This is a genomic window from Paraburkholderia phenoliruptrix (genome assembly GCF_019511605.1).
GTDB lineage: Bacteria > Pseudomonadota > Gammaproteobacteria > Burkholderiales > Burkholderiaceae > Paraburkholderia > Paraburkholderia phenoliruptrix_A.
Map to the genome: position 1 here is coordinate 1 of NZ_JAEUAV010000017.1, position 57,671 is coordinate 57,671.

The following is a 57,671-nucleotide window of genomic DNA, read 5'->3' on the forward strand; positions in this document are numbered from 1 at the left end:
TGCGGGTTCTGCGGCGCGTGGCGCGCGTGATGAGGTTGCGGGTGCGGCTACGCACGCGAGCGCACCTGCGGCCGTTCGGGTGTCGGGGATGAAGCGGTTAGCTGGGAAACTTGACCCACTGCCCGTCGCGGCTGCCGGCGTGGATGATGGGTGGGATAAGTTTTGATTTTTTTGCCGCGGTGAATGGGGCGCGGAGATTTTTTCAAAGAAAAACCCCGGCAGTGGTCAAGCTGCCGGGGATTTTTCGAAGCTGATGTGCTGCCTTTGGATCCGATTGGTGGAGACGAGGGGCCTGTCAGGAATTTTGTGTTTAAGGCATAACATGCTCCCGAGGTGCCGCGTGACCGCGACGGCAGCTTCGAACCGATCCTGATTCCCAAGCACGAACGGCGCTTCACGGGCTTCGACGACAAGATCGTCGCCATGTATGCCCGAGGCATGACCGTACGTGAGATCCAGGGCTTCCTGCTGGAACAGTACGGCACCGATGTCTCGCCCGACTTCATCAGCTCGGTCACCGACGAGGTCATGGCCGAAGTGACCGCATGGCAGGCCCGGCCGCTCGAGCCGATGTATCCGGTGGTGTTTTTCGACGCACTGCGGGTCAAGATTCGCGAAGACGCCGTCGTGCGCAACAAGGCGGTGTACCTGGCGCTGGGCGTGCTGCCCGACGGCACGCGCGAGATCCTGGGCCTGTGGATCGAGAATACCGAGGGGGCCAAATTCTGGATGAAGGTATTCAACGATCTGAAGACGCGCGGTGTTCACGACATCCTGATCGCCGTCACCGACGGTCTGAAGGGCATGCCCGAAGCCTTGGCGGCGGCGTTTCCGGCCACCACACTGCAAACCTGTATCGTCCATCTGATCCGCAACAGCCTCGATTACGCCAGTTGGAAAGACCGCCGGGGGTTGGCTGCCGCGATCAAACCGATCTATGCCGCGCCCAGCGCGGAAGCGGCCCAGGCCGAACTCGATGCGTTTGCTGATGGGCCGTGGGGCCAGAAATTCCCGACCGTCAGCAGCGCGTGGCGCAACGCCTGGGATCGCGTAATCCCGTTCTTTGCGTTTCCGCCGGGTGTGCGCAAGATCATCTACACGACGAACGCGATTGAAAATATCAACTCGCAGTTGCGCAAGATCATCAAGACCCGTGGTCACTTCCCGAGCGACGAGGCCGCCACCAAACTCATCTGGCTGGCCTTGCGCAACATCACCGCGAATTGGGGAAGTGCCGCGCACGACTGGAAGACGGCCATGAACCAGTTCGCTATCCTTTACGCAGATCGATTCGTTCGGCCCTCCGTGTAATTACTCAACCTGCCTTGAACACGGAAATCCTGACACCCCCCTGTCCAATCCAGTCGAGCTAATTCGGAAACCGCAGCCGAACAACGCGAGGACCGCCGCATTGCCCTCATCGAACCATCAGCAGAAGTTGCAGACGCAGATGATCCCGGGTCAGAGCGCGGTGCGCCGGACAGCGAGCTCGAGCGGGTTGTAACGGCCAGCAACTCTGCACTTCTGCCTCCCATCATCTGGCTGGCCGTCGAAACGGGCATGCGCCGGGGAGAGATCGTGTCGCTGCAATGGAAGCATGTTGATCTCAAACGCCGGGTCGCGCACTTGCCAGCCACGAAAAACGGAGCGGCACGCGACGTGCCATTATCCCCCCGAGCCATTGCGGTCCTTCAAGCTCTGCAAGGCAGTTGCGATGCAGCAGCAAAGCATGCCCCCAAAGTTGCCCCCATAAGTGATGGTGTAGGCGACGATAAGCGGAGAGTGTTCGAAATTCGCAGCGACGCCGTGACGAGAGCTTTCGAGCGTGCCGTAGCGCGTGCGCGTAAGAGCTACCTCGAAGAATGTCGGGAACTCAGCCGACGACCCGACGGGAAATTTCTTACAGACCTCCGCTTTCATGACCTCAGGCATGAAGCTACGTCTCGTCTGGCATCGATCTTTCCGCTGCACGAACTGACGAAGATTACCGGTCACAAAGATCCACGCATGTTGATGCGGTATTAGCACCCCCGCGCTGAAGATTTGGCGAAGAAGCTTCGATGAGACCGAAGTCCGCATATGGAACGCGTTGCTGGCATCGGCACACGGCGTCCCGGCGCGGCAGCGGCAGAAACGACGTCCAAAGTCTTGCGCATGGGGTCTTCGGTCATCAGTGTCTGCTGCCGATTGGGTGTCCTGCGTCATCAAGCATGGCGTCAATCTAGGCGGCAGGTGTCTTGAAGATGTCCACCTTGGTCTCCAAGCACCGCCGTAAGCTGATGTCATTGGCGCCCACGCCGAACCAGCTGTCGGGCTTCTGGAAGAAGTCTAGGCCGCGCCCAATCTTGATAGTCCAACCGTTGTCGATGCGGATCTCCCGGTCGTGCAGGTTCTCGTTCACCTTCACGTCCAGCGCCACGTCCAGTTCCAGCAAGCTTTGCTTGAGCTCGTCTAGGCGCGATGCCAGCTCCTGCACGTTGGTCGTATCGTCGTAGCTGGTGATCAGCAGGATGTTGCGGACGGAGGGGACCTTGATCACGGCTTCGCAGAAACGGACGAAGTTCTGCACCTGGTGCGTGGCGCGGATATACGGATCTTCGATGATTACCGACCGAGCGCCGCGCAGATACGCCAGCACGATGGACTCGTAGCTGTGGCCAGTGTCACCGTAGTGGATGGTGAAGTGCTGCTCGGTCGGCTCAGGCTCGCTTGACGTAACAATCGCCTGCGGAGTTGCAGAGGCCAGCGCGGTAGCTTCCGGCTCAACCACGGTAGCGACGGCCGATGGGGCCGCCGATGACGGCGCTGGCGCAGTTTGCTCCATCGGGACCAATGGAGGCACAGGCGTGCCGCCATGGATGCTGCGGCGGCTGGGCTCCAGCGTGGCCGTGGCGTTACGTGACTCGGGGCAGAACACCACAACCTCCCGTCCGGTGGCGCTGATGTACGACAGATTGATGCGCGCGTACTCGTCGTCCGTCTTGCGCTTGTTCATCTGCTCCTTCACGCGGCGCCGGCCTTCAACAGCGTAGGCCACGTATTCTTCGAACTCGGCGTCGGTCGGGCTGCCGTCGGGGTGCAGGATCTTCAGGAACGCACAGACGGTCTTCTTGATGCCCTTCTCGTCGCGCCCCTCCACCTCGCGACCCAGCTTAATGCGCTTGCTGACCTCTTCGTAGCGGTTGGTCTGCTTAAGTTGATGGTGGAAGGCTTCGGCCAAGTAGTCTGTGATGAAGCCGTAGCGGCTGGTCAAGAATTCGCTACTGTTCTTGGGCATCTCCCAGCCCGGCAGGTAACAGGCAAAGCGGTCCTGCACCGCCAGGTCGAATTCCTTGGGCAGCGGCTGGAACAGGTCGTACACCTCGGAGTGCACGATCTGGTCCACCGATAAGTCTAAGTTGCCCACGAAGGCCATGGACGCATCTGCGATCACTTCCACGCCGCGCGAGAAGCGCCCGTTGGCCATGAAGTCCTTCATGATCTGGATCGTGTCCGGGTCCTTCACCTTTAGGCCACCCACCTCGTCGAAGGCGACGGTGTCCCAGAACCCCACCAGGCCGATCTTGTGGCGCTGGCTGTTGTAGAACAAGACGGCCTTGGTGGCTTGGCCACCGCTGATCAGCGTGGAGTAAGGCGAGAACTCGCTAAAGAAGTACGACTTGCCCGTGCCGCGTGGACCCAACTCGATGAAGTTGTAGTTGGCCTCAATCAGCGGCGCCAGGCGAGCGATGTAGTGGAACTTGACCCGGGCTGACAACTTGCTGGGCTCCAGGCCTACCGAGCGCAGGATCACGTCCATCCACTCGTCGCGGGTGAAGCCGGCGCGGCCTTCGCAATAGCGACCAAAGTCAAAGCGACTGAGCTGGATAGGCCGCAGGTCTTCCACGTAGAAGGTGTACTTGTCGTCTTCCACCTCGTTGAAGGCCACGGTCACTTCCGCCCACAAGCCGCCTTGCAGCAGGCGGTCGTTGTCGCGATAGTACTTTTCGCTGATGGCCACGCGGCGCGAATCGAAATTCTCCAGCGCAGCCCAGTGCCGGCGGTCCTTCTCCACGTAGTTGACGTGCACCTTGTCGATGAACCGATGCCTGCCCTTGGTGGCCACGCGCGACTGGGCAGCGTTGGCGTCGTTGGGCCGTACGTAGTTCTCGTTCAACGTGTCCAGCACGGCTTCCATGCCGGCCTGGATCTCTGCCGGATCATCGCTGGCGCAGTAGCGGGCCAGCAAGAACTCCAGCACGAAGGTGGGCACGTTCGTGCCCTTCTTGATGCGGTGAAGCAGGTCCTTGCGCACCACCTTGCCGTCGAAGGCGGTGGCCAGCTTGCGGTCCAAGTCGTCTGGGCTGTATTCCATGGCTTACACCGTATAGTCGGTCGCCAGGTCGAGCTGGCTTAAGATCTCATTGGTCTTGGGGTCGAGCGCCTTCACCTTGAACTTGCCCTCGAATTCGAGCTGCATTCTCAAAGTCACTTGTACCTTCTCGCCCGCGTGCAGTGTGAGCGTACCGCTTGCCGCGTTGACGGCGCCACCTGCGCGCGCCTCACCCACCACATTGCCTTTGGCATCCTGTGCTTCCAGCAGGATCTCGACCGCGCTGTCGGCCGAGAACATGTCGGCGCCGTCCGCGGCCACGTCGATTACCGGCACGCGGGTCGTGACTTTTGTTGCGCCGTTCTTGTAGGCCAGCGAGACCACCGCACGGGTCAGCGCTGGCTGAGCCTGCACCTTCAGCTGCAGCGTCAACACCGGGACGACGGACTCCTGCAACGAGGCGCCGCCGTGGAAGTACTGCAGGCCCGCTCGGTAGGCGGCCAGCGTCAGTGGCCCGGCCACCTTGGCAAAGTCACCGCGCACGCCCAGCCGGTCAGCCGGCATCAGGTAGTGCGTGTTGCCCGCAACGCCATCGCCCAGCGCGCAACGATCGTGCTCGATCAGCCAACTGCCCTCGGGCTTGCCGCACACATCGCCCGCGCCGGCATGGGTGTTTATGAAGAAGCCGTGGTCGCTGGCGATCACCACATCTTGGAAGCCCGCCTCGGCGAGGCGGTGAATGGCCATGCGGATGCGGCGCAACGCGTTGGTGATTTCAGCGGGCGCGGTGTCGGGGTTGTTCTCGAAGTGGCTGTCGATTTCCACCGCGCGCAGCACCAGCAGGTCGGCATCTGCAGGCACCTCCAAACGGCCTCGCACATACTCCTCCAGGCGGCCCTCGGCGAAGCGCTGCCCGTAGCGCTTGCGCAGCAGGTCCATGCGCTGGGCCACGTTCGCCACCGGCTGATCGCCCAGCATGGGCGTCAGCCCGGCGGAGTCTCGGCGCAGGCTCAGCTGCTGGCCCGCACCCGGCAGCAAGGCCGCCATGCCCACCGGCGTGATGGTGGGCAGCGGCGCCAAGGCTGCTTGCAGTGCCACCACCCCGTCATCAGCCAGTTGCTGTTCCAGCGCCACGCCCAGCTCGTAGCGCAGTGCGTCGATCATCAGATAGGCCACTTTGTGGCCATGCTGTTGCAGCTTGAGCGCGACGAATCGGTCGAACACGTCGGCATTGGCCAGTTGGCCTACCAGTGGCCAGCCACCCGCCTGTAGATGGCGGGTGAAGGCCTGCTGAGTTTTCTCGGCCAAGCGGCCGTAGGCACGGCGCGCTTGCTGGCGCACCGGCTTCATCGCGTCTTGGATATCTTGCCATTCGAAGTCACCCAAGGCCTGCTCAAACTCGCGGTGCAGCCGATCTGCTTCGCGCAAGGAGCCGGTGTAGAACGCCAGCAAACGGGCCATGTCCTGATCGTGCTGGGGCAGCTGCTCTTCCAGCTCTTCACAACGAAGGCCCAGTTCTAGGGCAGCACGCAGCAGGTCCCACTTCAGGCGGCTCTCTCCACGCGCAGCCCACACCGAGCGACGCTGGTGGTCTAAGACGCTGCGCACTCCATCCACTTCATCCCGCAGCAAGGCCGCGATGCCACGCTCCAGCGCGCTCCGCTCCTCGAACGGGAAGGTCTCGCGTGGCCCCAAGTCTTGAATCGCGGCGCAGTGCTGGGCCAAGCCCAACTCCTGCTCCAGTTTCTGAGCACGGTCAATATAGACAGGTTGCGTCCGGTGGTCGTTGCGCAGGTCATCACACAGCGCAAAGATCACAGGCCGGCCGGCTTCGGGTGCCTTCGGCAAGTCGGCGAGACTGTGCGGCAACGGGCAAGGCAGGTCAAAGGCAAACTCGCTGAACAGCACGTAGCGCCACAGCTCTTCGGCGATGGACGACCAGGCCCGGCCCCGGGTCCGCAAAGTGAGGGTCAAGCTGCTCTTCAGCAGTTCACGCGCCTCGTTCACCCAAGTGTCGCTAGCCTTCAAGGCTTGTTCTTGCGCGGGGCTGGGCGCCATCAGCGCCAGCAAGATGTCGCGGCTGGACTCCGCCCCCAGCAGGGCACGCAAGGTGGGCCAACCTACCCCGCCGCCCAAGGCGTCGATCACCGCGAATGGCGGGTTCGGGTCGGCGTCGAACACCTTGCGCAGTTCCAGTATCTGGTCAGGCTTGGCGTTGAAGCACAGGCTCTCAAAGCGGTCGCCGTCACCATCGGGGAACACGCGGCCGCTGGCGGCGACGGCGCTGAACGGGTCCCTTTGCTTGGCCTCGTCGTCCACGGGGGCTGAGGCCGGCACATACACCAGCAATTGCTCGATCGCCCCTTGGCCTAGGTCCACCAAGGCTTGTGCGGCCTGCTCACGGCTGGTGATGCTGCTGGTGCCGGCATCCACCACGCGGCAATGCTCGCTTTCCATGCTGGTGCAGGTGCCGTGGTAGCGGCGTTCAGGGTCATAGACCACCAACACGCCCTTGTCGGCCATGCGGGGCGCCAGGATCTCCTGCTGGATGAAGGTTTCGATGCGCATCTTTCGTAGTCCCTGGGTCAGGTGTCGGCCTTCTTGCGGCCACGGGTCTTCTTGGGCGCCGCTTCCGGCTCGACGTACAACTCTTCCAGCCCGTGGGCGATGGCGAGGCTCTTGTCCGTCTTGCACTTCTCGCGCACGCGGTCAGGCCAATAGGCCATCGCGAGGTGCGCCCAGTCGTAGTCGCCCTTCTGCAGCTTGGCCCAAGTGTCTTTGAGCACCTTTTGCCACGGCTTGAAATGGAACAGCGGCCACAATGGTGCCGCGCTGATCTGCACGCCGTCGTCATGATTGGGCTTGTAGGTGGGCGCGAGCTTGAGCAGGGTGTCGCGCAGCTCGAACAACTCCAGCTCGAAGGTTTGCAAGGTCTCCAACTGCTTTTCGTCGTCACGCGTGCGGACAGAACCCTTGTTGCGCAGCGCCGCTACGTCCGCGCCGACCTGTTTGAGCTTGGGCTCAACGAAGTCGTTAATGGCAGTATAAAGCGTCTGGCTGGTGACTCTGGGGTAATAGAACCATAACGTGTAGGTGCCGGAAGTGGTGGACAATGGCCAGTAGATTGGTGCTTTTCGATTGCTCTTTGTGTATCGCTTGAGGTGGTCGGCAAAGAATCCGCTCGAACGACGGAAATAGTCGCGAAGGGATTTTGTACCTAACTGCGCAGATGAACCCTCTTCGATCGCATCAGCGCGATCCCTCCAAATCACACGAAGGGCATTTCTCACCTGCTCGACAATATCCCCAGGATGACCTTCGTCTTCGACGAGTACTCCCGACCACGGAATAACCAGCGGATAACCGACCGGTAGTTCATGTTCAAGCGCCGGCAGTCCTATTTCGTTTTGCAGCATTCCTGGTGGGCATACTGGTAACGGCGCAAACGGATCAGCTAACGGCTCCGGCTGACGCTCGCCCGTCGCAAAACGAATATCCCAACGCCCGAAAGCACAGCCCAACAAGTAAGAATTGTGTGCTTCTTCTGTGGCGTAAGCCGACGTATCCAGAACAAAATCAGAATCTTCGTCAGAGGATTCCCCTTCGTCATTCCCGATGACAGCTCCGTGCTGATGAACAATAGCTTCGATTAAATCGCGCTCGACGGCCCCAGCCTGCTTTGGCGTAAAGCCATAGGCATCCGCAACGAAGCGTTCACCTTTTTCACCGATGAGGCTATGTCGATCGAAAGCAAGTGCAGTGCCACTGCCTGAATAGTCACAAATCTTGGCGGGCAATACGAACTCGTGGAATGGTTCGAAGTTTTGATAGGCCTGACGTCGCTTTTCAACCTCACCGGTGATTAGATTCGTAAAATATTCTTTTGACTCATCGGTCAACGGCGGCCAAGGCAGCATCTTGACGTTCTCTACCAAGAAGTTAGGACGCTGCCAAAATTCCGCATAGAAACGCATGAATGCCGAGGCGAGGCGCGACGCGCACACTCCCAATGCCTCGGCTTCGCGTCCAGGGTCAGGGAATGCCATATAGCGGCTGACCGAAGGAATGCAATTGCTGGGAATAACGTAGGGGTAGAAACGGACTGCGCGGCGCGTCCAGCTGAAGCCGGGGCGATAATAGAATCCGATGTTCTGCGGACGCGAACGCAATTTCCCTTTACCGTCAGTAAAGTTGCGCAGCTCGAGGCCTCTATCATGCCAATTGATTTTCAGAGTAATTGGCGAATACCAAGGCTGCGAAGCACCGGCCTTTACATGAAATGCCCAGCGAGGAGTGCCTTCAGCACGCCTCCGAAAATATGCCTGCACGACCGGATCATCAAAGCTGCAAAACGCCTCTTCATTTGTAGGGTAGTAACAGAACTGGGTATCTTTCGGCGCAACCTCCCATACGGCGCGAACAAATCTCGGATCATCACCTGTAGCTAGCCCTTGACGCACGTTCCCAACGCTTGGCTCGAAGCGCTCTTCGGAGTCAAACTGCTTGATCGTCTCGGCATCCACCCAATACACAAAAGGGGAATCCGGCAACAGATCGAAGGTCTTTCTTTCCGCCTTAAATAATCTCGTGTCTGCGAGCCCTTTGCGATGATTTTCCACACATCCATTCAAGGCCAGATAGCGATCGTCGTCAGCGATTGCACGAATGACCTTTGTTGCTGGGAGCGCGGCGCCACGCTCCAGTACATACGCTGCAGCCTCGACCATGGCGTCATCCATTACGCCCTGTCCTAGATCGGCAATCACGTCGACACCAGAATGACCCAGTACAACTTTTTCGCGCCACTCGGTAAAACTCGTCAAGAAGAAGCAGGTTCGTGAGGTAATGGCCCCAAGTCGACCGCCGCGCCGAAGCAAACCCAATCCACGATCGACAAAAATGCCAAGGAGGTCGTTTCGCGAATCAGGGTAGTATTCAGTCAGATACTCTTTCGTACCCAGAGAAAGCGCGCCAAAGGGTGGGTTCATTACCACCACATCGAAAACCTCTCGGCACAAATCAATGAGACGCAACCCCTGTAGTGCATCCTGCGCAAACAGTCGCCCTTGGTAGGTGGATTTTGCTGCGCGGGCAAAATCCGTGAGTGCCTCATGTAGGCGTGCCTCGGCCTGTTGCCAGCTCTCTTGCTCCTGCTGCGCAAACAAGTCTGCACCGGTCCCTAGATAAACCTTGCGGATTAACTGCGGCAACTCCCTCTCGACCTGCTGCAGCACGCCGAGCTCTGGCAGGCCCCTGAGCAAATGCAGGGTCTTCTCGAACAGTTCGGCATCGCGCGGCTCAAGGTTTGCCGCGATCTGCTGGCGCAACTCCCACTCTGCCGGCGGCGCAATGGCTGCGACCACGTGGCCCCGCCCGATCTGTGGGCGGTCTTTAACTTTGACGCCCTCGTCGTGCCAAACGCGCTGCGCCCGCAGCCACAGCGCCAGCGAGGCAATTTGGGCAGCGCGCGGGTCGATGTCCACGCCGTAGATGTTGTGCTCGATCACCAGACGCGGCACGTCGCGCAGGTAGGCCTGCTGATCGGCATATGTCTTGCAGAGCGGCAGAAAGCCCGCTGCAGGCTCAGTGCTGGTGTCCAGACTACCCGAGCCGTGGATTTGCTCCCAATCCCAAGCCTCGCGGTAGATGGCTACGAACAGGTCGAAGGCATAGAGCCCGAAGTGCATCGAGCCGCAGGCCGGGTCGAGCAGCTTCAGGGTGCGCGGGTCGCGCAGGCGCAGCGCAGCAGGCGGCTGTTCGTCGGGCTTGACCAAGAGGTATTGGCAGCGTTCACGTAAGCTAGTCTGCCCGCCGGTCGCGTTGAACCACAGGCGGCCCAAGGTGTTGTCCACCAGAAACTCGACCACGTAGCGTGGGGTAAAGAACTGGTTGCGCACAGCCAGCTCTCGGCTGTTGCGCGGCGCCTGGCTGGCGTCGCGCATGGCCTTGCGTTCTTCCTTGCTGTTGAAGTACTGGTAGATCCAGCCGATCGTTTCGTCCTGCGGCCAGAGCGGCTGTATCTCGTGGTGGTTGAGTGCGGCCAGCACTTGGAGCAAGGCCGCTTCGCGTGGGAACAGGCGTCCCTGCGGCGCAAAGCGGTCAAACAGCGCGGGTAGCTCATGCGCAAACTCATCGAACAGGCTGAACAGAAAGGCCTGATAGGCCTCACCGGTTTCGCCCAGCGCGCTGCCAGCCACCACCTTGTACAGTTCAAAGGCCTTGGACTGCTGGCCCTGGCTGACTGCGGGCAGCAGCACGCCGCGAGCCTCCATAGTCAAGAGCGCGGCAAGGCGGTTCAATACTGTGAATGCTTGCTCGCGTACGATGCGGTCGATGAGGGGCACACGGTGATCAGCGCTGTCGGCCAACCCTTCAGAGGCCAGGTAGTGCGCCAAGGTTTGTCGCAGAAGGTCGGCCGCTTCGCGCTCGGCAGCGGAGAGGTGCGTCAGCCTCTCAAGCGGTGTCACCTCGCCGGTACTGGGGTCCAAGCCATAGGTCTGCTGAACCTGGATGCGGAACTCGTCGGTCAGCAGGCCGCGGCATTCGGTGACCAGCTTCTGCAGCCGGGCCCGGGTCTTGTCATCAAAGGCCATGGGATCAGTCTTCCAGCTTCAGGTCCAGTTCGAAGGCGTGGGCATAGCTCAGCTCAGCGCGCACACGCTGCAGCTCTTTGATCAGCGTATCCAGGTCGGCCAAGGTGGTGATGTGGCCACGGGCTTTGACCTTGCGCTGCACGGCAGGCTTGGGCTCATCTTTGCCCCCTGCACCGCCAGCCTTGATCTCGGTCTCGGCCTTCATGCGGGCTTGCACCCGCTCGCGGCCAAGCCGCTCTACGCGCGCTTTGGCGTCTTGCGCCTGGGTCTGGATGACGAAATCCTGGTTCACCAGGGTGCGCAGACCTTGGGCGTCTGGGCTGGCTTGCAGGGCCAGGCCGTCTAAGCTGGCCAGCAGCTCTTGCTGTTCTTGCTGGGTCAGCTCCACCCATTCGGGCACACGTTGCACATCGGCCGCCACCTGCTTCAGGCGCTCTGCCTGTGTGGCTTGCAGGGTCAAGGCCGAATCCCGCACACGCGCCCGCAGAGTCGTTAGGCTGCTGTTGAGATCAGCGGCGGCACGGTAGAAGTTTTCTAGGCCCAACTGGGCCTCCAGCTGGCTGAAGGGTTCAGCCAGGTCAGCCTTCAGCGCCGCGGGTTCACCGGTGTCGGGTAGGCCGTCCAGCAGGTTGCGCAGCGCGCGCAGGTCGCGAAGCGTGGTCTCAAGACCTTGCTCCAGCGATTGGCGCAGCTCGGCCGCCCACTTCAGGCTAGCATAGAGGGGCGACTCGGACTTGCCCAGGCGTTGGGGCGCGTCGGATGCATCCGTGAGCAGCACATCGGCGATCTCGCGGCCCAAGGTGTCCAGACGGTCTTCACCGGGCAGGCCCAAGCTCTTCAGCTTCTCAGCCAAAGGCGCATAGCGGTTCTGCAGACCGGGGAAGAGGCGCACGGTGGCTTTGCTGATGTCGTCTTCCAGTGGCACGACCAGCTCACCACTGAGCTCGGTGAGGCGGTCTGCGGCCAGCGCCAGCATCTCCATGGAAGGCTTGTCTTCGCGCAGTGACAGGCCCACGTTCTTGAAGCTGTTGTTGGTCTTCAGCGCATCCACGGCCTGCTGGCCGTTCACGGTGACCTCACGCCCGGCCACCTTCAGCTTTACCTCACCGGCCACCAGCAGCGCCGCGACCAGATAGCGTAGGGTGTCGGGTGACCAGCCGAAGGGGGCATCAGCGAATCGCTCGGACAGGCTCTTGCCATCGATCGGGCTGGTGCGCTCGATGGTGTCACGGATGCTGACCAGGGCCTTGTAATCCACCTTCACCGATGGTTTGCCGGCCTTCACCTGGACAAGGCTGAGCGGGTCGATCAGTGAGGTGATGGCGGCCAGATTGCCAGCGCGCAGAAAGCGTTCGGCCGTGTCAGTGGCCACGCGCACCGGGGCTTCTGCATAGCGCTCGAACACCTGCTCGGCTACACTGGCTAGGTGCTTGCGGGCGGCGTCCAAGAGCTCAGGCGCCAGCGATTCCACCGCAGAGACCTGGCCGCGGAAGATGTACGAGCCTTGAACCAGGCTGCGGCGAATCAAGCGCTGGAGTTCGCCCTCTAGACGGCCGGCACGGTCCAACTGGCCGTTGCAGTAATCCTTGATCTCTTGGTCTGGGTCGTTGCGGTGCTTGTTGGCGATCTCGCGGCAACGGAAAATGTCGGCCGTAAGTTCTTCGATCTCGGGCGTGGTGCGGCCGATCAGGTAGACTTGATACTTGCTGGAAGTTTGGCGCGATTCGTCTTGAAGCTGGGTGCGAGTGGCCTCGTACTCCTTTGGGTCACACATCTCCACCAACGTCTGGATGGTGTTGCGATCACCCGCAAGTGCTGTTGGCAGGCCGCCAGCACTCTGCGCCTTCAGGCCCGTTTGCACCGCCAGTGAGCCGTTAAGCTGCGTGCTGGGCAGCGGGGTATAGACCTCGGTAAGCGCAGCATTCGCTAAACGCTTGAGTTCCACGGCACGTAGAGGGATCTGGCTCCGCTCTTGCTCGACGCTGTTCAACTTCTCGCTGAAGAAGCGCAGCTGGCCGTCTTGCTCGCCGAAGGGTACAAAGCGGTCGGCAATCAGCTCCTCGATGGCGCGGTTCACGTCCTCGGCACGGCTGGCCAGGGAGACGCCGTCGTGCATCAGGCCGGCCACGTTCTGGCGCGTGACAGGCAGATTGCCGAGGATTTGCAGGATGGCCACGGTTTTGGCCACCTGGTGATGCAGCGGCGAGCTGGAAAAGCGGTTGCGGCAGACCTCTTGCACCGGCTTGTACAGGTTGGGGAAGGCGCGCTGGATGTCCTTCTCTAGTGCGTCGAACAGGGTGGCGGTGGTGGCCAGCCAGCCCACAGCATGGTCGGCCACGGCGGTGCGGCCACCGTCGCGCTCAATCAGGATGTCCTGAATCACCTTGATCGCCGAACGCAGGCCAATGCCGCCGGTGGAGCGTGCCAGCGCGCCCAGCAGATGCAGCAAGATGTCGAAGTGCGCAGGCAGGAAGGGGTACAAATCGACGAAGGTCTTGCGATCGAAATCGGCGCCAAAGGCGCGGGCGTCTTCCAGCTTGGTGTGGTGGCGCAAGGCTTGGCCGTGTTGGTCAAACAGCGCACCCAAGGCCTGCGCCCCCTCAGGAGACTTGCCCAGCAAGCGGGTGAAGCAGATCTCCTTGATGTCGTTTGCCTCCAGGTCGATCTGGATGGGGAAGCGGTCTTTCAGCTTGAACAGTTGGGGGGAGTTTAGAGCGGCACGGGGATCATCTTCGGTCAACGTTTGCTGCGCCGTACCGATGATCCACACCTTGCCGCCACCGAGAGCCTTGAGGTTCTTCGACAGGCCGTCGAGGTTGAGGATCAGGTTCTGGCGCGAGCCCACGTACTGGCCCACCTCGTCGATGATGAAGATGATGTAGTCCTTGCCCGAGGCTTCGCGGGCAATGGCCAGCATCTCCTTGACCCGATCGTTCTCGAACACCACCACATCGCTAGTTTCAGTGGTGAAGGAGCTTTCGGTCTTGAACAGCGTGGGGTAGAGCTGGTGCGCGATGGTGGGCACCAGGCTGTCCACTACCAGTTCGTCGTCGCGGTACTGTGACCATGGCTCACCGCCGGTGGCTTCCTCAAATAGCTTCAGGAACTCGTCGTAGCGGCTTTCGCGGCGCAGCTTGCGCTCCAACGCGGCCACCTTCAGGTTGCGCGAGTAGCCTGCCCACTGCAACACCTTGTAGAACAGTACCGTGGAGACTTCTTCCATCGTGGCGCCGGCCAGCTGTTCGCTCGCCAAGTCAAGCAGCAGCACGGCGGCCGGGAAGCGCTTGGCGACGGTGCTGAGCAGCTGGCGCGTGGCGGTTCGCTTCAGGCGGTCTTGCAGGTGCTGGCGGAACGGGACGCCGTCGATCTGGATATGGTCGTCAAACGCCAAGCCCAGATACTTGGTGAACGAGCTCTTGCCCGAGCCATAGAAGCCCGATACCCACACACCAACTTCGTTTTCACCGCCGGCATCCATGGCGGCCTGCATCTTAAGCAGCAGCTTGTTGAACTGCTCGTCAATGCTGTCGGTCACCACGTACTCGGACACCTCCTTCTTTAGGCGCTCTTCCTGCGAGACGCCATAGGCGATGACCTTTTCGATGCTGCGGTAGATGTCCCGGGACGGGTCAAACAGTTGCTTGATGTTCATGACTTGCTTCTCTCGGGGTCAGCCGCCAACGTGGACTGAACGGTAGTTGCCGTCCTCGGGGTAGAACCCGAGAAACTTCAGGCGCGTTTTGCCGGTGCGAACGCCGGGGTAGAGGAACACTGTGGGTACATGAAACTTGCCTTGCAGTTGGCCCTCGATGACGCCAATGCGCATGTAGGGATGCAAGGCTTCGAGGTCGGTCACTAGCAGGATGCTGCGGGGCTTGCCTTCCAGCTCCTCCAACTTGGCCTCCAGCCGCTTCTGTAGTGCACCTGTGGCGACCGCGTTGGCCAGCGACTTGTTGGTCTTGTCCCAAGCCTGCGGCGCCTTCTGATCGGCCACAACCCAGACCTTGCGCATGGGTGCTTGCGCCAGGATCTCGCCAACCTCCTTGGCGATGGAGAACTGGTGGACATCCCAGCCTTCGTTCGTCAACCTACTGGCCCAAGCCGCGTGCCGCCGCTTTACGTCAAGGATTTGCTCCGGGTGAAAGACCAGGTAGAAGATCGGCTCGAAGCTGGCATGACCGAACTCGCGGCCATGCTTTACGCGTTCAATCAGCTCGTTGAAATCATGATCGAGTGAGGACATCGATCAGCTCCCCTTTGGTTTTGTAGTTCCAGCCGATGTGCACCACGTCTCCGGCGGCTTGCAGGATCAGATAGCCCTGCAGCGAAAGCCGCTTGAGGACATCTCGCACATCGTTGGGTTGAAGGCCAAGCAGCTGCCAGTCTTCGTGTCCGACGATCTGGTTGTCGGCCAAGCCTTGGAACTTCAAATCATAAGCTAGGTAGGCGGCCACGCGGTCTTGAACCCGGAGTGCCTGTATCCGCCGCAACCCTCTGATGTTCTTAGACAGCAGCTCGTAGTCAGCGCAGCAGCTGAGCAGGTAGTTGCACATCCGGCGGATGGTGCTGTCAGACCAGGGCTTCTGGGTTCGGCCAGCGCGGATTCCACGGAGCACAAACTCTTTGGCGTCCTCTGAGGTTAGCCCATCACGGCCAGCGGCATACCGGGGCCAGTAGAGCTGGGTGACGAAGTCGCTCAGGACCAGATTGGCGCGTGCGGTATAGAGCAACAGCAACTGCAGAAGCTCGGCCCGGCAGACGTGCTCAGCAAGACGTTTCAACATCCATGCGGCGTCGGGCTCGCGAAGGTAGCGGGGTGCGAAACACTCGATCACCACGTTGCGAAGCCTGCGCGCCGTGACGCGCGGGAACAGCCCAGATTCAAGCGCACGAGCCAGGAGCCCCTGGGGCTCCATGCCTTGCTCATAGAGGGACAGAAGCAGCCGAGTCTCTTCAACGAGGCCCGCACCAGCTGCCAACTGACTTGTGTAGAAGGGTGGGCGAGCCACTATGCCTCCCGCACGAACGGGAAGGTCTTGATGCCCTTACGGAATCCATCGAGATACACACCTGCAATGGCTCCGAGCAGCGCCTCCGCATCATCGACGAATTCGCCCGCCATAACCTGCGCGCCTTCACTGGCGGCAACAGGAGCCGAGAGGACTTCAAGCCGGGCCAGTGCTGCGTCTGGCGCTGTCAGATGTTGGCGCAGTTGTTCAACGAACGTGATTTCGGCCAGCGCGGCCGCGACACCTTGCTCGAGAACCTCCGGAAGACGAAATAGGTGATGGGTTCGGCCGACGCCTATGGCTTCGTCATGCACTCGCGCTGCAGCCGTGGTGACCCCGTTGCATTGGGCTTGAAACGCGGTTCGGGCGAACACCGGTGCTAGGAACGCCGATGCGCGCGACCCGAAGAATTGGCTGGCAAACCAGGCGGCGTGCTGCTCGGCCAAGTAGCCCACGAGGACGCGGATCTCTGCCGCGGATTCGAAAACGTTGGTCATGCTCTATTAGTGTTCTTGACGGCATGCATGCCGTTGGCGATGCGCGACGCAGCGCGCATTGACTGCGCACCGTTCGCAAGCTCCAAGCAACTCAGGCGCGCCCTCCCCTCCCGCCGGGTACCTTTGTTTCAGGTCACTACACCTTTGGGGCGAGGCAATTCGCTGGGCCGTTGCATTAGGCAATTCGATGGTTCGACCGGTGCCCGAGGCCCAAGTGGGGCCGCCACCGTGGCCGGTGAAACGCTTACGCATTGGCTTTATCCGCTGCCGAAGGCAGAGAGGCCTGCGGCACTTCCTCGTCTGGCACGTAAACGGCTACATCGCTGACGCCGCACCCGAAGAAGCGACAAAGGGCGTCGATGTTGTTCAACGTTGCGTTGTAGCCCCGCAAATTGACCATCCTGTAGAGGGCGGTCCGATGGAGGCCCGTGGCCTCGGCCACCTCTTTTAGTTCGACGCGCTGCCCACGCTTGAATGTCGCTTCGGCCATCAATTCGGCTAGTCGCAGTCTGATCCCGGTATTCCAGTGAGTCTTTTGGCCTTTCTTCATTCTACCGAAAATGTTGCATATATGCGACATTTCGTGCCATTATTCAACCTTCGCACCGCGATTCTTGGCGGGCAAGTGAGCAGGGCGCACGCCGCGCACAACGCGCGCCAGGCGAAATATAGCGCCGCACTTCGTTCTGCTCCTGATTGCCAAGCTTAACGCTTCCGCTTGATTCATCGATTAGCGGACACGAAGATAGAAATCCACCTTCTTCCGAACCCCATTTGTCGCCTGTTCGCGAATCGACCGTTTATTGGACGCGGGCAGGCACCCAGCCCCCCCCCATTCTCATCGGTCGCGGTCTGACTACTGCCGCCACCTTTCGCGGCTAAGCGGTATCGCCGTCGGCTCCGCTCTGAATAAGAGAATGCGTGCGTGGCTAGGTCTGCAGCGCGGCTCTTCATAGAGCTGCTGGATGACCTTGGCCGGACTGCGCTTTCCGTATCTTTCAAGTTCCTCACCTGTTTCTCCAGTGCCTCGATCTTGGCAAGATACGGCCATAGTTCATCCATAATACGGTCCTCACGTTCCTTTAATTGCTTGACTAGGAACGCGTATTCCCGCTCGTACCGCTGTCTAGCGACCCGTGTATCGGACCATGCACGTTCAAGGGGCCCGCTTTCTCTTCTCAGCTTGCGCAACTCGCGTATAGCGGCCTTTAGATGTGCCTCGTCTGCCAATTCGGTGGCCAGTTCGGAATTCATCATGGGCCTTTTGCTCATGGCTCGATTGATTGGTGGACTCGTTCACGGCTCAAGAGCGTCTTCAATCCATCTTCAGCGCGCGCGAAAACGCCAACGGAAGTTTAGGTCAGGATACGTGACGTACGCACGGCGCGTTCTGCCGTCCATGAGGGGGAGATGTTGATTTGCACGGAATCCTGACCCACGATTTGCATTGAATTCTGACCCACCCGTTGGACCAGCTTTGGGGTTATTCGGTGGGTATCCTTGCTTTCTTTATCTCCTTTTTTGGTTGTGTTGTACTGTTTCTGAAACGATAGCTATCGTTGCCTGTTTCTACAATGTGGCAGTGGTGCGTAAGACGGTCGAGCAGCGCGGTCGTCATCTTGGCATCGGCAAACACGCTGGCCCATTCGGCGAAGCTCAGATTGGTCGTGATGATGACGCTGGTTCGCTCATAAAGCTTGCTAAGCAGATGGAACAGCAACGCACCGCCGGTCTGTGCTGAATGGCAGATAACCAAGTTCATCGAGCACTACGAGATCGGCGTACATGAGTCGTGTTGCAAGCTGCCCAGGCTTGCCGCCAAGCTTCTCCTGTTCGAGTGCGTTGACCAGTTCGATTGTGGAGAAGAAACGCACGCGGCGGCGATAATGTTCGAGCGCCTGCACACCGATCGCGGTTGCCAGATGAGTCTTTCCCGTACCGGGTCCGCCCACCAGAACGATGTTGTGCGCCGAGTCAATGAAGTCACACCGATACAGCTGCCGCACCAGCGCTTCATTGGCGTCGCTGCAACTGAAGTCGAACCCGCCGATGTCGCGATACACCGGGAAGCGCGCAGCCTTCATCTGGTACGCGAGTGAACGCACTTCGCGCTCTGCGATTTCCGCCTTGAGCAGCCCGGCGAGCACCAGTGCGGCCGACTTGTAGGCCGGCGAGTCTTGTGCCGCGAGCTCGCCTAACGCCTGTGCCATCCCGTGCAGCTTGAGTGACTTGAGCATCTGCATCATGGCGTCAGGCTGCATGGTTATCCTCCCGATCCCGCAGGCGGTCATAGCGGCCGACGTTGGCCTGCGGCTCCACTTTCAGTGCAAAGGCCTGCGGCGTCTCCAGCGGCGGCACAGGAGGGCTGTCGAGCAGCCGGCTCAGGATGTTCAGCACCGTCTGCTTGTTGGGTGCCCCGGCCTCGAACGCCAGTTCGACCGCTGCAAGTACCATCTGTTCGTCGTGCAGCACCACCAGCGCCAGAATCTCGACCATTTCCCGGTCACCATCCGGACGCTTCAGCAGCACACCTTGCAGCTTGCGGAAGCCATCCGGAAACTCAGCGAAGGGGGCGCCATTGCGAAGCGCTCCCGGTTTGCGCTGCAGGACTGCCAGGTAGTGACGCCAGTCGTAGATGGTCTCGCCGCGATCATGGCTGCGATTGATACGCCGGTCGTGCTCGGCGATCACCTGGCCCTCGGCGACGAACACGAGCTTTGCCGCGTAGACGCGCAGGCTGACAGGCCGGTTGGCGAACGACGCAGGCACGCTGTAGCGGTTGCGCTCGAAGCTCACCAGGCAGGTTGGTGAGACGGGTTTGACGTGTTCGACGAAACCATCGAACGGCTGGCCCACCGGCATCAGGTGCGGGCGCTCGGCCGACCACGCATCCCAGATCGTCATGTCCTGTTCCGGGTGCCGTGTCTGCTGCCACAGCAGCACGCACTGGTCGGCCAGCCAGTCGTTTAGCGCAGCGAGCGAACCGAACCCCGGCACCTTCTGCCAGAGGCGGTGGCGGCTGTCCTGGACGTTCTTCTCAATCTGCCCTTTCTCCCAGCCGGAGGCGACGTTGCAGAATTCGGCGTCGAACAGGTAGTGACTCACCATCGCACTAAACCGCGCGTTGACCTCACGCACCTTGCCAGGGCGCACCCTGTCGACGGCGGTCTTCATGTTGTCGTAGATGCCGCGGCGTGGAATGCCGCCCCAGGCGACGAACGCATGATGATGCGCGTCGAACAGCATCTCGTGAGTCTGCAGCAAATAGGCACGCAGGAAGAAGGCACGGCTGTGGCTGAGCTTGAGCTGTGCGACCTGCAGCTTGGTGCGCTCGCCGTTGATAACGGCCCAGTCCTCGCTCCAGTCAAACTGGAATGCCTCGCCGGCGGCAAATCGTAGCCGAACGAAGGTTCCGCGTCCCGTCGTCCTGGCCTGCTCGTGCTGTTCCTGTCGCCAGCGCCGGGCGAACGCCGCCACACGGTCATAGGAGCCCGTAAAGCCTAATGCGCACAGGTCCGCATGAATCTGTTTGAGAGTCCTGCGCTGCTTGCGCGGCCGGCTCGCCTCGGTCTTGAGCCAGCCTGCGAGCTTCGCCGCGAACCCGTCAAGCTTGCTGGGGCTTGTGGCGTTCGGGATAGGCCGGCAGGACCGTACCGGCCCGTATGTAGCGTCTGACCGTGTTTCTGGACACGCCCAGTCGCTTGGCAATCTCGCGTAACGAGACATGATCGCGAAAGTGCCAGCGTCGGATGATGCTCAATATAGCCACGTCGATCACTCCGTTCCCCTGCCCGTTGCCGAGCAGGTCAGTGTTCTACGTGGGTCAATATTCGATGCAAATTACCGCGCAGGGTGGGTCAGGATTCCGTGCAAATCAACAACCCCTGATAAGAGGGCGGGGCGAATGTTCTGAAATTCATCTTTCCGACATTCCCACCGATCTCAAGGTCAAGATCGAAAATCTAGACTCCGTCAAGCGGTGTGTTCATTTTTTGCTCGATGTCTCGACGATCAAGGGCCTGAGAATACCGGGATATTCTCCAATTTCTTGGGATCCGCCCGGAAGGACGAACCGATAAGCAATCGCCCTGCTCGTGTCCGGCATGCTGGCATCGGGCGACCCTCGCAACGTCTCAACAAGAAAAACAGAGCCACTGATAAATGAACCGAACCCCATCATCAGCAATATGTAGGTAACCCCGCGAACGTATATGCGATTTATGAATGGTTCGTGTGATTGCTCTATAGGTTTATGGTCGAGTGCGAATGCATGAATGTAGATCATTTGCCGCTCGTCCTCGGTTGCGCTAATTGGCCAGCGCCAGATCATGTTCAGGAAAGCGCAAATCAGCCCGGCAACATAAAAGCCGGTTACACGGCTTATTGTGCCGAATTCACCCGCTGGAATCACGTTTGCGGCAATTGCCGAAGCCGTTGCCGCCAAGCCAGCGCCATTGAGGATGACAACGTGCTTTATAACTTCGCGGCCCCATTCGATGGTCTCCCGGAACGATGCTTCCGCGCCAAGTCGAAGGGACCACATCCATTGTTCGCGTTGCACGTCGGGCTGTCAGACGCATAGATTTCGATTTCCTTGCTCACACAATCCCCTGTTCGCTGAGGCTTTCAATTGTGCCAGAACGCCCAAGTGAATATGCGGCATGCGATTTCGGCGGCGGCCAACCCCGCAACGAGTGGGACTGCGAGTGATCCGCGCTGCGTTGTCGACTGACCGAAAGTGGGCGATCACCGTGGCATCATGTCTCGCCCCGATGGGAAAAACGCCCCCGCCGCTCGTTGAGCGAGGTTTTCAGGGAGCCTCTTCCCTAACCGATGCTCACGAACGGCTTGTGGAGCGGTCTGAGCGGTCGATTTTTCGCGATCTTGACTCTCGGGAGAAGTCCTAGCAAACAGAATCGGCCGAACTCGGTCCGAGCATGGCCAATCGTGACGGGCCGGCGGTTGCAGTTAGATTGGTTACCGTTTCGCCACAGCCCCACGCTATAAAACAGTCAACGACACAATGTAAAACGCGGTTCTGAGTGCGGCGGAGCGGTAAAGCCAATTGCAACGGCGACGATCGAGACCCGAAGCAGTCGGTTGTGGCCGACGTGGAGCTGCCATTCGGGTTGTCGTCTCGCCTGACCAGTTGTCGACGCTCGGCCGTCGCCCGTGAGACGGCCGTGTGCGCACGCAGACCGGCCATACTCGGCCGTCGAACCGTAGCTAGGCGGAGGCCATCTCATCCTGTCTTTCGCCTGAGAGGAACAGCAGCTTTTCGCGATCCTCATCCCTGAGGGAGAACCCCCATCTTTTTTCCATGAACCTCAGCAGACATTCACCGCGCTTGCGGATTTGCTCCGGTCCCCAATCATCGTTCTCCGCCACTTTGATTTCCGAATGCGACCCATCGGAATAGCCGTTACGGATCTTGACGCCCGACGTGTCGTACTTTGGCTGCTTCTTGTCGTAGAACGCGTCGTTCTGAAGCGAAGCATTGATCGACATGGAAAGCAGAAGGAGATTCCCGAGCGATCCGGCATAGCGTGTCTTGTCCTTTTGAGAAAGGTCCACGAACGCAGCATTCCAGTCCGCCCCAGGAGTCTGTGGATAGATATGCTCGATCGAAATACGGTCGCTTCCTGACTTCAGTAAGTCCTCCCACTCCACCTTCTGTTGTCGGCTGCCGTGCCGAAGGTGTTGCTCGTATTCGTAAAGGAAGTACCTCAAACCCGACCAGCCATAATATCCCGTACCTGCATCGAATTTTTTGAAGAGGAGGCCGTGAAAGTAATCGATCCAGAGCTTGCCGTCCTCGTCGAAGGCATACGTCAGCAAGTCATCTAGGCGTTGCACGATTTCCGGAAGCGTCGTTTCGCGCCGATTCAGGTCTCGTGCGGCCTTATAGAATACACTGCTCCCATAGTTTGAGCGCGCAGAGCCGATCCGGAACGCGATAAAGATGAAGCGCTCGATTTTCTCGAAGATCCAGAGCCTGTGTGCTTCTTCTTCCACAGACTTCAGCACCACCATAACCAACGGACGGAAATACCCCATCCCGATTCGATTCAGGCGGTCAAGTGCGTTCCGCTCGGCGGCCGACATGTCGATCGCGAGATGCGGATAGAACGAGTTGAACCAATGTTGAGCAGACTGGCGGAGGCTACCGACGAAATCCCTGATGTGTTCGGGCGCAAGCTTGCTTCCATACGATGTAACTGGTTTCTCCAGAGTTTCGGTAATCGCGTCATCCGCGTCATCCATGTGGGTTTCTGAGCGCTGCTCCTCGACAGTTTCCAGTGTCACAGCTCTCTCGACCAAGTCGTGTACGTTCTGAGACGTGAAATGTTCGTCCAGCAGGAAGTGTGCGTAGTCGCGGCCGGTATCGCGTGAATACTTGAAGTAGCTGATCCAGTGGGCGCGAAGGAAGTCGTCGTCGTTCAGGGGACGGGTTTTGTTGCGACCGAGCTGGTAATACACTTCTTTCCATGCGTCGTTGATGTGATCGCGAAGGGCCTTTTTGCCTGCCGCATCAACCTGCTCGTCCTCGTACAAGGTCGTGAGATAAATGAGCCGGTTCTTCAACAGTTCGAGGTCGGAAAGCTTCTTTCCACGATTGTTCATCGTCTCGAAAGCCACGAATACATCAAACTCATCGCCGATCGAGTACTCGTTGACGAGGAGACGCTTGGTTAGTCTCTTGAACAGATCGGCCAGACCTGGGGAACCATTGATTTGATGGAATGCTGCAATCTGCTCGGAAAAGTATTTGATCGCGTTGTCGAGATTCAACGTATAGAACGTCTCTTGCAGTTGCTTCCCATCAGGTTCACCCAAAATTTGGAAGCGGAGGAATTCGTCACTGGGATTGTCCTCGGTGTAACCGAACAGATATGTCCGGAATCCACCCCTCGGGTTCGTTCGAAAAAGGTAGCGTTCCTCGACGTCTGAAAGTGTCATGCTATCGGTGACGTAGATTTCCTTCGGCAGCTTTTCCTTATGTTGAGGAAGCTTGTGGAAGAAATTCACGAAGGCCTGGATAAAGATCACGAAGGTCGTCAGGCGCTGCTGACCGTCAACGACGTGATAAAGGCAATACGAATGGTCGTCAACGAGCCAATACTCATTTGAATCCTCGCGGACCGACGAGCCGGTGACCTCAGTCAACGTCACGACACCCGTGTAGTGCGACCGGGTCGCATTGAGGTTGACCAAATCCTCCCAGAATGCCCTTAACTGCTCATGCTGCCAAGCATAGCCTCGTTGATAATCTGGGATTCGGAATATTTTCTGAGTGAACAGACGTTCCAGTGATATCGGTTTTTCCATTGTTCTGGCGTTGTTTGAGCGTTTCTGATTCGCAATCGCCAGGATCACGGGAGCGTGCTAGGCCGATTGGATAATACTGTGCGTCGATATGCTGCGAACCGACGGCGACTCTTTGATTTACGACCTCGCGGCGTAAAACTTGAAGCGCAACAACTGGCAACAGTTTCGAGCGACGTCTGAATGGCCGGTCAAAGCGCGCAGGCGACCCCTGCCTGTCCGTTCAATGATGCACACAGAAGGCCGTTCACGCTACCGTGCGAAGCTTCGGGTTCGCCTTCGTCACTCCACTGAAGCTGGGCAAGATTAACGGATTCGGGCCGCCGGGGGATTAAAACCGGTACACGTTGACATCGCCGGCAATTTTCTGAAAGGACTGACACATGTCAACGGAATACAAGCCCACAGCCCACGCTATGTTTTAACGCGCTTGAAACCCGGCGCATCAACTCCGCAGCCAGCAAGGCCGGGCTGAAACCGGCCGAATGGATGCGCAACCTGATCCTCGATCACGCCCCGCAGCTAACCATCGCCGACCCACTGGCCGTGCGCCGTGCCGGATTTGAAGAACGGTTTGGCTGGATCCTCATTCACTACGCCGAGGCGCTAGCCCATGCTGAGACCTTCCAGGCGGACGTCAGCGATATCGCGAACTACATGGAACGCTACACGACGACCGAGAACGGGGAGTTGTGGATCGACGGCGACAAGCTCCCGGGCGTGTCAGCAGGCAATGTGACCAGTGTAGAGGCGAGGGCTGTCGATTTGTGCTGGGCGATCAACCTCGCGCACATACGCGCCCAGCTTCAACCAGTCCAGCCTCTTAATCCGCAAGCCGATTGTTCGAGTACTCACGCCCACCAAGAATTCAGAAGTGTTCCGCGTGAGCAGAACCCTTTTCCAGCGTCGCTGATGCCGGCCAGGTTGACTTTTACGGTCCCTGCGGTCTCGGTAGAGTCGCGAAGTGATTTCTACCAATTACCAACATGACGTCGACAGTTGGACGCGCGCCACAAATCTGCCACAGGCAATGTGCAAAAACCTGCGCCTGAATGCAAAACAACGCACTACATCGCAAGACGTAGTGCGTTGTTTTTAAAGAAAATTCTTGGTGGAGAGGAGGAGGATCGAACTCCCGACCTTCGCATTGCGAACGCGACGCTCTCCCAGCTGAGCTACCCCCCCATCGTTCGACCAATTCTAGCACAGCCATTTCCACTTTCGCCAAGCCAGAACCCGCGACAAATCCCCCCGCCCTACTTCACTTCGACGGCGCCCCCGCCAGCACCCAATCGACCACCGCGCGAACATCCGCATCGCTCATCGACTGATGCGCGGGCATGGGAATCATGCCCCACACGCCCGAACCGCCGTCCTTCACCTTGCGCGCCAGTTTGGCCGGCGCCGCCGCGTCGCCCTTATAGCGCGCAGCAATCTGCTGGAACGACGGACCAACCAGTTTGCGATCCACCGCATGACAGCCCATGCATGCATTGGCCGCAGCAATGCGCTGACCGCTCGGCGCATCGGCGGCAAACGCTGCAGGGCCGAACAGGCCCGCCGCCGCGCTCACCGTCAACCCCATGAGAACACCCGACAACGCACACTTCATTGCGCAGCCTTCGGATTGCCCGGATGCACCGCGTTCGAATTCGTGACCGGCGCCGGCGCCTGCTGTTCAAGCGGCCGCGCGCTCACCGACGAATCCGGAATCGTCCCCACCGTCGCGGCACTCGCGTCCGGCTGCGATGCCGCGACCGGCGCCGTGGCCGCCGCAGCGGCCGCCGCCGCGGCTTCCTGCGGCTGGATGTACTGGAACACCTTCACGACCTGCGTGACGCCCGGCACGCGGCTCGCCACGTCCGCACCGCGGTTGCCTTCGTCCATTGTGACGAGGCCCATCAAGTACACCGAACCGCGCTCGGCAACCACCTTGAAGTCGTTCGCCGAAATGTCCTTCTCGGCAATCAGCGCGGTTTTCACGCGCGTCTCGAGATACGTGTCGTTCGTGCGCGACGAGAACGAGCTCGCCGGCATGATCGCCAGTTCATTGACAATCGTATTCACGTTGTTCAAGCCGCGCACAATGCTCTCGGCACGCTGCTTGGAAGCGTCGCCGGCCACTTCGCCGGTCAGCAGCACGCGGCGGTTGAACACCGTCACGTTCACATGTGCGGAGTCGGGCAGGTTCTGGCTGATCTGCGCGAGCGCCTTCACCTGAATCTCGCGGTCTTCGGTCTGCGCGCCGAGTGTGCGCCGGTCGGTCGCCACCAGCGCGCTGCCGCCTGCCGCGCCCGCAACGGCGAGAAAGCAACCCTGCAATGTCGCGGACAATCCCGCCGCGAACCCAACCACCAGCACGGTTCTCACCAGTGTCTTCTTGACGCGGAATACGCTCATCAACTAGCTCTCCTTCGGATCAATCTCAGTCTTCGCCCAGCAACATGGCATCGATGCCGTCGCACAGACAATGGATGGTCAACAAATGCACTTCCTGGATACGCGCGGTGCGATCGGACGGCACGCATATGTGGATGTCGGTGTCGCTCAACACTTCCTGCATGCGTCCGCCGCCCTTGCCGCTCAGCGCGACGACGATCATTTCACGCTCGTGCGCGGCTTCTATTGCGGCAAGCACATTGGCCGAGTTGCCCGACGTGCTGATCGCGAGCAACACGTCGCCGGGCTGCCCGAGCGCCCACACCTGCTTCGAGAAAATCTGCTCGAATGAATAATCGTTGGCGATCGCGGTGAGCACGGAAGTGTCGGTGCTGAGCGCGACGGCCGGCAAGCCTGGCCGCTCGCGTTCGAAGCGGCCGATCAGTTCGGCGGCGAAGTGTTGCGCGTCGGCCGCCGAGCCGCCGTTGCCACAAGCAAGAATGCGATTGCCGTTGGCAAGCGCAGCGAACATGGTGTCGATCGCTGCGGCGATCGGCATCGACAAGGCTTCCAGGGCTTCGAGTTTGACTGCCGCGCTGTCGCGGAAGTGTTGTTGAATGCGTTCGACTGACATCGAGTCTCTATCTTCTACCGCGAGAGGGCCGCACTGCGCGGCCGTGTTGTGAAGTCGTGTTAATGACGTTGTGCGGCTGCCTTGCTGCGCGCGGCGAACGTTGCGTGCAACGCGTTACGTGAAGATGGACACAAACACCTCGCGACATACGCTGCCGTATAGTGCCGCCGCACTCTCACGCCGACTGTTGTCCGCCGCCCCGTAGCTCGCACGCGAGCGCAAGTTTATCGCACTCACACGCGTTCTCCGCTCCTTGCATCAGACTTCGTCGGCACGGAAAGCGTCGCGCAACCACACGAGCCGCCCCGCTTCGAAGGCAATCACGTCGAAGCGGCAAGCGGGCTGCGGCCCTGCGCGCGAAACCTGAGTAGCCAGGTAATGCTGCGCGGCGCGCACGATCCGTTGCCGCTTCTGCCACCCGATGCTGGCCGCCGCGCCGCCATACTTGCGCTGCGCGCGCGCACGAACTTCGACGAAGACCAACGCGCCGTCGCGCTCGCGCATGACCAGATCTATCTCGCCGCCGCGGCACGACACGTTGCGCGCGACCAGGCGCAAGCGCTGGCGCTGCAAGAATTGCTGCGCGCGGACCTCGAAAGCCGCGCCGACGAGTTTGGACTCCGCTTGCCCAGAAAAGTTGTCGGGCAAAGGGGCGCGCGGCCTCGGACCCGGCGCAGGCTTCGCGCGAGCTGCGTTCTCAACCGGCACAGCGCCCGAAGCGCCTCGCCCTGCGTGGCACAATGACGGCCTCGTTCCGTCCGTTTGCGTTTTCTGCCTCATGACTCCTCTCTCTGAACTCGCGCAAGGACAGCAGTACCCCACCGCCGCGCTGTATGTGGTGGCCACGCCAATCGGCAACGTGGCCGACATCACGCTGCGTGCGCTGCATGTGCTGGGACTCGTGGATCGCATCGCCGCCGAGGACACCCGCAACACCGGTCAGTTACTCGCGCGCTATGGCATTTCGAAGCCGCTCATCGCGGTCCATCAGCACAACGAGCGAGCCGCCGCGCAACGCATCGTCGAACATCTGCAAGCCGGCGAGCGCGTGGCCTATGTGTCGGACGCGGGCACGCCCGGCATTTCGGACCCCGGCGCAAAACTCGTCGATGCCGTGCGCGAAGCAGGGCTTGCCGTCATTCCGCTGCCGGGCGCGAGCGCACTCGCAACCGCGCTGAGCGCAGCGGGCGATTGGGTCGCGACGTTCTCGTTCCTCGGTTTTCTTCCGCCGAAAGCCAAGGCGCGCGCCGCCATGCTGCAAACGCTGGCAGGTCATCCGCACGCAATGGTGTTCTACGAGGCGCCGCACCGCATCGTCGAAACAGTGCAGGCGTTGGCCGATGCATTGGGCGGCGAGCGCAGGCTGCTGATCGCGCGAGAACTGACGAAATTACACGAAGCCTTGCATTGCGGCACCCTGGCCGAAGCGCCAACGTGGCTCGCTGCCGATCCCAACCGGCAAAGGGGGGAGTTCGTGCTGGTAGTGGAAGGGGCGCAGCAGGAAGCGGCCGGAGAACACGATCACGACGGGTTGCTCAGCATCCTGCTGGAAGAATTGACGGTGAGCAGCGCGGCAAAGGTCGCGGCCGCGATCACGGGCACGTCGCGCAACGCGCTGTACACGCGTGCGCTCGCACTCAAGAAGGACGAGGACTGAGGCCGAAAGCGGCAGCCCGCAAGCGCAATTACGCAGCAGCACGGCCGCACCGCCGGATGGCCGCACAAAGGCCGCACAAAACAAAAGGGCCGCTCAAAATCATGAGCGGCCCTTTTGTTTCCCGACAGGCGGCGGCGCGACTCGCGCGTTTGCCTTGTCTGACGCGGCGGCGCTGCAAGCGCCGTCAGATTCACTTCTGTGCAGTCGACCCGGAGTTCGACGCGAGCATTTCTTCACGCGCGGCGCGCGCTTCTTCCTGCGTCAATCCTTCTATCTTCACGCGAGCGGTGCCTGCGTGACGCATCTCGAGCATGTTCGCCGCCGCCATCGACAGGTCGATCACGCGGCCGCGCGCATACGGGCCACGGTCGTTGATTCTGACGACCACCGAGCGCGACGTGGCCGGATTCGTCACACGCACGTAGGAGCCGAGCGGCAGCGTGCGGTGCGCGGCGGTCAGCGCATGCATGTCGTAACGTTCGCCATTCGCGGTGCGGCGGCCATGGAAACCCCGGCCGTACCAGGAAGCGCGGCCGGTCTGATGAAAGTCCGACACGTCGGAGCCGTCATCCGTGAGCGGCTTCGCGTCGGCCAGCGAAGGACCCTTGGCAGCGGCGTCCGAGGCCGGCGCGCTGCCGTAGGCTTGCGGTCCGAAGGAAGCGGCCTGGGCGTTGTTCGTGCGAAGCGGCACAGCGTTTGCGACGCTGTTGTCGGCGCCCGGGGGCGTCGCACAACCGGCCAGCACAAAAAAGGCAAAAAGAGTCCCCAGACCACGGGATAACCGAGTTTTCATAAGACGTGCAATCACATTGTCGAGCCGCATCACGCGTTGTTGAGCGTGTTGCTGCGACTCCGGCGGCAAGGGACGGCAACGCGCCGCGCAAACGAGCGCAGTACGTCGAAGCCCGGACGCAGCTCACTGAGCTGCTACCGCACGGTTAATTTTCACGTCTGGCGCAACCTGTCCCCGGCAGCCTGACCAGACCCCACATGCCGCCATCGAACGTGGCAAACACGTTCTTGCGCGCGAAATTCAGCGCGCAGGAACGGCGGCGTAGGCCCCACCCAGCGTCACGACGGTTAGCGTCGTAGCAGGCGCGCGGCGCCTGGCTGGGCAAGACGTGTGCATCGAATGCATCGATACCTGATGGCCGTCATACCGCGACAGCCCTTACTTGAGTGGCGATCCGCGCTCCCATTTTTGATGGGCACGCACCGCCTTGTGGCAGCACGATTCCTCGTGCATGGGCTCCATTATACCCAAAACAGAATTCTGTGTTGCTAAGGGACTGAAAACCTTGATGAATCTTCACCATTGCTGCAAAAATCGACAGACAAATTCATCTTGGCCCAACACGTGCTGCGCTGCGAGGAGCCCCGGCGCGCGTGCTTGAGACGCCGGTACAATCAACGTTTTGCTCGCGCCGCGCTCATCCATGAAAGTCACCCTGATCCCCGTTACGCCGTTCCAGCAGAACTGCTCGCTGCTCGTTTGCGAGGCGACCGGACGCGCGGCCGTCGTCGATCCGGGCGGCGACCTCGAAGTGATCCAGGGCGAGATTGCACGCCAGAAAGTGAGCGTCGAAAAAGTGTTCCTGACGCACGGTCATATCGACCACTGCGCCGGAGCAAAGACGCTGGCGTTGCACTACGGCGTACCTATCGAGGGTCCGCATGTAGACGAGCTCTTCTGGCTCGACAAGTTGCCGGATCAGAGCACGCGCTTCGGCTTTCCCGCAGCAGAGGCTTTCGAGCCCGACCGCTGGCTCGACACCGGCGACACCGTGCAGTTCGGCGAGGAAACGCTGGAGGTCTATCACTGCCCCGGCCACACGCCCGGTCACGTGGTGTTTTTCAGCCGCGCGCATCGGCTCGCGCTGGTCGGCGACGTGCTGTTCGCCGGCTCGATCGGCCGCACGGACTTTCCGCGCGGCAATCATGCGGATCTCGTCCGCTCGATCCGCGAAAAACTCTGGCCGCTCGGCGACGACGTTACGTTCGTGCCCGGCCACGGCCCCACCTCCACGTTCGGCGCCGAGCGGCGCAGCAATCCCTACGTCGGCGACGGAGTGGTCGCATGAGCAGCGAAATCTACGTGAGTACCGACGTCGAAGCGGACGGGCCAATTCCCGGGCCGCACTCGATGCTGAGTTTCGCCTCCGCCGCCTACACGGAAGACAAGCAGTTGATCGGCACCTTCTCCGCCAACCTGGAATTGCTCGAGGGCGCCGCGCCGCACCCGGTGCAGGAAGCATGGTGGAAGACTCAGCCGGAGGCATGGGCGGCGTGCCGCACCGACTTGCAGCGTCCGGAGGCAGCGCTCGCGGCGTATGTCGACTGGGTCGAGGCGCTGCCGGGCAAGCCGGTGTTCGTGGCCATGCCGGCCGGCTTCGACTTCACTTATATGTTCTGGTACATGATGCGCTTTGTCGGGCGCTGTCCGTTTTCGTGGTCTGCGCTCGACATCAAGACGCTGGCCTTCGCGATGACCGGCCTGCCGTATCGCAAGAACATCAAACCGCGCTTTCCGAAACACTGGTTCGACGAGCATCCGCACACCCACGTCGCGCTCGACGACGCCATCGAGCAGGGCGCGCTTTTCTGCAACATGCTGAAGGATCTGCGCACGCTACAGGCGGCCGGCGCCGCGGCCAGTCAAGAAGGGGACGCCTCAGGACAAAATCCCGCTGAGGCACCGGCAAATTAGGTAATCTCCCTCGCCGAAGGCGTTTTGCATTGCGTTTCGTTTTCGAGCCCTCTACCATGCGGTGATACGGCGACGCAAACGGAGGCGCAGTTGACACTCGATACGTTCTCTCAAAAAATCCTGCGCCTTCTGCAGCTGGATGCACGCCGTTCGGTGCAAGAAATATCCGACCAGGTCGGCCTGTCGAGTACGCCCTGCTGGCGGCGCATCAAGGACATGGAGCAATCGGGCGTGATTCAGCGCTACACCGCGCTGCTGGATCGCGAAAAACTGGGCCTGCACGTTTGCGCGCTCGCGCATATTCATCTCACACGCCATACCGAAGGCGGCGTCGAGCAGTTCGAGCGGGAGATCGCCACCTGCCCCGAAGTCACCGAGTGCTACAGCACGACCGGCGAGTCGGACTACATCCTGAAGATCGTCGCGCCGGACATCAAGGCGTATGACACGTTCTTGCATGAGCGCATCTTCAAGATTCCGGCCGTCGCGCAGGTGCGCACGAGCGTCGTGCTGCGTGAAATCAAGTTCGATACGCAGTTGCCGCTGTAAGGCGGGGGAGTGGGGAACTGGCTTGTGGTCGGCGGTCGGCTTGGCAGCGGCGTTTGGAAGAGTGGCGTGCTGGTGGCAGCGATCGTGAGTGCTCGCGCTGGGATCGCGCGGACATCGCGCGGAGCTATCTATGTGCTTTCGCCGCGACATTACCGCGACCTCACGCTATCTCACCGCGACGTGGCCGCGGTCTGGCAACCATCTCCCCCTGACCCAGCCAGCATCCGCGCGTCGGTCGTCTCGCTCCGCGGGCATGTGCTCGCCATAGCGACGCAGGCTCGCCCTGCGCTATGCCGTCCCTGCTGAGGCCCCAACCAGCGCCTCAAGCAGCACTATGCGGCGCCGCGCGCTCATCCCGACGATCGTTCGCCGCACCGCCTTCCGTGGACGACCCGCTTTGCGTCGCCGGTGTGCTCACCTCGCGCAGCACCTGTAGCCTGCGCGCACCGATGCGGCGCTTGAGCGCTGCCAGATCGATGCGCTCCATCCCTTGCGTGTCGCCGCCGCGCGGATCACGCGAAGTCTGCGCCGGCAGCACCACGTCGACATCGAGCCCGGTGCTCAAATAATGGATGTTCACGGCCGCAGCCTTGGCGCCGCCTGCCGCGAGCGCTGCATTCACGTCCGCGACGATCCGCTCGCGCGGCGGCAAACCGACGGGCGGGTGTGCAACCGCATCGTTCTCGGGATCGACGTGAATCAGCGCGTCAAGCACTCGGCTGTCGTTCAGCACACGAAGCCGCGCCGTCTCGGCGATGTAGTGCCCTTCCGATACTGAAATCAGCGGGTCGACCAGAATATGCGCGTCGACCAGCGCGAAATCGCCCATTTTGCGGGTGCGCATTTCGTGGACGTCGCGCACGCCGGGGGTGGACAGAAGCAGCGCGCGCATGTCCGCCGTGGCGGCTTCGTCCAGCGCGCGGTCGGAAAGATCCTGCAGCGCGTCCCATCCGAACATCCAGCCCATGCGCGCCACCATGAAGCCGACGATTGCCGCCGCGATCGGATCGAGCAGCCGCACGCCGGCGAGGCTGCCGAGAATGCCGAGCGCCACCACGAGCGACGACGCCGCGTCGGAACGCGCATGCCACGCATTGGCAATCAGCATGGCGGAGCGCACGCGTTGCGCTTCGCGCAGCATGTAACGAAACAGCCCCTCTTTCGAGACGAGAACGAGCACCGCGACGACGACCGCGCTCAGGTGGACGGCGGGAATGTTGTCCAGATCGGCGAGCCGCGTGCCGGCACGCCACAACATGCCGAAGCCGACCGCAATCAGCAGCGCGCCGAGAAACAGCGACGCGACTGTTTCATAGCGGCTATGGCCGTAATTGTGATCTGCGTCCGGCTTTGCACCGCTATGCCGATTGGCAAACAGCACGACAAAATCGGAAATCAGGTCGGCGAGAGAATGGATACCGTCGGCGACCAATGCCTGCGAGTGCGCGAACACGCCGACGGCGATTTGCAGCGCCATCAACACCGTATTCAGCGCAATACTCACAAACGTGCTTTTGCGCGCGACACGGTGTTTTTCGGCGGATTCGACGGCGGCGGACGACATGGGAGAAAGAAGTAGGCTACGAATCCTTCATTCTACCCGCCACGCTCTCAGAAAGAGCGCGCAATGCCAAAAACAGCGTTTGAAATCAAGCGCTTATGAAAACGAAAAGCATTCGCATTCGACCGGCGAGGAGCCGCCGCACGCCGTGGATATAACCCGTTGAAAGACGTCAACAAAAAGGCCGCGTCTGGAACAACACGCGGCCTTAGCGGACTGGCCCGGCGCGCGAACTGCCACGGCCCACTATTCGTATTACGTTAATGCCAGACGCATTACAACGGATTAATCTCGAGCAAGTGCGGAGTAAGCCTCTGTGCTGCTTACTTCTGAATCAGAAACTTATCCCGGTCCATACCAGCAATCCACCGCGGCGGTTTGCCACGGCCCGACCACGTGCTGCCGCTTTCCGGGTCGCGATATTTAGGTGCGACACCGGCGCGCGGGCGCGCAGCCTTGGAGCCTTTGGCCGCACGGCCGCCGCCGAGCTCGCTCAGCGAAATGCCGTAGTCGGCCATTTTCTGTTTGATTTCGTTCAGCACTTCCGCATATTCACGCGACTTCGCCTCTTCGATCTGCTTTTCCAGCTTCTCTCGCTGTGCGAGTAGTTCCTTGTAGGAAGACATAGGTTCCCTTGTGGTTTGGATTAACGACTGCCAGTCTGGAGCCGGCTTGCCCTTTGAAGGTGCTCATGCCTCGGAATTGAACGGGAGATTAACACAAAATAGAAAGACTACAAACGCGTCGGCGTAAAACTAATACGTACGCGTTTCAAAAACTTTCGCTCCGCCGCACTGTCGCGCGCAGGCTTTCATTTAGCTGGCTCCGCATTTTGCGCCGAAAACGCGCACGAGCCGGTAAATATGGGGGATTAATTATCAGCGCATGAAAATTAAGACCGACCATGCAAGAAAACATTTCATTTCATGAAAGCTTCAACATGAAATGTCGTAACATATTGTGTCACGCGCCCGCGCCGTTTTCGGCGATAAGGTTTTCCCGAATAGGTCGTAAATCGCTAACCGCGTTGCCGTCGAATGCAATCTTCTAGCGCCCCATGCAAGGTTTCTATATCTGGCTTCCCGCTTTCAAACGCTAAACGCTTGCGCAGGCCGTTTTGCCGCAAATCCACGCCATACCGGTCCAAGCCAATCAACTGATAGCCCGAGGCACTTAGCAGCGCGTCTGCGAATTCACCGATCAGCGCGTCTTCGTCATGCTGCTCGAGTGGTGCAAGCGGGTCCAGTTCATCGCCGCCCAGCCACCCCATCGCGCCGAAGCCGCCGATATAGCGCAGGCGGTCGAGCTTCATCGCCCAGAACGTGAAGTCGCCGAGCACGAGATAGCGTTCCGCGTCCGGGTGATAGCGCAGATACCGCGCGATGAGCCCCGGCGCCGGATCGACAGGTTCGAAACGGCCCAGCAGGGTGACGCGCTGACCGTTGAGCACGTCGCCGTCGGGCGCGTCGACGACCAGAAAGCCGGCCCGCGGGTCCGCATGCAGATTATGCGTATGCTCGGCGAGCCGGCTTATGAGGATGGTCGGCCGGTGCGCGTCGTCAGGCGCGAAAGGCAGCACGGACGGATAAGGAAAGCCCTCCGGCTGGCGCGCATGCGTCGCGAGCGTGCCGACCGCAGCGGTATGCAACAGGTGCAAGGGTGCTTGCGCAGGAATGTTCAAGTGCCGTCCTCGATGAATAAACGCTTTGAATAAACACTGGATTGAACGCTTGCCGACGCCGATCGGCCATACGGCCGACCGAGGCGACGCCAGGCATGCAGCGTGCGTCCCGGCCAGGTTCGCGGGCCGAGGCGCCCAAGGGCGCGCAAACCGCGCCCGGCGCGCGCGAAACTCGCAATTCCGTGGCTTCAAGCATAAGACACCACGCTTCGTTAGAATCGGAAATTCGCTTTCAGTGCGCTTTCTTTCGCATCCATCCCCTTCACGAGACTTCCGTGTCCGATCGCTCCACCGACTTCACCGCCATTCCCGCCGCTCACCGGAACCTGTCGGACACCGCGCGTCAGCGAGCGCGCATTGCGACGATGGCACTGTTTTTCATCGCCGGCATGGTGTACGGATCGTGGGGCGTGCACGTGCCCACGGTGCGTGACCGCTTCCACCTGAGCCCCGCCATGCTGTCGCTTGCGCTTTTCGCGGTCGCCGGTGGTTCGATTGGGGCGATGGCGGCCAATGCGTCGTGGATCGCGCGGGTCGGCACGCGGCGGGCGTGCCTGACCGGCGGCCTCGTGATGGCGCTGTGTGTCGCGCTGATCCTCGTGGTGCCTTTCTATTGGCTGCTTTTGATCGTGCTGGCCGTGTTCGGCGCGGGCATGGCCACGCTGGACGTCGCGATGAACGCCGAAGCGAGCGCCGTCGAAAAGGCGCTGCGCAAACCGATCATGTCGTCGTTGCACGGCATGTTCAGCGTAGGCGGGATGGCAGGCGCGGCAGTCGGCGGCGCGCTGCTCGCGCATGGCATGGCGCCGGCCGTGCACCTGGCGTTGGCCTCAGCCGTCAGCGCGCTCGTGCTGATCGCGGCCTGCCCGTCGGTACTGCCGCACGTGCCGCACGACGAACATCCCGACTCCGCGGCACCACGGACGAGCCGCTGGCGGTCCCCTGCGTTGTGGGCGCTCGGCACCGTGGCGCTCGTCGCGTTGATCGCGGAAGGCGCCATGTACGACTGGGCGACTGTCTATATGCGCGATGTGGTCCTCGCCACGCCGGCCTCCGCGAGCGCCGCCTATGCGGCATTCTCGGGCGGCATGGCCGTCGCGCGCTTTGCCGGCGACGCGGTGCGCGCGCGCTTCGGCGCTCCGCAACTGGTAATGGGAAGCGCGACGCTCGCCCTTGTCGGGATGATCGGCGCGCTCTTGCTGCCCACGACGGTCGCGGCGCTGGTCGGCTTCACGCTGCTGGGCCTCGGCCTCGCCAACATGATGCCGGTGCTGTTCGCCGCTGCCGCCAGCGTCAAGGGAGTCCACGCGGCCGAAGGGCTCGCACACGTCGCGGGACTTGCTTACTTCGGGCTGCTGTTCGGGCCGGTGGTCATCGGCGCAGTCGCGCAGGTCACGAATCTGTCGATTGGGCTTTCGGTGGTCGCGGTGTGCTGCGCACTGATCGCTATCGTCGGTCCCAAGGTGCTGCAACGCCTGAAGATCTAGCGACCACTCTCGCGCCGCCAAGCCAGGTAGAGCAGCAGAAGACGCGACGCACGCAGTCGAGTCGAAGGCAGGCGAACGCTCAACGCTCGCCAACGCATGCCAGGCGCGCCCGCAATTCAGTCGCAATCAGTCTCATCAGCCTAAAGAAAAAAGGCACGCGACCCAAGGTCAGCGTGCCTTCCAATCATGTCGCCACGGACAGCGCAACTCTGCCCGCGCACATGCGTATTACATCTTCACCACGTCGAGCAGCGTCTTCTTGCCCGACTTGTAGTTGTACAGCGAGATCACGCCGTGCTTCAGATCGCCCTTCGAGTCGAAGCTCGTCTGGCCGATCACACCCTTGTAGTCGGTGTTCGGCATGGCTGCGAGGATCTTCGCCGGATCGGTCGAGCCAGCGCGCTTCATTGCGTCGACGATGATGTACACAGCGTCATACGTGAACGGAGCGTAGATCTGGATCGGCTGACCGAAACGCTTCTGGTATTTCGCCTGGAATGCCGAGCCGCCTTCCATCTTCTCGAGCGCCATGCCGGCTTCCGAGCAGACGATGTTGTCGGTTGCGTCGCCAGCCAGGTCGGACAGCTTGTCGGTACACACGCCGTCGCCTGCCAGCACCTTCGCGCGCAGGCCGAGCTGCTTGGCTTGCTTCGCGAACGGACCGCCGGTGGCGTCCATGCCGCCGTACATGATTGCGTCCGGGTTTTCGCCCTTGATCTTGGTCAGAATCGCGCGGAAATCCACAGCCTTGTCGTTCGTCGCGTCATGCGACATCACGTTCAGACCCAGCGACTTTGCCGTCTTTTCGAACTCGTTCGCGAGACCCTGGCCATAAGCGGTGGAGTCGTCGACGATTGCGACGCTCTTCACTTTCAGACCCTTGGCTGCGTAGTTAGCCAGTGCCGGGCCTTGCTGCGCATCGGTTGCAACGACGCGGTACGTCGTCTTGAAACCTTGCTGCGTATAGGCCGGGTTGGTTGCCGACGGCGAGATCTGCACGATGCCCGCATCGCTATAGATCTTCGAAGCCGGGATCGAGGTGCCCGAGTTCAGGTGGCCGACCACGGCGACGACCTTGTCGTCAACCAGCTTCTGTGCGACCTGCGTTGCAGTACGCGGGTCGGCTGCGTCGTCCTGTGCATCGAGTTGCAGCGTGATCTTCTGGCCGCCGATCGTCAGGCCCTTTGCGTTGATTTCTTCAACGGCGAGGCGTGCGCCGTTTTCGTTGTCTTTCCCCAGGTGAGCGATACCGCCAGTCAGCGGTGCAACGTGACCGATCTTGACGACCGTGTCCGCTGCGGCCGTTGTTGCCAACGTTGCGAACAGCATCGCCGCAGCGCTGATCGGCAACAGCTTTTGAATCTTGATGTTCATGTAAGTCTCCAGTTTCGGTCCCAAAAACTACGTAATCGCCCTGTGCCCCCGCTTCCCCAACACGTGTCGCTCAGTCCCGTGGACGACCACGCCGGTTGCATCGTTCATGCACTTGGCAGCACGTTTGCCGGACTGTTTGTGACAGGCGGCAAACCGTACTTGCGCGCAAGTGTAGGCCATCAAATTAATTTGTGGGACTTTTTTGAGGAAGTGGGATCAACACTAATAGCGTTTATCCAGCGGCGCCCGGTTCCGGCCTGTCCCGCGGCCTGCAAAGCACCGGCCCATGCGGGTTTGCGCTATGTGGGTCATGCGCGCGGATAACGACTAAAGCTTTTGGCGAATCAACCGTTAACGGTCCGAATGAGGATTCGGACGACGCTTCGAATGCGGTTTCGAATAAGGTTTCGCGCAGGGCTGCAATCGTCTCGTGCAGCCCGAACTTCGTTGCAACGACGCGCGCCGCAAGCGGGGGCGGCGCGCGCCTGACTGGTTGCCGCTCAGGGTTTGAAGGCGGCAATGCGTGCGCTTGCCGCGCGCCACTCGTCTTCGAGCTGCGCCATCAGTTCAGCGGCGCCGAAGCCCTCGCGACGCGCACGACCGAGCGGCGCGCCCTGTCCCGACCACAGCGACAGATAGTCGCCGTTCTGCGCGCGGCCGGCGGTCTGCCGCAACTCCTGCGTCAACGCGTTTTGCACGGGATACGGCGCGATCTTCTGCGGCGCTTCGCTCAGACGCTGCATTAACGGATTGCGTATGCCTCGGGCATGGCGGCCTGTGATCGCGCGCGTGACCGAAGTGGAGGTGTCCGACATCGAGCGCAGCCGCTCTTTCCACGCCTGCGGTATCGCGCTTTCGCGGGACGTGAGAAACGCCGTGCCCATCACGGCGGCTTGCGCGCCGAGTGCGAGCGCGGCGACGATCCCGCGTCCGTCCATGATGCCGCCGGCGGCCAGCACCGGCAGTCCCGTTGCGTCGACGAGTTGCGGCACGAGCGCCATCGTGCCCACCAGTGCGTCTTCGAACGAACCGAGGAAAGTACCGCGATGCGCGCCCGCCTCCGAGCCTTGTGCGGCGATAGCATCGGCCCCCGCGTCGCGCCATGCGACGCCTTCAGCGACATGCGTCGCCGTGCCGATTACATATTGACCGTTCGCATGCAGCCGTGCGACGTCCTCGCGCGACAGCAGCCCAAAGGTGAAGCTCACCACCGGCACGCGCGTTTCGATCAGCGCCTCGAGTTGCGCGCGGAAATCCGGCGCATAGCGTTCGAGCGGCCGGCCCGGCGGCAGGCCGAGGTCGGCGCGCACCGGATCGATCGCTTCGAGCGCGCGGCGCACGGTGGCGTCGTCGGGCGCGGCGGGCTCCAGTACGAACAGATTGACGCCGAACGGGCGATCGGTCAGCGCCCGAATCGCCGCGACGTCGCTGGCAATTTTCTCCGGCGAGAGCGCCGCGCCCGCCAACGTGCCAAGTCCGCCGCTATTGGACACCGCGGCAACCAGTTCGGGCGTCGTGGCGCCCGCCATCGGCGCCTGCACGACGGGTACCCGCAGCGCAAAACGCTCGGCAAACGGCGTCGCAAAATTGCCTTCAGTCATGATGGATTCTCCTTCGCGCACTCCGCTCGCCGTACCGGCGAGCCACTAGTTGGACTCTACCGACCCAGCGCGCAACGGAAAAATGAATTATCGAGAACGTTCCGATCGCCCGACGAGATCGCCCCGGCGACACGCGCCGCAGCTCGCTTGCACTGCCGCCGCCGCGCTTTGGGCGCTCTGCCTGCATGCGCATTCTTTTGGTGGCAAACTGACCGCCCGCTTCAGGCATTCGAGCCTCTGGCATTCACTTCGACCCAACTCGCAGACCGGAATCGCCGGTCGCGCGCGACTATGGAGAACACCATGAGCATCACTTCACGATGGATCGACATTCCTGCAGGCAACGACACCTTCGGCGGATATCTGGCCGTGCCCAAGGGCGGCAAGGGACCGGCCGTCATCATCATTCAGGAAATTTTCGGCGTGAACAGCCATATCCGCTCGGTCGCGGATCAATATGCACAGGATGGCTACGTGGCGCTCGCACCCGACGTGTTCTGGCGCGTGCAGCCGCGCGTCGAGCTAACGTATGAAGGCGCCGACCGGGCGAAGGGCATCGAGCTGATGCAGAAGCTCGACACGAACCAGGCCGCGGACGACATCGGCGCGGCGGCCGCCGCGTTGCGCGCCATGCCGGAAGTCACGGGCAAGCTCGCTGCAATTGGCTTCTGCTATGGCGGACTGCTTGCGTACCTGAGCGCGGCGCGCGGCAGCGTCGATGCTGCAGTCGCCTACTATGGCGGCGGCATTCAGAACCGGCTCGATGAAGCCGCCAAGGTCAAAGTGCCGATGCAGTTCCATTACGGCGAACTGGACACGCACATTCCGCTGTCGGCTGTCGGCCAGATTCAGGAACGCTTCGCCGGCCGCACCGATACCGAGTTCCACATTTATCCGAACGCCGATCACGGCTTCAACTGTTCGGACCGTGCGTCGTACAACCAGCGCGCCGCCGCGCTCGCGCATGGCCGCACGCTGACGTTCCTCGGCGAACGGCTCTAAACCGTGCGTTGGGCGCGGCTCGTCGCGGCCGCGCCCGGTCAAGCTTCTCCGGCATCAATTCAGGTACGCTGTGCAAGACGGCGCGTCGCCGGCGCGCCGTCCTGTTCGTGCGCGACTTACGCGGTTAGGCGCACGCGGTTAGGCGCACGTGGTTAGATAGCCGCACCGCGGTATGGTCGAGCCGCCGCTCGCGTGCATCGCCTACTCATATTCAATATCCGACAGCGAGGCTTCTTTCGTGCTCTCAGACTATCTCGCCCACGACGCCTTCGCCCTTGCCGAACTCGTGCGGACTCGCGAAGTCAGTGCGCGCGAGTTGCTCGACACGGCTATCTCGCGCGCGGAGGCGGTCAATCCTGCGATCAACGCGATTGTCCTGAAGGACTATGACGCGGCCCGCGAACGCGCGTCGCGTTTCGACGCGAACATGGCGAACGACGTGAACGCTGCGCATGGCCACGATGCCGGTGGCCAGGAAACGGCGCAGAGTGCGCTTGCCGGCGTGCCCTACCTGATAAAAGATCTCGGCGCCGCGGTGGCGGGTCTGCGCATGACAATGGGCAGCCGTCACTACCGGCACTTCATTCCCGCCGACGACGCGCCGGTTGTCGCGCTGGCCAAAGCGGCGGGCCTGAACATCTTCGGCAAGACGAGCACCTCGGAGCTCGGCCAGATGCCTTATACGGAGCCCGAACTATTTGGCGCGTGCCGCAATCCGTGGAACCTCGACCATACGCCGGGCGGCTCCAGCGGCGGCGCGGCGGCGGCGGTCGCGGCAGGCATCGTCCCGCTTGCGCATGCATCGGACGGCGGCGGCTCGATCCGCATTCCCGCATCGTGCTGCGGCCTCTTCGGGCTCAAGCCGTCGCGCGGGCGCGTGCCGCGCATGCCTGCGGCGGCCGTGGCCGGAGAGCTTGGCGTCGATCACGCCGTCTCGCGCAGCGTGCGTGACAGCGCTTTGCTGCTGGACCTGCTGGCGGGCAATGCGGACCGTCCGCTTGGCGCGCCTGGGACGTTTCTCGCGGCAAGCCGGGAGCCGTGCAAACCGCTCAGCATTGCCTATGTGACCGAGCCGATGCTCGCCGCGTCGCTTTCCGCCGACGCGCGCGCCGCACTCGAAGACGCCGCCCAACTCGCCCGCTCGCTTGGCCACAATATCGAGCCCATTTCGCTCGGCATCGATTTCGCGGCGGTCAGGCATGCGTTTCTCACGCTGTGGTCCGTCACCGCGGAAGACCTGGTGCTGAACGCTGAGCGCATCACCGGCCGCAAGCCACTGCGCGACGAGTTCGAAATCTCGACATGGGCGATGGCGCACGTCGGCCGCAAGCTCGGCGAGCGCGGCTTGCCCGCTGCGCTCGAAGAACAGCGCCGCATCACCGCGCGTCTGACCGATCTGTTGAGCCGCTACGACGTGATTCTGTGCGCGACGCTCGCCGGCGCGCCCATCAAGATTGGCGAGATGCAGCCAACGCCCGCCGAGCGGATGCAGATGCGCGCCGTCAGCGCGATGCCGCTCGAACCGCTGCTGAAAAAGCTGCTCGCCGAGGCGTCGGACAAGGCCTTCGCATGGGCAGGCTGTACGGAACTGTTCAATCTGAGTGGCCAGCCGGCGATGTCGGTGCCGCTGTACTGGAATGCACGCGGACTTCCCGTCGGCGTGCAGTTCGCCGCGCGCGAGGGCGGCGAAGCGACGCTGCTGCGCCTCGCCGCGCAACTCGAAGCGGCGCGGCCGTGGTTCCACAGGCGGCCACCGCTGCTCAACGCGCGTAGCTAGGCGGGCTGGGAAGTGTCGAGGGGCGATGGCGCTGGGGCCTGCGTTGCGGCGGCGTCGGGCGCATCGCATTGCGCATTGCGCATTGCGTTGGCGCGGCTTGGTTGCATTGCCCGCGCTTGCAAAGCCCCCACATACATACGAGCCGCTCAAGCCGGCTTACGTCGCGCATCCAGATCCACATGACGCTGGCCGGGCATGCACGCCACCGCCGTGATCGACGCGGCCAGTCCCGCCATCACGTAATAAGTCGGGGCGAGTGGCGAACCAGTAACCTCGGTAAGCCGTGTGGCCACGAAGGGTCCGAAGCCGCCGAACATGATCACCGCGACGTTGTAGGCGAGTGATAGACCCGTTGAGCGCACATACGCCGGGAACAACTCGGCGATCATCGCGCCGAACGGTCCGTAATAGCCGGACAACGTAATGGAAAGAAGCGCCTGCACGGCAACCAGCTTGGATACGCTCGGCGCCGCCGCGAGCCATGCGCAGAGCGGGTAGATGATCGCGAGCGTAAGCACCAGCGACCACAGCGAAAGCCACTTTCGCCCTATCCTGTCCGACCAGGCGCCCGTCAACGGCGAGAGCACCATCAGCAGCAGGTTGCCTGCTATCACCGCGTAGAACGACTGTGCATAGGGCAGCTTGAGTTGCGTGACCGCGAACGTCGGCAGATAGCTGATCAGCACATAGAGCGTCACTGTAAGCGCGATGACGCAGCCAAGCGCGCACAGCACGTCGCGGCTGTGGCCGCCGAAGAGCTCGCGCAAGGTGGCGCGTCGCGCGGTTTTCTGTGCGAGGAGAAACACTTCCGAGTCTGCCAGGTGCCGGCGAATGTAGATGCCGACCGGCCCGATCAGCAGACCGATAATGAACGGCACCCGCCAGCCCCACGACTTGAGCGCCTCCGGAGTCAAGCCGTGCGTGATCGCGGCGCCCACCAGCGAACCGAACAGCAACGCAGCCGACTGACTCGCCATCTGCCAGCTGCCGTAGAAGCCGCGCCTCGAAAATGGCGCCGCTTCGATCAGCAGCGCGGTCGAACTGCCGAACTCGCCGCCGGCGGAAAAACCTTGCAGCAGGCGGCCGAGTACGATCATCAACGGCGCGCCAATGCCAATTGCCGAATAGGGCGGCGCAATGGCGAGCAGCAGAGTGCCGAGCGTCATCAGCGCGATGACGACGACGAGTGCCGCCTTGCGCCCGGCGCGATCCGCATAAAGTCCAAGGACGATGGCGCCCACTGCCCGCATCACGAAAGCAACGCCGAAGCTCGCCGTGGCGAGCAGCAAAGATGTGTGGGCATTGCCGGCGGGAAAAAACAGTTGCGCGATGACCACCGTCAGCAAGCCGAATACGGTGAAGTCATACCACTCGAGCGCGTTGCCAATGACCGCCGCCACGACGGCGCGGGTATTGAGGCTTCTCGACGCTGGCGACATGCGAATCTCGAGCCTCCGGAAAGTGTCTTGTGACGGTTCCTGCCGGTGCCGTGACGAACCCGCCAGAAGCAACGCGGGCCGCGGCAAATCGCATTGGAGTGTAAAGAGCACGCCGGCCGTTTTCAAGCCACAAACCGTGCGAAAAAAAGCGCGCGCCGGACGTGTCGGCACGCGCCTCTGCCATTGCTGCTGACATGTGCGCCGCGATGTTGCAGCGCATTTCACTCAAGACCCAACTGCAGCGCGATGAATGCCGGCTCAGGCCTTCTTGTTATATGCGCTGCACCAACCCTTCGCGGCGACCTGCTTGCCAGCGAACATCGGGCACGGCGCATACGGATCGCTTGCCTTGCCCTGATAGAAGCTGCAGTTGCCGCAGTCCTGGCCGGCTGCGTACTTCGCGAACTTCGCCTTGTCGACTTTGCTGGCGTCTTCCTTGTAGCCGAGCGCCTGCGCGGTCGGGTCGCTTTCGGCGACCTTCGGGGCGTCGGCGAACGCCTGACGCGAAAGCGCGAGCGACGAGGCAACACCGATTGTGGAAATCAAAAACGTACGACGGGATGCTTTCATGGGGGAGTCACTCCATTTATATTGAACTGATCGCCGTTCTGATGACAGCGGTCCCCAAGCATAGCAACGAAGCCGTCGCCCGTAACGGGTCAAATGCTGGAGATAAGCGAATTGCTACGGCATCGTTCGTACTGCGCTGCCTTGCATCGCGTTCGCCGCATGGCGCTCAACTGCACCACTGCATATCCGACGACGCACCGCTCAGCCGCGTGCGCTCAACTCGCAGACTCTTTGCGCGATTGCGAGCGACGCCGTGAGCCCCGGTGATTCGATGCCGAACAGATTCACGAGGCCACGCACCCCATGCGCGGCCGGCCCCTGAATGACGAAATCCGCGGCCGGCTCTCCAGGCCCCGAGAGTTTTGGACGAATGCCCGCATAGGCGGGCTGCAACGCGTGATCCGGCAACGCGGGCCAATAGGCGCGAATCGCCGAGTAGAACGATTCGGCCCGCGCGGGATCGACCTCGTAGCTGATTGCGTCGACCCATTCGACGTCTGGACCGAAACGCGCCTGGCCGCCCAGGTCGATGGTCAGATGCACGCCGAGTCCCGCCTCGTTCGGCATCGGATAAATCAGGCGGCTAAATGGCGCCCGTCCCGAGATGCTGAAGTAGTTGCCGCGCGCGAGATAGAGCGGCGGAACGTGGCGCGCGTCGAGTCCGCGAATTCTGCGCGCGAGCGCATTCGCATGCAGCCCGGCACTGTTGACGACGCACGCGGCACTGATGGTGGCGGGCGCCTCGCCGCCGACCTTGACGACGAAGCGTCCATTGCCCGCCTCGATTGCGTCGACCGGCGAGTGGAATGCGAACATCGCTCCGTCGCGTTCCGCGTCGCCCTGCAACGCGAGCATCAGTTGATGGCTGTCGACAATGCCCGTTTGCGGCGAGAACACCGCCGCGACGCATTCCAACGCTGGCTCGAGCGCCTGGGCCTCGCTCGCGGAAATGCGCATCAGGTCGAGTACGCCATTTTCGCGGCCCTTGTGCATGATGCCTTCAAGCTGCGCAATCTGATTGTTCGACGTGGCAACGAGCAGCTTGCCGCAACGCGAATGCGGCACGTTGCGCTCGGCGCAGTAGTCGTAGAGCATCTCGCGGCCTCGCACGCACAGCGTCGCCTTGAGCGAGCCGCGCGGATAGTAGATGCCCGCGTGAATCACTTCGCTGTTGCGCGAGCTGGTGCCCACGCCGATCGCCTCGGCGGCTTCCAGCACGATCACTTCGCGCCCGCGCGCCGCCAGCGCGCGCGCTACCGCGAGCCCGACCACGCCCGCGCCGATCACGACACATTCGATCTGATCCATGTCCCTCGACGCAGCCGACTTCGCCGCGCGCCGCCTCGTTCATCCGTATAGATGGCAACAGCATGCGGCCAACGAACCCCTTACACCGCTCGCTGCCGAACGCAATGCTGTTTTGCAACTGTCTCGCAGCCGCTGCATGAAATTGTACGACGCCGCACAGACGGCGATGTCTGTGCGGCGTGGGCCTCGCGGCGTGGTGCGGGAACGTCGATCAGAAGCTCGGGGCTCAGAAGCCGATGGGCCTGCGGCGGTTGCCAAAATCGAGCCGAATGTCGCCGCCGCCGATTTCGTCGCGGCCGTCGATCCGCGCCGCGCCAAAGCCGTTCAGGATCGCCCGGCGCATTTCGCGCGGCGACGCGTTTTTCAGCGCTTCGAGCGCGGAGTCGCCGAGCAGCTCCGGAAACCGCAGACCCCAGTTGTGCGCGCCGCGAATCTCCGCATAAATGGACTGCGCGATGCGGCGTGCGCCCTCGCGGTCCGGCGGCGGAATCTCGTACACGTTCATGCGGTTCAAAATGGGCTCGGGAATCGCGCGCTCGTCGTTGGCCGTGGCGATCCAGATCACATGTCCGGCGTTGATCGGAATCTCGGCGAATTCGTCGATGAAGCTGCGCGCCGTATCGTGCTCCAGCAGCGCGTACAACGCGCCGAGCGGATCGTACTGGGAGTCGCCGGTGGCCTTGTCGATTTCGTCGACGGTAATCACCGGATTCGCATAGCTGCCGTTGACGAGCGCGTCGAATACCTTGCCCGGCTTGGCATTTTTCCATTGCGACGAGGCGCCGGAGAGAATCCAGCCGGCCGTGAGCGAACTCATCGCGACGTACTGATAAGCCGTGCCGAGCAGGCGCGCTAACTGCTTCGCAAAATGCGTCTTGCCGATGCCGGGGTCGCCGAGCAGCAGAATCGGCATCAGTTCGAGGCGGTCCTCCGTCTCGAGACACAGCGCGACCTGCTTGCGGATGTCGTCGAGCGGGTCGGCGAAGTTGGGCAGCGCGTCAATCAGATCGTCGATGGACGGCATGCGGTTCGGCTTCACGCAAAAGCGCAAATTGCCGGTTTTAAGCATCTTTTCGTAGGTTGTGCGCAACGCCTCGTTTGCGCCTTCGCCGAGATCGTTCAGTGCGGTCTCGACCTGGTCGAGGTCATACACCTGACTGAAAGATGCCACGGCAATTTCCTGTCTGACCATTGCTGTTGTCATTGCTCACCCCGTCTGGCTGGCCTTGCTGGACGGCGTCGGTCGGCGCCGTCACAGGTTCAGTTTAACGAGGACAGATCGCGACGCAAGCCAGCAGTCGTGCGGCTCTGCTGCTAGCAGCCGCCCAACTGCAGGTTAGCTGCAGGTTAGCTGTGGGTTACCCGCGGGTTTCCCGGCCGGGCCGTCCGCGGTGCGCCGAGCATTCCCGGCGTGCTTCGAAATGCATTGTTGCTGAACCCGGCCCCGTTTAACGTGTCAGAAAAGCGTTCCGCTCATCAGGCGTAAGATGACCCTCTGACCAGGCTGCCTGACGCAGTCACCGGAGAAGTGTTCTATGTGGAAAACCAGTATCGTGGCCTTGCTGTTCGGCACTTCGCTGCTTGCACACGCGCAGCAACGGCCGCCGCAGCAGGTCGTGCAGTGGGAACTGCAAGTGTTGCGCGACGGGCAGCAGATCGACGCGTTCGAAGGCACCACCACAGTCGGCCAGGCGCGCACGGATACGCGTCACAAGGTGGTGCAGCACAACGTCGGCTGCAAGGATCAGCCGGCGGGCAGCATCGACCTCGCGCGCACGCTCACGGTGTCGCCGCTGCGGGTCGAGGGCAATGACGTGACGCTGTCCATCGAGGCGCAGGAAACGCTGGAGGACTCCGCCGCGCGCCAGACCGATACCGGCTGCAAGCTGCCGCCGCAGCCGCGTCAGGTGGGCGCGAGCCATCCGGGGCTGAAGGTCCCGGTGGGCCAATGGACAAGCTGGACGATCATCGACAAAGACCCGACGCTCGTCTATCGGGTGCGCGCCAGCCTGACGAATGGCGCCAACGCCGGGAGCGGCGCCAGTACGGCCAGCGGTGTCAGCGCGGCGAGCGGTGTGACCACGGCCAGCGGCGTGAGCGCGGCCAGTGCGGTCAAGTGACTCCGCTGCGCACCGGTTCGCAAGCGCGCAGCCCCCGAGCCGCCCGCGCGAGTTGAAAAGCGTAGTTGAAGAACCAACCTGAACGTCGCGCGAACAACGCACGAATAATCGAAGCCCCGAAAACAGAACACGTGGATAACGCGGCATGCGAAACCCCGAAGAACTGATCCGCGAAAGCGCAGCACCCAAAGATTTTGTGGCGGTGAGCTGGAACCTGCACAAGGGACGCACGCCGCTCGGCTTTCAAGCCTGGCAAGCCATGCAGCGCTGGGTTCAGTCGACCCACGCGGACGCCTATTTCCTCCAGGAAGCGATGGCGCGGCGCATGCCCTCACCGGTGCTGGCGAGCAGCTTCGGCGCGCCCGTCACCGACCCGTTGAGCGATGTCTGGCATTGTCAGGCCACCGAAATCGCGCGAGCGCTGCAACTGGAGATAGCGCTCGGGCCGAACGTCTTCAAACCATCGTGGCGGCATGGCAATGCGATTCTGTCGCCACACCCGCTCGATCTCGGCGGACGCTGGGACATTTCCGCGCATCGCTTCGAAAAGCGCGGGCTGCTGGTCGCGCGCGCAACCTTCGGCGGACACTCGGTTACCTTGTTGTGCGCACATCTTGCGCTGACGCGCTCGGCGCGTCTGCGTCAGATGAACTGGATCGCCCACTGGATCTCAAAGGAGGCCCCAGACGGCCCGCTCGTGCTGGCGGGCGACTTCAACGACTGGCGCAACGACTCGGTGCCGCTTTTCGGCGAGCACGGACTGCATGAAGTCGCCACGCTGCTCGGCGAATCGGGCCGCACGTTCCCCGCTTTCTCGCCCGCCCTCGCGCTCGACAAGATGTTCGTGCGCGGCATGAAGCCGATCGAATGGATCCAGCCGACGCAGGAAACCGCGTGGCTGTCGGACCATCTTCCCTATATGGCGCGGCTGCGCGTCGAGTGACGGCGCGCCGCCGCGGCTCTCGCGGCGGCGTCGTCGCTGTCGCAAAGGCAGTGTGGGGCCGTGGCCTGCGCCGCGCGCGTTTGCCTGCTTTATTGGCAGGTTCTATGCTGCACCGCACGGCAGGTTTGGGTATCATCCTGAAAATGTCGCCCGCGCGGCGCGCCTACCCGGCGCCAGCCGGTCGGCCGGTCAGCCTGGTGGCAGCCTCCTGCGCGGCCCTCGTCCATCGACGTACCGCTGGTCATGCGCGGCTGCGATCACGCCACGTACTTTCGTCACGGAACCGCCGGACCGGCCAGATCCTGCGCCGGCGCTTCCAGCACCAGTAACCCGTTTGACGAGCTTGACGAGCGGCGGTGAGCAACAGCCGCCCGAGCACCTGATTTGCTTTCGATTCGTTTTTCGATCCGCCCCGTGGTCCGCTTTCTGGCCCACTGGTGTCGCGCTCAATCGCCGCGCTCCGGCCTGGCGACGGCAGGCGCGTTAAAATAGCGGATTGCGCGCCATTCCCGCCAGCGGGTGGGCGCAGCATCGCCCTTGCCGCGCCGGCCGGCTTGAACGACTGGCCGCCTTTGTTTTCGCACTATCCACGAAGCCATGAGCAACCTGAATTCACAAACCGTCCTGAGCGTCCATCATTGGACCGATACGCTTTTCAGCTTCACCTGCACGCGCGATCCGTCGTTCCGTTTCGAAAACGGCCAGTTCACGATGGTGGGCCTGGAAGTCGACGGCAAGCCGCTGTTGCGCGCGTACAGCCTCGCCAGTGCGAACTACGAAGAACATCTGGAATTTCTCAGCATCAAGGTACAGGACGGCCCGCTCACGTCGCGCCTGCAGCACCTGAAGGTGGGCGACCAGGTGCTGATCGGCAAAAAGCCGGTCGGCACGCTGATGGCCGACAACCTGCTGCCGGGCAAGACGCTGTGGCTGCTGTCCACCGGCACGGGCCTCGCGCCGTTCATGTCGATCATCAAAGACCCGGACATCTACGACCGCTATGAGCGCGTGATCCTTACCCACACCTGCCGTTTCGTCGACGAACTGGCGTACAAGGAATACATCACCGACCACCTGCCGGCGCACGAGCACCTTGGCGAACTGGTGCAGGAAAAGCTGCTGTATTACCCCACCGTCACGCGCGAAGCGTTCCAGAACCGCGGCCGCATTACTGAACTCATCGAGACCGAAAAGCTGTTCGCCGACCTCGGCGTGCCCGGCTTCTCGCTGGAAAACGACCGCGTGATGCTTTGCGGCAGCCCGCATATGCTGCGCGACACGCGCAAGCTGCTCGACGACATGGGTTTCCAGGAAGGCAGCAACAACGAGCCCGGCCACTATGTGGTCGAGAAGGCGTTCGTCGGCTAAGCCCGATTTTTCGCGGCGCCTGCCGCGTACGAGGAAAAGGAGCCTTCCGGCTCCTTTTTTTTCGCCGTTACAAATGGAAGTCGTATATTTGACATTTGCTGTCGGCATTCTTCCTACAAAACAAACGCTGATCCATCTCAAGCAGTGCGTGAGATATGGGCGCTAACCCTTGCTGGGACTGCTTTTTTCTTTTTTTTAAGATATGATCGCGGCGCACCGTTCGTCGCTTCAACCGCCGCTCATGGTACGACCTGCTTGTTACTGAATGTAAATTTCGTTACCTTGCAACGTAGTGTTTTACCGTCGTGCTGACCTGATACGGCCAATTGGAGGCCAGAGACCTTATGCGTTCTTTCGTCCTCGCGGCGCCCACGCGCCCCTCTTTCGCTGTCCGCGCTGCTTTCTGAGAGAAAGTCATGGATACGCCGACTGTCGTCCGGTTCACCAATCCTGCTCCCGCTTCGTTGCCGCGTGATGGCGGCGGAGCTCGCGCGGCCCGGTCCGATCCGGCATCGGCTTCAGGATCGACTTGTGCGTCGATGGAGCGCGAATTGGCGCGTTTGCGCGCGCGGGTGCGCGAACTGTCTGCTGAACTCGTGCAGGCGCAGGAGGCGGCCTGCCGCCACGTCGCCCGGGAATTGCATGACGGCGTGGGCGCCGAGTTGACCGCGACGCGCTTCGCGCTGGCCAGCGTCGAAACGTGGCTGCCAGCCGATGCTCCCGCTCAATGCTCTAACGCGCTCGCCGTGGCCAACCGCTCGCTCGACGCCGTTTGCGCCGCGACCCGTCAGGCAGTGGCCGAACTGCACGCGCCGGCGCTCGAAGCAGGAATCGTAGGCGCGCTCGCCCAGTGGACCGGGGAATTCGCCGCGCGCACACAGTTGCGCACGAGCTTCGTCTGTAGCGCCGACGTGCGTCTCACGCGACTGCCGGCCGACGCCGCGCTGGCCGTGTTCCGGGTCGCGCAGGAGGCGCTGAACAACATTGCCAAACACGCGCGCGCCGCATCCGCCGACGTGCGCATCGAGACCAGCCGCCGCCATCTGACGCTGATCGTCGGCGACGACGGCGTGGGCGTAGCACGCCACGCCCAGCGCCAAAGCGGTCATTTCGGCCTGAGCGGGATGAAGGCGCGCTGCGCCGCCTTCGACGGCACACTGCGCGTGAGCGCCCGGCGCGCTGAGCCACAGGGCCCCGGCCAGGCGCGGCGCGGTGCGGGCGACGGTGCGCGCGGCACGCTCGTGCGGGCGCGCTTCGCGTGGGACGCCATGCTCGCCGACGCCCTGCCTGCCGGGCTACGGGCCGCGCAATCGTGAGCGAGCCGTCATGACCCTGCGCATTCTTCTCGCCGACGATCACGCCGTGGTTCGCCAGGGCGTGCGTCAGTTGCTGCTGGATCGCGGCGTCGCGCGCGAAGTCACGGAGGCGCAGACCGGCGCCGAGGCGCTCGACGCCGTCGCGACCCAAGGCTACGACGTGGTGCTGCTGGACATTTCGCTGCCGGACATGAACGGCGTCGAAGTGCTCAAGCGTCTGAAACGCAAGGCGCCGCGCGTGGCCGTCCTGATGTTTTCGATGTATCGCGAAGATCAGTATGCGGTGCGCGCGCTGAAAGCCGGCGCGGCAGGCTACCTGTCGAAGACCGTCGACGCCGCGCAGATGATCGGCGCGATCCAGCAGGTCGCGGCCGGCCGCAAATACGTGAGCCCGGCGATGGCAGAGGCGCTTGCCGACTACGTCTCTTTCGACGGCGAACAGATGCCGCACGAAAAGCTCTCCGACCGCGAGTATCAGACGCTGTGCATGCTCGCGTCGGGCAAACGGCTGACGGACATTGCCGAGGCGCTGTCGCTGTCGGTGAAGACCGTGAGCGTGTACCGCACGCGTCTGCTCGAGAAAATGAAGCTGCGCAACAATGCCGAGCTCACTTTCTACGTGATGAGCAATCGCCTCGTCGACCTGAATCCGGCGATGGCGGGCTAAACACCCACTGTGGCAGCGCGCGGGCGGCTTTTGGCCGCGGTGTCGCGGTGTCGCGTCGCCTTGCCGCCACGGCGCCCATCCGCCCGGTTCCTGCTGTTCACTGGCTCGTCCCAAAAAGGCGCATGCGCGCGCATCCGCTAAAATTGCGGGTTTCCCGACATTCGGCGCGCAACACGCGTGCACTACTGGAGACCCCGCCAATGTCCCTGTTCCGCAAAAAGAGCGTCGAGCACATGCTCGCGACAAGCGCGCAGAGCGCCGGCCTGAAGAAAGCGCTCGGCGCACTCGACCTGACGTTTCTCGGCGTCGGCGCCATTATCGGCACGGGTATTTTCGTGCTGACCGGCACCGGTGCCGTACAGGCCGGCCCGGCGTTGATGGTGTCATTTCTGGTCGCAGCCGTTGCATGCGGCTTCGCGGCGCTCGCGTATGCGGAGTTTGCATCGACCATTCCGGTCGCGGGCTCCATCTATACCTATTCATATGCGACGCTCGGCGAACTCGCCGCGTGGATCATCGGCTGGGACCTGATGCTCGAATACGGGCTCGCAACGTCGGCGGTTTCCGTCGGCTGGTCCGGTTATCTGCAATCACTGCTGTCCGGTTTCGGCGTCGCGTTGCCCGACGCACTGAGAGCGGCGCCGGGCGCCTTGCCTGGTCACGAAACGCTCTTCAATCTGCCGGCATTCCTCGTGATGATGGCGATCACCGCGCTGTTGTCGGTCGGCGTGCGCGAATCGGCGCGCATCAACAACCTGATGGTCGCGATCAAGGTGACGGTGGTGCTGCTCGTGATTGTCGTCGGCGTGTTTCACGTAACGCCTGCAAACTGGCATCCGTTCATGCCGAACGGCTGGAACGGCGTATTCGGCGCGGCTGCGGTGATGTTTTTCGCGTTCATCGGCTTCGACTCGGTGTCGTCCGCCGCCGAGGAGGTGAAAAATCCGAAGCGCGACTTGCCGGTCGGCATCATTGCATCGCTTGGCGTGTGCGCAGTGTTGTACGTCGCGGTGGCCGCCGTCGTGACGGGCATTGTGCCTTCGGCACAATTCGCGAACATCTCGCATCCGGTGTCGTACGCGTTGCAGGTCGCGGGCGAGAAGTGGGTCGCGGGCTTCATCGACCTTGGCGCGGTGCTCGGCATGCTGACCGTGATCCTCGTGATGGCTTATGGCCAGACGCGCGTCATTTTCGCGATGTCGCGCGACGGTTTGTTGCCGGCGCGCCTGTCGCGCGTGCATCCGCGCTTTGCGACGCCATTCTTCACGACGTGGCTGGTGGGCATTTTCTTCGGGCTGATCGGCGCGCTGGTGCCGTTGGATGTGTTGGCGGAGCTGATCAACATCGGCACGCTGGCGGCGTTTTCGATGGTGTCGATTGCGGTTCTCGTTTTGCGCAGGACGCATCCGGAATTGCCGCGGGCGTTCCGCTGCCCGGGTGTGCCGGTCGTGCCGGTTCTCGCTGTCGCTTCCTGTCTGTTTTTGATGGTCAATCTGAAAGCGGTGACGTGGGCGGCGTTCGTGGTTTGGCTGGTGGTGGGAATGGTGATTTATTTTGGGTATTCGAGGAGGCGGTCGAAGTTGGCCGCGTGAATGGTTTCGACTCGAACACGTTGACTCTGGGCGACGCAATGATGGCTATGAGAACTCGATCGCGCCGTCTCCGTCGTCCTCGGGCCTGGTAGCCGCACGTATCCTTCAGGCGCGATGGACAGGCGCAGCGTGGCGTCAGCTCTCTGACAGGTGACTCACGAGCGCTCGCCTATGGCGGACGCTGGCTCAAAGCGGCGAGCTGGCGTCCCCGATCAGGCAAGTCATCGATAAGCTGCCATGCCTGGACTTCCGGTTATCGGTCGGGCGACTTTTCGCTTGCTTGCAGGTGTCGCTCCTCCAGCGCGGCTCGCACCTCTCCAATGGCGGAGTCCCAATTACCCAGCTCCCGCTGGCGAAACAGTCGCATCGATGGATACCAAGGGCTATCGGTCCTCTCCTGGAGCCATCTCCATTGCGCATAGGCTGGCACCAGGACCCAAACCGGCAGATTGGCGGCACCGGCCAGATGTGCCACCGACGTGTCGACGGACACCACCAAGTCCAATGTCGCGAGTATTGCGAGCGTGTCACCGAAGTCCTCAATGACCGGGCCGAGCGTGTGGAAATCAAATGCATCTGTCAGCGCTTCGCCTTCACGCTCCCGCTCGCCTTTTTGCAGCGAGAACCAAGTGGTTCCGGGAACCGAAAATAACGGTCTCAGCGCGTGGATATCAATGGAGCGGAAGCGGTCTAGTGCAGAGTGCGGACCACCGGCCCAAACAATACCGACCCTGAGTTTCCCTGACCGGTTCACTGACGGCGCTAGTGCTTCAAGCCGCGCTTTCCAAAAGGCAATAAGGTGAGGCTGTGCGGTGACATATGGCATTGCAATAGGCAATGTGGACAGCTTCAGCCCCATGTGCTCAGGCATTCGCTGCATATGGCTCCAGTAATCGTAGGGGCCTCGCGGCAGACGCGTCAGAACTGAGCGGACACCTGTCATGCTGCGCGCGATTACAGCGACGGGTTCACTGACGAGTACATCGACCACCGCGCCTTGCTGATGCAACCACTCGGCAAAGCGCACGAACTGGATTTCATCGCCGCGCCCCTGTTCGCCGACCAGCAAAAACGTGCGCCCATTTACCGGTTCACCTTCCCAAATCCGAAACTCCGGAAAGACGCGGGTACTACGGGCCAGCGGCGTGTTGTAGAAAAGGTTGTGCCGGGACCACCCGACCTCATAGTTGCTGGCGTTGATTTCCAGCTCGGCATGCTGGAATTGCGATATCTCGTCGGCCGGTTGTAGTCGCACGGCTTCTGCGCTGTATGCCATGGCTTCTTTAACGTAACCACGGACACTCAAAGCATGCGCCGCATATCGATGCAGGCGGACGCTTTGCAAGTCAAGGGCGATCCCCTGACGTGCAACACTGAACATTTCAGCGAAGCGGTCAATTCTATACAACGCAAGGCACAGTGCCTCCAATGCGGTTGCGTCAGTTGCATGCCGCATGCGGAGTTCTGACACTAGTCGCGAAAGTGGCAATTCCAGTTTGACCTTTCCAAAGGCGAGCAGTGCGTCGATGCCATCCTTTAAAGACGAGTTGTCAATTGCCAAGGCTCGTAGCCAAAAGTCAGCTGCATCGTCCGATTCGCCGAGGTCAGTACTTATCTGTGCAACTGCGCGAACCGCGTGATGCAACTCTGGCTCTCTTGCGATCGCCTTTATGTACTGCGCCTTTGCTTCCCGCAGACGCCCGCGTAACCGCAGGCAGTCGGCGAGATTGCGATGCAGCGTCGCTGTGCTTCCAATAAGACTGAGCGCGCGACGATAGAACTGCTCTGAATTTGCGTAGTCGCCTCTCATTGCCGCAATTAGACCGGCATGCTCCCAAAGGTCGCCGCGCTCAGGTTCGAGCCTTAGAGCACGCTCCAGATACGCAGACGCCTCCACAATCTTGTTTAGGCGTGCACATGCCAGTCCCATCTGATGCAACACATGGACATTGCCTGGCTCCGTTGCTAATACGAGCTCGTAAATACTCGCCGCCTCGGCCACGCAAGAGGCAGAAAATAACGCGTCTGCCTTCGAAGTTAGGGCACTCCGCTCGACGTCTTCAGTGTAAGCAGGTGACATTGCGGACATCTTCAAGGAAACTCGATCCCATTCCTGTGCGTTTGTGAGGTCCTGCGTAGTGTCAAGCCAGCGCAGGACTCGGCTCAGACACCAGAAGTGTTATGGCGTAAACGTAGCGAAAAGCTTAGTGTCTACAACGTCTGACGCAGGCTTGATCACAAGGTAATACGTGCCTGGTCGCGGATTCCACAGGAAGCATTGGGCGCCACTACCTGACGCAAAATATCGTGAACAGTCCGCATTCACCGATGTGGGCGAACCGGCCTTCACAAACATCATTCCCGAGTCGAAGGAAGAACGCGACGAGAGATTGGCCCTCATCACTGGTGCACCAGACGGAAGCTCGAGCTTGTAATACTGCGGAACGTTCGCTTTTCCGGAAAACATGAGTTCAGTGTCGAAAGCCATATCAGTTGCTTGAGGAGCAACTACCGTGATGGGCCGCGATACTCGGCTAACGGCGCCGTTGCTGTCGGTGATCGTTAACGAGACGTTGTAGGTGCCCGGATATTCGTAATCATGGGAAGAATTCCGAGACTCAGTGCTAACCGTATCGCCTTTATCGTCGTAACCCATATTCCATGCCCATGACCTGATCGACGCAGCGCCTCTTGCTGTCGAGAGATCGGTACATGTCACCAGCATTCCCACAGTTCCCTGCGCGCAGATGAAATCTGCCGCTGCAGGGATTTCCCCCGATCTCGCCGCTGCGACGGCCGCCGACGCGTCCAGAATCCCCGCGCCGATGGGTTGATCTGGGCGCTTAGGGAATGGCTGGCTATGTTGTGTTATCAGTGTACGCATCTCCGCGGCACTATATTGCTTCGATGCCACTGACTTAATTAGCGCGACAACACCGCTGACCATTGGTGCGGCCATCGACGTACCCGTCTGTAAGGCGTAGCTCTCCGAACCTAGAGAGTAGGTGCCATCGTTTCATGTGGAGAGGATATCGGTGCCCGGCGCCGCAATATCTACTGTTAGCCCATAGTTTGATGTGTACGATCGCGAGCCGTCCTTCTGCGTATTGCCGACCGCGATAACGCCACGACAGTTGGCGGGTTGCACATTTGATGCGTCGGCTGAATCGTTTCCAGCCGCGACAACCACCGTCGCACCACGGCTGTTTGCATCGTCAATCGCGTACTGGAATGTTTTCGCGCAGTAACCGACTGCTTCAAGGCTCAGGTTGATGACACTAGCTGGGTGAGGATTATTCGGTATTCCTGCGACTGATCCACCAGAGGCCCAAATAAGCGCATCGGATGTCGAGGAAAGGAGACCTCCACCCCACTGGTTCAATGACCGTGCGGAAACGAGCTTCGCAGAAGGCGCGATCCCCGAAATCCCAATACCATTACTGGTAACAGCAGCCATGATGCCCGCGACATGAGTGCCATGATATGAAATGACTCTGCCGTTGCTTCCTATGCCGGGATTGGAGCCCCCGGGCGGTCCAAGAAACGTGAAGTCGTAACCCGCGGGGATCACGTTCGCGTCGAGATCGCTGTGTCCGGTTAACCCATTGTCAACAACGCCGATGGTGATTCCCGCACCCGTTGCAATCTTCCATGCGTCGCTTACGCGAATTCCCGCGTATGGCTGACTTGGATCAAGATTGGAAAATAACCCCCATTGCTGGCTGTAAAGCGGATCATTGGGAGCCGAGGTCGCTGATATAACAATGTCCGGTTCGACGTATTCAACGTCAGGATCGGACGCGATCGCCCGCATAAACGCCTTGGCTTCCTTGGCGTTCAGTTTGCGGTCTATCGTTAACACGTCTGCTCCAAGACCCATGCGGCGGGCGTGGCGCGCACGCGCAGGGAAGGCGCTCGCAAGCCTGTCAAGCCTTGACTCAACTGCCGTGGAGTCTGAGCGCGCGGTAGTCCCAACTTTGTATCTGACGATGAAGCGGTCTGTCTGAGAGTCGGCCGAAATGGCGCTCGCGTTCATCCGCATGGCCGCAACGGCCGTGACAACGGCGGAACTAGCCGCGTCCATCGCCGCGATTACTTGGGGATCTGACGCTTTGCCAAGAGGCTCGACGTTGCCTGCGCTATTACTTCCCCCGCAAGCTGTGAGCGCCAACGAGATACCTATCAGACCAGCTCTGATTCCA

General features: G+C 61.5%; 40 protein-coding genes, 1 tRNA gene and 5 pseudogenes (1 of these 46 running past the window's edge). 16 read left to right on the forward strand and 30 right to left on the reverse strand.

The window, feature by feature from the left end; all coding sequences use genetic code 11:
• Window positions 1–330 precede the first annotated feature (330 nt).
• Together JNB89_RS20335 and JNB89_RS20340 are read left to right on the forward strand one after the other, a co-directional pair.
• A pseudogene (locus tag JNB89_RS20335) lies at window positions 331–1,311 on the forward strand (IS256 family transposase); the annotation flags it as partial.
• Window positions 1,312–1,351: 40 nt separating this feature from the next.
• Window positions 1,352–2,025: pseudogene (locus JNB89_RS20340) on the forward strand (site-specific integrase); the annotation flags it as partial.
• A gap of 196 nt (window positions 2,026–2,221) precedes the next feature.
• On the opposite strand, the gene brxL reads toward JNB89_RS20340, so the two are convergent.
• The 12 genes and pseudogenes from brxL to JNB89_RS20400 all read right to left on the reverse strand — a co-directional run bounded on the left by brxL (window position 2,222) and on the right by JNB89_RS20400 (window position 23,788).
• Entirely contained in the window at window positions 2,222–4,354 is a 2,133-nt protein-coding gene (gene brxL / locus JNB89_RS20345; protein WP_220363408.1) for a BREX system Lon protease-like protein BrxL, read from the reverse strand.
• Window positions 4,355–4,357: 3 nt separating this feature from the next.
• Window positions 4,358–6,880, reverse strand: coding sequence for a PglZ domain-containing protein (locus JNB89_RS20350; RefSeq protein ID WP_220363409.1), 2,523 nt, complete (start codon window positions 6,878–6,880; stop codon window positions 4,358–4,360).
• A 17-nt stretch (window positions 6,881–6,897) separates the two neighbouring features.
• Window positions 6,898–10,905, reverse strand: a complete 4,008-nt coding sequence (pglX, locus tag JNB89_RS20355; RefSeq protein ID WP_220363410.1) for a BREX-1 system adenine-specific DNA-methyltransferase PglX — start codon at window positions 10,903–10,905, stop codon at window positions 6,898–6,900.
• Window positions 10,906–10,909: 4 nt separating this feature from the next.
• Window positions 10,910–14,557 carry a BREX system P-loop protein BrxC gene (gene brxC, locus JNB89_RS20360; RefSeq protein WP_220363411.1) on the reverse strand — a complete coding sequence of 1,216 codons (3,648 nt, stop codon included), beginning with the start codon at window positions 14,555–14,557 and terminating at the stop codon, window positions 10,910–10,912.
• A gap of 18 nt (window positions 14,558–14,575) precedes the next feature.
• Complete coding sequence (locus JNB89_RS20365) at window positions 14,576–15,148, reverse strand: BREX protein BrxB domain-containing protein (protein ID WP_220363412.1); 573 nt, start codon at window positions 15,146–15,148, stop codon at window positions 14,576–14,578.
• Complete coding sequence (locus tag JNB89_RS20370; protein WP_220363413.1) at window positions 15,129–15,914, reverse strand: BrxA family protein; 786 nt, start codon at window positions 15,912–15,914, stop codon at window positions 15,129–15,131. Before JNB89_RS20370 ends, JNB89_RS20365 begins: the two co-directional genes overlap by 20 nt.
• Window positions 15,914–16,411, reverse strand: a complete 498-nt coding sequence (locus tag JNB89_RS20375) for a BrxE family protein (RefSeq protein WP_220363414.1) — start codon at window positions 16,409–16,411, stop codon at window positions 15,914–15,916. The genes JNB89_RS20370 and JNB89_RS20375 overlap by 1 nt, the downstream gene beginning before the upstream one ends.
• A gap of 244 nt (window positions 16,412–16,655) precedes the next feature.
• Complete coding sequence (locus tag JNB89_RS20380; RefSeq protein WP_220363415.1) at window positions 16,656–16,961, reverse strand: helix-turn-helix domain-containing protein; 306 nt, start codon at window positions 16,959–16,961, stop codon at window positions 16,656–16,658.
• Between the two features lie 933 nt (window positions 16,962–17,894).
• Window positions 17,895–18,672: pseudogene (istB, locus tag JNB89_RS20385) on the reverse strand (IS21-like element helper ATPase IstB).
• Window positions 18,662–20,189, reverse strand: a pseudogene (gene istA / locus JNB89_RS20390) (IS21 family transposase). Before istA ends, istB begins: the two co-directional pseudogenes overlap by 11 nt.
• A 207-nt stretch (window positions 20,190–20,396) precedes the next feature.
• Window positions 20,397–20,972, reverse strand: a complete 576-nt coding sequence (locus JNB89_RS20395) for a hypothetical protein (RefSeq protein WP_220363416.1) — start codon at window positions 20,970–20,972, stop codon at window positions 20,397–20,399.
• A gap of 665 nt (window positions 20,973–21,637) precedes the next feature.
• Window positions 21,638–23,788 carry a GmrSD restriction endonuclease domain-containing protein gene (locus tag JNB89_RS20400; RefSeq protein ID WP_220363417.1) on the reverse strand — a complete coding sequence of 717 codons (2,151 nt, stop codon included), beginning with the start codon at window positions 23,786–23,788 and terminating at the stop codon, window positions 21,638–21,640.
• A 438-nt stretch (window positions 23,789–24,226) separates the two neighbouring features.
• On the opposite strand from JNB89_RS20400, the gene JNB89_RS20405 reads away from it, so the two are divergent.
• Window positions 24,227–24,727, forward strand: a complete 501-nt coding sequence (locus JNB89_RS20405; RefSeq protein WP_220363418.1) for a hypothetical protein — start codon at window positions 24,227–24,229, stop codon at window positions 24,725–24,727.
• 119 nt (window positions 24,728–24,846) lie between these two features.
• Here the strand turns inward: JNB89_RS20405 and JNB89_RS20410 are convergent.
• From JNB89_RS20410 to JNB89_RS20430, 5 genes are all read right to left on the reverse strand, one after another.
• A tRNA-Ala gene (locus JNB89_RS20410) sits at window positions 24,847–24,922 on the reverse strand.
• 76 nt (window positions 24,923–24,998) lie between these two features.
• Window positions 24,999–25,349, reverse strand: a complete 351-nt coding sequence (locus JNB89_RS20415) for a c-type cytochrome (protein ID WP_220363419.1) — start codon at window positions 25,347–25,349, stop codon at window positions 24,999–25,001.
• Window positions 25,346–26,137, reverse strand: coding sequence for a BON domain-containing protein (locus JNB89_RS20420; RefSeq protein ID WP_013337802.1), 792 nt, complete (start codon window positions 26,135–26,137; stop codon window positions 25,346–25,348). The genes JNB89_RS20415 and JNB89_RS20420 overlap by 4 nt, the downstream gene beginning before the upstream one ends.
• Window positions 26,138–26,162: 25 nt before the next feature.
• A complete protein-coding gene (locus tag JNB89_RS20425; RefSeq protein WP_013337801.1) occupies window positions 26,163–26,750 on the reverse strand; it encodes a phosphoheptose isomerase in 588 nt (195 codons plus the stop codon).
• Between the two features lie 258 nt (window positions 26,751–27,008).
• Window positions 27,009–27,491: a YraN family protein gene (locus JNB89_RS20430; RefSeq protein ID WP_013337800.1), complete on the reverse strand. Its 483-nt coding sequence runs from the start codon at window positions 27,489–27,491 to the stop codon at window positions 27,009–27,011.
• 37 nt (window positions 27,492–27,528) lie between these two features.
• On the opposite strand from JNB89_RS20430, the gene rsmI reads away from it, so the two are divergent.
• Window positions 27,529–28,407, forward strand: coding sequence for a 16S rRNA (cytidine(1402)-2'-O)-methyltransferase (rsmI, locus tag JNB89_RS20435; protein WP_220363420.1), 879 nt, complete (start codon window positions 27,529–27,531; stop codon window positions 28,405–28,407).
• 190 nt (window positions 28,408–28,597) lie between these two features.
• On the opposite strand, the gene JNB89_RS20440 is transcribed toward rsmI, so the two are convergent.
• Complete coding sequence (locus JNB89_RS20440; RefSeq protein WP_431026596.1) at window positions 28,598–29,200, reverse strand: septal ring lytic transglycosylase RlpA family protein; 603 nt, start codon at window positions 29,198–29,200, stop codon at window positions 28,598–28,600.
• 643 nt (window positions 29,201–29,843) lie between these two features.
• Here JNB89_RS20440 and JNB89_RS20445 point away from each other — a divergent pair.
• The 3 genes from JNB89_RS20445 to JNB89_RS20455 all read left to right on the forward strand — a co-directional run bounded on the left by JNB89_RS20445 (window position 29,844) and on the right by JNB89_RS20455 (window position 31,663).
• Window positions 29,844–30,488 carry an MBL fold metallo-hydrolase gene (locus JNB89_RS20445; protein WP_220363421.1) on the forward strand — a complete coding sequence of 215 codons (645 nt, stop codon included), beginning with the start codon at window positions 29,844–29,846 and terminating at the stop codon, window positions 30,486–30,488.
• Window positions 30,485–31,114, forward strand: coding sequence for an exonuclease (locus JNB89_RS20450; RefSeq protein ID WP_013337796.1), 630 nt, complete (start codon window positions 30,485–30,487; stop codon window positions 31,112–31,114). Before JNB89_RS20445 ends, JNB89_RS20450 begins: the two co-directional genes overlap by 4 nt.
• A gap of 90 nt (window positions 31,115–31,204) precedes the next feature.
• Window positions 31,205–31,663 (forward strand): Lrp/AsnC family transcriptional regulator, encoded by a 459-nt coding sequence (locus JNB89_RS20455; RefSeq protein ID WP_006050474.1) that lies wholly within the window; start codon window positions 31,205–31,207, stop codon window positions 31,661–31,663.
• Between the two features lie 322 nt (window positions 31,664–31,985).
• On the opposite strand, the gene JNB89_RS20460 is transcribed toward JNB89_RS20455, so the two are convergent.
• From JNB89_RS20460 to JNB89_RS20470, 3 genes are all read right to left on the reverse strand, one after another.
• On the reverse strand, window positions 31,986–33,227 hold the full coding sequence (locus JNB89_RS20460) for a cation diffusion facilitator family transporter (RefSeq protein ID WP_220363422.1): 1,242 nt from the start codon (window positions 33,225–33,227) through the stop codon (window positions 31,986–31,988).
• Between the two features lie 320 nt (window positions 33,228–33,547).
• Window positions 33,548–33,850 carry an H-NS family nucleoid-associated regulatory protein gene (locus JNB89_RS20465; RefSeq protein ID WP_013337794.1) on the reverse strand — a complete coding sequence of 101 codons (303 nt, stop codon included), beginning with the start codon at window positions 33,848–33,850 and terminating at the stop codon, window positions 33,548–33,550.
• 392 nt (window positions 33,851–34,242) lie between these two features.
• Window positions 34,243–34,905: a HugZ family protein gene (locus JNB89_RS20470; protein ID WP_220363423.1), complete on the reverse strand. Its 663-nt coding sequence runs from the start codon at window positions 34,903–34,905 to the stop codon at window positions 34,243–34,245.
• A 365-nt stretch (window positions 34,906–35,270) separates the two neighbouring features.
• Here JNB89_RS20470 and JNB89_RS20475 point away from each other — a divergent pair, with 365 nt between their 5' ends.
• Window positions 35,271–36,392, forward strand: coding sequence for an MFS transporter (locus tag JNB89_RS20475; RefSeq protein WP_223216819.1), 1,122 nt, complete (start codon window positions 35,271–35,273; stop codon window positions 36,390–36,392).
• Window positions 36,393–36,620: 228 nt separating this feature from the next.
• On the opposite strand, the gene JNB89_RS20480 is transcribed toward JNB89_RS20475, so the two are convergent.
• On the reverse strand, window positions 36,621–37,766 hold the full coding sequence (locus JNB89_RS20480; protein ID WP_013337791.1) for a branched-chain amino acid ABC transporter substrate-binding protein: 1,146 nt from the start codon (window positions 37,764–37,766) through the stop codon (window positions 36,621–36,623).
• 500 nt (window positions 37,767–38,266) lie between these two features.
• Window positions 38,267–39,367, reverse strand: coding sequence for an NAD(P)H-dependent flavin oxidoreductase (locus tag JNB89_RS20485; protein WP_220363425.1), 1,101 nt, complete (start codon window positions 39,365–39,367; stop codon window positions 38,267–38,269).
• 303 nt (window positions 39,368–39,670) lie between these two features.
• Between JNB89_RS20485 and JNB89_RS20490 the strand changes: the two genes are divergently transcribed.
• Both JNB89_RS20490 and JNB89_RS20495 read left to right on the forward strand, forming a co-directional pair.
• On the forward strand, window positions 39,671–40,369 hold the full coding sequence (locus tag JNB89_RS20490; RefSeq protein ID WP_013337789.1) for a dienelactone hydrolase family protein: 699 nt from the start codon (window positions 39,671–39,673) through the stop codon (window positions 40,367–40,369).
• 238 nt (window positions 40,370–40,607) lie between these two features.
• On the forward strand, window positions 40,608–42,146 hold the full coding sequence (locus tag JNB89_RS20495; protein ID WP_220363426.1) for an amidase: 1,539 nt from the start codon (window positions 40,608–40,610) through the stop codon (window positions 42,144–42,146).
• 146 nt (window positions 42,147–42,292) lie between these two features.
• Here the strand turns inward: JNB89_RS20495 and JNB89_RS20500 are convergent, their stop codons facing one another.
• From JNB89_RS20500 to JNB89_RS20515, 4 genes are all read right to left on the reverse strand, one after another.
• Window positions 42,293–43,585 (reverse strand): MFS transporter, encoded by a 1,293-nt coding sequence (locus tag JNB89_RS20500; protein WP_220363427.1) that lies wholly within the window; start codon window positions 43,583–43,585, stop codon window positions 42,293–42,295.
• Window positions 43,586–43,843: 258 nt separating this feature from the next.
• Window positions 43,844–44,155, reverse strand: coding sequence for a high-potential iron-sulfur protein (locus JNB89_RS20505; RefSeq protein WP_220363428.1), 312 nt, complete (start codon window positions 44,153–44,155; stop codon window positions 43,844–43,846).
• Window positions 44,156–44,356: 201 nt separating this feature from the next.
• Window positions 44,357–45,463, reverse strand: a complete 1,107-nt coding sequence (locus JNB89_RS20510) for an NAD(P)/FAD-dependent oxidoreductase (RefSeq protein ID WP_220363429.1) — start codon at window positions 45,461–45,463, stop codon at window positions 44,357–44,359.
• A gap of 226 nt (window positions 45,464–45,689) precedes the next feature.
• Complete coding sequence (locus JNB89_RS20515; RefSeq protein WP_220363430.1) at window positions 45,690–46,667, reverse strand: AAA family ATPase; 978 nt, start codon at window positions 46,665–46,667, stop codon at window positions 45,690–45,692.
• Window positions 46,668–46,998: 331 nt separating this feature from the next.
• Between JNB89_RS20515 and JNB89_RS20520 the strand changes: the two genes are divergently transcribed.
• The 6 genes from JNB89_RS20520 (at window position 46,999) to JNB89_RS20545 (ending at window position 53,469) form a co-directional block, all read left to right on the forward strand.
• Complete coding sequence (locus JNB89_RS20520; RefSeq protein ID WP_220363431.1) at window positions 46,999–47,583, forward strand: hypothetical protein; 585 nt, start codon at window positions 46,999–47,001, stop codon at window positions 47,581–47,583.
• Between the two features lie 145 nt (window positions 47,584–47,728).
• Window positions 47,729–48,526, forward strand: coding sequence for an endonuclease/exonuclease/phosphatase family protein (locus JNB89_RS20525; protein WP_013337782.1), 798 nt, complete (start codon window positions 47,729–47,731; stop codon window positions 48,524–48,526).
• Window positions 48,527–49,123: 597 nt separating this feature from the next.
• Entirely contained in the window at window positions 49,124–49,894 is a 771-nt protein-coding gene (locus JNB89_RS20530; RefSeq protein ID WP_013337781.1) for a ferredoxin--NADP reductase, read from the forward strand.
• Between the two features lie 416 nt (window positions 49,895–50,310).
• Window positions 50,311–51,210, forward strand: coding sequence for a sensor histidine kinase (locus tag JNB89_RS20535; protein ID WP_220363432.1), 900 nt, complete (start codon window positions 50,311–50,313; stop codon window positions 51,208–51,210).
• A gap of 10 nt (window positions 51,211–51,220) precedes the next feature.
• The gene (gene rqpR / locus JNB89_RS20540; protein WP_013337779.1) at window positions 51,221–51,877 is read left to right on the forward strand and encodes a response regulator transcription factor RqpR; all 657 of its coding nucleotides are present in this window, start codon (window positions 51,221–51,223) and stop codon (window positions 51,875–51,877) included.
• A 200-nt stretch (window positions 51,878–52,077) separates the two neighbouring features.
• Window positions 52,078–53,469 carry an amino acid permease gene (locus tag JNB89_RS20545; protein WP_220363433.1) on the forward strand — a complete coding sequence of 464 codons (1,392 nt, stop codon included), beginning with the start codon at window positions 52,078–52,080 and terminating at the stop codon, window positions 53,467–53,469.
• A gap of 253 nt (window positions 53,470–53,722) precedes the next feature.
• Here the strand turns inward: JNB89_RS20545 and JNB89_RS20550 are convergent, their stop codons facing one another.
• The 3 genes and pseudogenes from JNB89_RS20550 to JNB89_RS20560 form a co-directional block, all read right to left on the reverse strand.
• Window positions 53,723–55,558, reverse strand: coding sequence for a tetratricopeptide repeat protein (locus JNB89_RS20550; RefSeq protein ID WP_013337777.1), 1,836 nt, complete (start codon window positions 55,556–55,558; stop codon window positions 53,723–53,725).
• Between the two features lie 90 nt (window positions 55,559–55,648).
• Complete coding sequence (locus JNB89_RS20555; RefSeq protein ID WP_346656218.1) at window positions 55,649–56,200, reverse strand: PKD domain-containing protein; 552 nt, start codon at window positions 56,198–56,200, stop codon at window positions 55,649–55,651.
• Window positions 56,201–56,296: 96 nt separating this feature from the next.
• Window positions 56,297–57,671: pseudogene (locus JNB89_RS20560) on the reverse strand (S8 family serine peptidase); its annotated part runs 89 nt beyond the window's last position; the annotation flags it as partial.

Coding starts and splice junctions, on each gene's coding strand:
- brxL (WP_220363408.1), bottom strand. CDS start 4,354: ATGGAATACAGCCCAGACGACTTGGACCGCAAGCTGGCCACCGCCTTC.
- JNB89_RS20350 (WP_220363409.1), bottom strand. CDS start 6,880: ATGCGCATCGAAACCTTCATCCAGCAGGAGATCCTGGCGCCCCGCATG.
- pglX (WP_220363410.1), bottom strand. CDS start 10,905: ATGGCCTTTGATGACAAGACCCGGGCCCGGCTGCAGAAGCTGGTCACC.
- brxC (WP_220363411.1), bottom strand. CDS start 14,557: ATGAACATCAAGCAACTGTTTGACCCGTCCCGGGACATCTACCGCAGC.
- JNB89_RS20365 (WP_220363412.1), bottom strand. CDS start 15,148: ATGTCCTCACTCGATCATGATTTCAACGAGCTGATTGAACGCGTAAAG.
- JNB89_RS20375 (WP_220363414.1), bottom strand. CDS start 16,411: ATGACCAACGTTTTCGAATCCGCGGCAGAGATCCGCGTCCTCGTGGGC.
- JNB89_RS20380 (WP_220363415.1), bottom strand. CDS start 16,961: ATGAAGAAAGGCCAAAAGACTCACTGGAATACCGGGATCAGACTGCGA.
- JNB89_RS20405 (WP_220363418.1), top strand. CDS start 24,227: ATGCGCAACCTGATCCTCGATCACGCCCCGCAGCTAACCATCGCCGAC.
- JNB89_RS20415 (WP_220363419.1), bottom strand. CDS start 25,349: ATGAAGTGTGCGTTGTCGGGTGTTCTCATGGGGTTGACGGTGAGCGCG.
- JNB89_RS20420 (WP_013337802.1), bottom strand. CDS start 26,137: ATGAGCGTATTCCGCGTCAAGAAGACACTGGTGAGAACCGTGCTGGTG.
- JNB89_RS20425 (WP_013337801.1), bottom strand. CDS start 26,750: ATGTCAGTCGAACGCATTCAACAACACTTCCGCGACAGCGCGGCAGTC.
- rsmI (WP_220363420.1), top strand. CDS start 27,529: ATGACTCCTCTCTCTGAACTCGCGCAAGGACAGCAGTACCCCACCGCC.
- JNB89_RS20440 (WP_431026596.1), bottom strand. CDS start 29,200: ATGAAAACTCGGTTATCCCGTGGTCTGGGGACTCTTTTTGCCTTTTTT.
- JNB89_RS20445 (WP_220363421.1), top strand. CDS start 29,844: ATGAAAGTCACCCTGATCCCCGTTACGCCGTTCCAGCAGAACTGCTCG.
- JNB89_RS20450 (WP_013337796.1), top strand. CDS start 30,485: ATGAGCAGCGAAATCTACGTGAGTACCGACGTCGAAGCGGACGGGCCA.
- JNB89_RS20460 (WP_220363422.1), bottom strand. CDS start 33,227: ATGTCGTCCGCCGCCGTCGAATCCGCCGAAAAACACCGTGTCGCGCGC.
- JNB89_RS20465 (WP_013337794.1), bottom strand. CDS start 33,850: ATGTCTTCCTACAAGGAACTACTCGCACAGCGAGAGAAGCTGGAAAAG.
- JNB89_RS20475 (WP_223216819.1), top strand. CDS start 35,271: ATGGCACTGTTTTTCATCGCCGGCATGGTGTACGGATCGTGGGGCGTG.
- JNB89_RS20480 (WP_013337791.1), bottom strand. CDS start 37,766: ATGAACATCAAGATTCAAAAGCTGTTGCCGATCAGCGCTGCGGCGATG.
- JNB89_RS20485 (WP_220363425.1), bottom strand. CDS start 39,367: ATGACTGAAGGCAATTTTGCGACGCCGTTTGCCGAGCGTTTTGCGCTG.
- JNB89_RS20490 (WP_013337789.1), top strand. CDS start 39,671: ATGAGCATCACTTCACGATGGATCGACATTCCTGCAGGCAACGACACC.
- JNB89_RS20500 (WP_220363427.1), bottom strand. CDS start 43,585: ATGTCGCCAGCGTCGAGAAGCCTCAATACCCGCGCCGTCGTGGCGGCG.
- JNB89_RS20505 (WP_220363428.1), bottom strand. CDS start 44,155: ATGAAAGCATCCCGTCGTACGTTTTTGATTTCCACAATCGGTGTTGCC.
- JNB89_RS20510 (WP_220363429.1), bottom strand. CDS start 45,463: ATGGATCAGATCGAATGTGTCGTGATCGGCGCGGGCGTGGTCGGGCTC.
- JNB89_RS20515 (WP_220363430.1), bottom strand. CDS start 46,667: ATGACAACAGCAATGGTCAGACAGGAAATTGCCGTGGCATCTTTCAGT.
- JNB89_RS20520 (WP_220363431.1), top strand. CDS start 46,999: ATGTGGAAAACCAGTATCGTGGCCTTGCTGTTCGGCACTTCGCTGCTT.
- JNB89_RS20525 (WP_013337782.1), top strand. CDS start 47,729: ATGCGAAACCCCGAAGAACTGATCCGCGAAAGCGCAGCACCCAAAGAT.
- JNB89_RS20530 (WP_013337781.1), top strand. CDS start 49,124: ATGAGCAACCTGAATTCACAAACCGTCCTGAGCGTCCATCATTGGACC.
- JNB89_RS20535 (WP_220363432.1), top strand. CDS start 50,311: ATGGATACGCCGACTGTCGTCCGGTTCACCAATCCTGCTCCCGCTTCG.
- rqpR (WP_013337779.1), top strand. CDS start 51,221: ATGACCCTGCGCATTCTTCTCGCCGACGATCACGCCGTGGTTCGCCAG.
- JNB89_RS20545 (WP_220363433.1), top strand. CDS start 52,078: ATGTCCCTGTTCCGCAAAAAGAGCGTCGAGCACATGCTCGCGACAAGC.
- JNB89_RS20550 (WP_013337777.1), bottom strand. CDS start 55,558: ATGTCCGCAATGTCACCTGCTTACACTGAAGACGTCGAGCGGAGTGCC.